Below are 55761 nucleotides of genomic sequence, written 5' to 3'. Positions count from 1 at the left end.
GGGAGCAGACGGATCATCTCCGTCTTTAACGTATCTTCAGGCAAGGAGTTCTCCGCAAAACCGCTCTCAGCGAGACAACACGTAAGGAGACCTTTTGATCCCGACTTTTTTTAGACTATCTTCGGGAAGAACAAAGATTGCCCAGGTGTTATGCGTGCGAAGGTCGTAAAACCGCTCTCGTCGACCGCCAAAAACCCCTTATTACGAATTGAATCGCATCAGATGAAACGCGCCCGCCAGATTACATTGCAAGACCGCCTCTCTGCGATGTTTCGCATACTGCCGGGTGTTGCAGCTGCGGCAATGATGTTCTCTCTTGTCTACTTCAGCCCCTTGTTCGACATGAAGGACAGCATTGCCGCGGCCGCAGATTCGCATGGTGATCGCGGCAGTCGCAGCGATCGTGGTGACCGTGGAGGCCGCAGCGAACGTGGAGACCGCGGCGGCGACAGCGGAAGCAAGAGTTCCGGTGGTGACAGCGGTAGCAAGAGTTCCGGCGGCGACAGCTCCGGTGGCAGCAGTTCCGGTGGCGGCGACACAGGTGGCAGCCGTTCGGGCGGCGGCGACTCAACTGGCAACAGTTCGAGCGGAAAAAGCTCCACCGGTAACAGTTCGGCAGGAAACAAATCGGCCGGAAGAAGCTCGGAAAGCAAAGGCAACTCCGGTCGCAGCGGAGGCTCCTCTTCTCCTTCCTCTTCCCGCTCTTCGTCGGGTGGATCGTCATCCGGCGGTTCGTCGTCCGGCGGTTCGTCAGAACGAACTTCTTTTAGCTCTGCCACACAAAAGTCCGGTTCAGGCGGTTTTTTAGATCGCATCTTTGGCGGGCGTCAGTTTAATGGTGACAGCGAGCCTTCTGGTGGGTCCCTCAGCGCGCGGGAAGAACGGGAGGCTATCTCCAACGGCTGGCAATAGATCCAAGAGGCGGGATCGGACTTGATTTTTCGTGGGTTTCACGTTCCGAAAGGGACGTTTTTTCTGTTTTTCTTGGCAAATATCCTAACAGGCTGTTCCGTGGCGTCAGTGCAGGACACGCTTGTCTCCCTGCAGGAACCCGCCGCGGCGGAAACCCGCAAACCGGCTTCAAAACTGCAAGCATCAGACAAATACCGGGCTGAAAGCACGCTTCAAGCTGCGCTGGAGAAGTCTGTTTCCGGCAAGGACCGAAGCTGGAAAAACCCGTCGAGTGGGGCGAGCGGCACAATTACGCCTTTGAAAACCTGGAAAAATACGTCCGGCGACTTCTGCCGCTCCTACCGCGAACGGATCAAGCTGGCTGACGGTCGAATGATCAGCCGCCGGGGAGTCGCCTGCCGCACTGCTGATGCCGTCTGGAAAGCAGCCTAGTTTCCTGACCGGTCCGCATTCTTTTTGAAAACTGTGCCTAGGCGATGTTTCGGTCGAACAGGGGCACACCCCTGCGCCGGAAAAACACGATCAGCACGGCACCCGCCGCCATGCCGCCAATATGCGCGATCCAGGCGACATCGCTGTCGGACGCAATCACGGCATTGACGATCTGATAAAGGATCCAGCCGCCAAGCAACCATCCGGCGGAAAGGCGCAAGGGTATCCGGCCCAGTGCCAGCACCCACACCTTCACCCGCGGGTGCAGCATCAGATAGGCGGCAACAACGCCTGAAACGGCGCCGGACGCCCCGATCAACGGCACATCTGAATTGACGTCGATGGAGGCATAGGCCAACCCGCCGGCTATCGCACACAGCAGATAGAAGACCAAGTATCGCAGGTGCCCCATGGCATCCTCAACATTATCACCGAACACCCACAGGAACAGCATGTTGCCGATCAGGTGCATGTAGCCGCCATGGAGGAAGGCATAGGTGACCACTGACATCCAGTCGGGCAGCATCTGCAGCTCCGGCGACAGATCCCGGATATCGAACAGGACAACCGGGATAAGGCCGAAGGAATAGGAGGACGCGGCCACCGCCTGCTGGGAACCTGCACCCTGATACAGAAGAAAGATCAGGATGTTGGCGGCAATCAGGAAAAGGTTCACAAAGGGGCGGGGAACATGGACCAGCCGATTGTGATCGTGAAGGGGAATGAACATTCAGCGCCAGGCCTCCGGCAAGGGGAACTGACCTAACGGTTCTGTCCAGGCACCCAAAGAACGTCCTGCTCACCCTTTTCATTCAGGTACCGCGAGGCAACGAAGAAATAGTCCGACAGGCGGTTCATGTAACGCACGGCAGCGGGATTGATCTGCTCGCGGGCTGCCAGTTCCACCATCAGACGTTCTGCCCGGCGTGAGACCGTGCGGGCCAGATGCAGGTAGGCAGCGGCAGGACTGCCACCCGGCAGCACGAAGGAACGCAGCGGCTTGAGCTCCGCGTTGAGGACGTCAATCGCCTGTTCGATCGCACTGACCTGGGCGTCGGTGATCCGAAGCGGCTCGTACCCAAGGTCCTCACCCGTTTCCGGTGTTGCAAGATCGGCCCCCAGGTCGAACAGGTCGTTCTGGATCCTGCCGAGCGACTGGTCGACCTCCGGCGCAGACTGCCCGGTCTGAAGGCGAATCAGACCAACCACGGAGTTGGTCTCGTCGACGGTCCCGTATGCCTCGATCCTGAGGTCGCTCTTTCGGCGCCGTTCTCCGGAACCCAGCGCGGTCGTGCCGTCGTCACCCGTCTTCGTGTAGATCTTGTTCAGAACAACCATTGTGCCCCCAGTTCCTCCAGTAGTGTCCGGTTATCTTGTCTTAGTGGCCGGTGCCGAAAAAGTAGAGACCGCCCATCACCAGGACAATCACCAGAAACTGAAGGCCGACACGCCAGCGCATCAGGAGTTGCGAGCGGTTGGCCGGCCCGTGACGGAACATGTTCCAGATACCGAGCAGCAACACGAGTGCAACCGCGGCGAGGCCGACGGGAATGAGAAAGTTGATCAGATCTGCCATTTCGTTTTCCTTGTTTCACCACTGTCCGGCGCAGCCACCGGTCGGCAGGCAGCTATTCCTCGCCGTCGGCAGCCCAGATGCAGAACCGGTCGAGCAGACTGGTCGGCAGCACCCGTTTGGCCACCGCCATGACGGTGGTCGGAATTGTTACATGATAGCGCGCTTTCGGCCGATTTGCTTCCACCGCATGCACCAGCCGTTTGACCACGGCCTCCGGCAGCAGCTTGAACGGCCCGGGCTCTCCCGCCTCCATTCGGATGCGGCGCTTTTCGTAGGTCTTACGATGCCGCGACGCCTGCAGACCATCCTCGCCGATCCAGCGCTGAAAATTCGCCAGTGCGTTTTGCGTGAACCGGGTATCGATAGGACCGGGTTCGATCAGGCTGACGTGAATGCCGGTACCTTTCAGTTCCTGGCGAAGCGTGTCCGAATAGGCTTCAAGCGCGAATTTGGAAGCGGTGTAGGCTCCGCGGTACTTGAGCGCCACAAACCCCAGTACGGACGAACACTGCACGATCCGACCGGAACCGTTGGCACGCATTGCAGGCACCAACCGGCGGGTAAGATCATGCCAGCCGATGAAGTTCGCCTCGAAAAGCGATCGCAGGGCTTCCGTCGGCAGGTCTTCCAGCGCACCTGGAACCGCATAGGCGCCATTGTTGAACACCGCGCTCAACGCACCATCGGTCCGCTGCAGAACTTCGCTTGCCGTCGCCTCGATGCTGTCCGGATCCTCATAATCCAGGCGGAAGGCTTCGAAACCAAGATCGCTCAACCCGTCAACATCCGCCTGGTTCCGCGCAGTCGGAAAAACGCGCCAGTTGCGCCCGCGCATGATGTGGGCTGCCGAAAGGCCGATGCCGGAGGAACAGCCCGTAATCAGGATCGACCGGTGCGCGGAAAAACTCTCCGGATTGGCAATCATCAAATGGAAATCCTGCGGAGTGGAAGACGGTCCGATCCAACTCCTATCAGATAGGTTCGCCGGAAAGCAATTTCGGCACCGGCCCTGCAAAACCGGCAGCTTCCTTGATGAACTGCGTTTTCAGGCCCGGCATCCTGTCCACAATACCAAGTCCGAAATCGCGCATGGCGCGCAACACGTCATTGTCATTGGAAAACAGGCGGTTCAGTACGTCGGTGACAACGCCCATCTGGAACGTATCGAACCGGCGCCAGCGCTGGTAGCGTTCCAGAACGTCGAAACCGCCGAGATCCTGCCCCAGACGACGGGCATCCACCAGCACTTCGGCCAGTGCCGCGACATCCTTGAAGCCCAGATTGAGCCCCTGGCCCGCAATCGGATGAATGCCATGGGCGGCATCGCCGATCAGGGCGAAGCGCGGCTTGACGAAATCACGCGCCAGCTTCAGCCCGAGCGGATAGGCCCGGCGCGGACCGTCCAGCTCCAGTGTGCCGAGGTGATGTCCGAAACGGCGTTCCAGTTCCAGTTCGAAAGTAAAGCCGTCAGACCGCACAAGCCGGTCGGCGTCCGCTGTCTTTTCCGTCCAGACCAGCGACGACCGGTTACCCGGCAAGGGCAGGATCGCAAATGGTCCGGCAGGCAGGAAATGTTCTTCCGCCCGGCCGTTGTGAGGCCGTTCATGCTTCACCGTTGTGACGATACCGGACTGGCCGTAGTCCCAGTTGACCGTCCGGATACCGGCAAGGTCGCGCAGGCGGGAGCGCACGCCGTCGGCTGCAACGAGCAGCCGGCTTTTCAAAAGGGTCCCGTCTTCCAGCGCCAGTTCGACGTGGTCTGGATGAGTGCGAAAGGTTTCCCCGGTGCCCGGTGCGAAAAAGCTCACGCCAAGCGCCTTGGCCGCCTTGTAGAGCGCAGGCATCATCACGCCGTTCGGCATCATGTGGGCAAAGGGTTCACCCTCCGTCGCCTCCCCGCCGAACGTCAGGAAGACCGGGCGAACCGCATCGCGAAGCTTGCTGTCGGTGACGATCATTTCGTTGATCGGCTGGGCTTCGCCCGCAATCTTCTGCCAGATACCGAGTTGCGACAGCATGCGTGAGGCAGCTGCCGCGATGGCTGAGGCGCGAGGATCCTTGTGGAGGTCTTCCATCGGCTTGGGATCGACCACGGCACAGGTGAGGCCGGCATCGCCCTGCTTCAACGCCACCGCCAGAGACAGGCCGACATAACCGCCGCCTGCGATCACGACATCGAACATGTCCGGGACGCTTTTTTTCCTCGCCATCGTCTTCTTCTCCTTGCCTTCGGTTTCCCTAAAGGCATCTTGACTTTAACGTCAACTGCCGTCCAAGAGTGCGGTGCCGGGGCTCCAAGCCTCGAACCAAATCACCTGCCGTCTATCTAACAGGGATCGCGCCGATGAACACGGCCATTGATAATCTTCTCCAGATTCTCGACCTGGAACCGCTGGAACGCAACCTGTTCCGTGGTCGCAGCCCGCAGGTCGGCTGGCAACGCGTATTTGGCGGGCAGGTGATCGGCCAGGCGCTGGTTGCCGCCTCGCGCACCGTGGTGGAAGACCGTCACGTCCATTCCCTGCATGGCTACTTCCTCAGGCCCGGCGATCCGTCAGTCCCCATCATCTACGAAGTCGACCGCATCCGCGACGGTGGCAGCTTCACCACACGGCGCGTTGTCGCGATCCAGCACGGCGAAGCTATCTTTTCCATGTCCGCCTCCTTTCAGGTGCATGAAGAGGGGCTGGAGCACCAGATCGACATGCCGGACGTTCCGACGCCTGAAGATCTGCCCAGCGAACAGGAACTGAAGGAAAAATTCCTGTCGATGGCCCCGGAAAACATCCGCCGCTACTGGGAACGCGAGCGGCCGATCGAGATGCGCCCGGTCGACATGACCCATTATTTCAGCAAGAAGCCCCTGCCACCGCAGCAGTATGTCTGGGTACGTGCGACAGGCCCACTGCCGGACGACGAACGCATGCACCAGTGTGTCCTCGCCTATGCTTCCGACATGACGTTGCTGGACACCTCGCTGTTTCCCCATGGCACGTCCGTCTTCAGCCCGAAGATCCAGGCCGCCAGCCTGGACCATGCCATGTGGTTTCACCGTCCTTTCCGCGCCGACGACTGGCTGCTTTACGCCACCGACAGCACCTCATCTTCCGGCTCACGCGGGATAAACCGCGGATCTCTGTTCACCAGGGACGGGGTCCTGATCGCCTCGACCGCCCAGGAAGGACTGATCCGTCTGCGCAAGAAAGATTGAGTTTCCGAGACGATGGTGCAGTCACCGCTGGCTGCTACACAAAACCTCAGAGCCTCATCCTGAGGAGGGCCTTAAGGCCCGTCTCGAAGGATGGGCCACTTGTTCCTGTGGGTGCCGCCCATCCTTCGAGACGCCGCTTCGCGGCTCCTCAGGATGAGGGATCCCATTGGAGAGCGCCGGGGTATTGCGGATCTGCCGCCTACCTCACCGGACTGGTGAAACCCGACACCGCCAACGGATTGTCGGTCAGGGCCTGGTGATCCGGCGTATCGGGCAGCAAGGCGCCCGAAAAGGCCTCGAACATGCGCCTGACGAACCCTTCCGGCAGGTCCTTGGTGATGAACACCATGCGGGTTCTGTGATCCGCGTCCGGCCAGTCCTCCAGTGTCGCGGGCGGATGGAAGACATGCTGGACACCGTGGATGACGACCGGCCTTTCCGGATCCTCGGCCAGTTGCACGATGCCCTTGACCCGAAGCAGTTTCGGTCCGTGCGCCGAACGCAGCAGATCGAGGAACATTTCCAGCGCAGACGCCGGCACCGGTCGATCTGTCGACAGGGTAAAGGCCCGGATGGCATCGCTATGCCGGTTCACGTCATGAGCATGATCGTGGTGATGCCCGTGCGAATGGCCATGTGCATGTTCGTGGCCGTGATGGTGGTCATGCTGCTGGTCTTCGTAGGCTTCCGCGTTCAGCCAGGCAGCCACATCCGGGATCTTGCTCTTGGGATCATAAAGACCGGCGTTGAAAAGATTTTCCACCGTTGCATCATCCGCCTGGGCGTCCAGCCGGCGAGCGCCGGGATTGAGCTGTTGCAAACGCTGCCTGAGGGCGTCGAAGGAGGCCCGCGCCTCTTCGCCTTCAACGAGATCGGTTTTGGTGAAGACCAGCCGGTCGGCAACAGCGGCCTGCTTGCGCGCTTCCTCGTGATTGTCGAGGGTCGACAGACCGTTGACTGCGTCCACAAGCGTGATCACGCTGTCGAGCCGGTAGCGCATCACCAGATAGGGATGCAGCATGACCGTGTGCAGGATGGGCGCCGGATCCGCCAGACCCGTCGTCTCGATGATCACCCGGTTGAGCCTGTCCATGCGGCCGTTATCCAGTCGGCGCAACAGGTTTTCGAGCGTCGTGACAAGATCGCCGCGAATGGTGCAGCACAGGCAACCGGAGGCAAGCTCCACGATGCCGTCGCCGGCCTGATCGACAAACAGATGATCGAGCCCGATCTCGCCGAATTCATTGATGATGACCGCTGTGTCCGCCATCGACGGTTCCTTCAGGATCCGATTGAGGAGCGTTGTCTTGCCTGACCCCAGAAACCCGGTCAGGACTGACAGGGGAATGGGGGGCTTCGGACCCTTGGGTTTTTGTCCTTCGGCAACCGGTGTCGGCGAGGCCATGGTATCTCTCCAGATGCATTCGCCGGTCCTTGATCGGACCCGGCGGACTTTCCGCAGACACATAGGCAGAAAGGCGGGTCAGCGCAAATGCTGGTCCCGCCACGTCGGCTTGTTCAGTTGGAAAAACGTCCGGCTGACGCCGAATCACCCCGCGTTGAGGATGATGTCGTCTTCTTCGGAGGCCGCTTCGGCGTCCTTCTTGTCGAGGGCGACAATTTTCCTGTCGGCTTCATCCTCGGACAGATCCATCGGGGTCAGATCCTGGACGATGTCCGCTTCAGACGCTTCCAGTTCGGCTTCCACGTCTGTGTCGCTGTCGGCTTCGAACTCGAAGTCGTCGAGTTCCTCTTCCGCCTCGACATCAACCACGAGCCGGACAGCCTCCGCCGCCTTTCGCAAGGTGGCGATCACATAGTCGACCGAAACCCCTTCCTCCAGTTGATTGGCGGAAAGTTCCGCAAGGCTGGCCAGAGCCTTGATGGTGGCGGTGGATCTCGGTTCAATCATCATGCGATCTCTCGACCTGTTGTACCGGCATATTCTGTGCCGCAGTGGCATTTTGAGGTCCGGCAGGGAGCACGCCTTTGCCAGAAAAATGCTTACTGCAGTGTTAAGGAGTAGCGTAAATAAAAGGTTAACTCCGTTAACCGCAACGCTACATCATCGGCACCGTCAAAGATCTGGAAATCGAATTACTTGCGAGGACTTGGGGAAGGAACCGGAACGGTGAAATCCAGACCCTTGCGGAAGATCGATCCGGGTGAAGATTTCGAAAGTTCAACCGCGGCTCCCGGGCGTGACACGGTATCGCCACCCTGCGGAATTGCGCCTGCGGTTTTGGCATTGGCCGTCAGCTGCATCTTCGCCCGGATTTCGTTTTCTGCCCGCCGCACGGGATTGGCGACCGGCAGTGGTACGTCTTCCGCGGCAATATCCTCGCCCGCGATGGCTGCGACCGCTTCGCTGGCGGCACCGGCAGGAACGGTGCCCGGGCTGACGGAAGGCGACCCTTTCGGGTTGCCGAGGCCGACATCCAGCGGACGGTAGGCAATCCGGCGAGGGCCGAGCGTACGGTCAAGGATCTTTGCCCAGTCCGGTTTGCCGTTGGACAGCTTGAAACCGCTGTCGTCGAGCTTGTCCTCATCGGACTTGTTGGCCTTGGCGAAGAACAGGAACCCGCCCTGCTTTTCCTTTTCCATGTCGAACCGGGCCATGTAACCCTTGGGACCCGGGCTCTTGTTGCGCCGGCAATAACCGTCGGCCGGTGGATTGCCGCTGGTGCCCGAAAGGCTCGTGATGCTACGGCCGCCGCGCTTGCGGAACCCTTCGTCAAAAAGCTGGCGTGCAAAGGCGGTGCGCTCCAGACCGGAACCCGCGCCAAGGATAATCGCGATCAAGGTCTTGTTGCCGCGCGTCGCGGAGGCGGCAACATTGTACCCGGAATTGCAGATGTAGCCGGTCTTCATGCCGTTGGCGCCGGGCACGCGCAGCAGGAATTCCCGATTGGCCGACCGCAGCGTCTTCTTGCCGAAGCGGATCCCCGGGTGGTCATAGTAGTTTCGGGATTCCGGAAAGTCCCGGCGCAGCGCCAGGGCCAGAATGGCAAGGTCCCGCGCCGTGGTCACCTGCCGGTTGTCTGGCAGACCGTGCGGATTGTAGAACCGGGTATTGGACATTCCCAGGCGCTGAGCTTCCGCATTCATCATGGCGATGAAGCCGGCTTCAGATCCCGCGATCGACTCGCCGAGCGCTACCGCAACATCGTTGGCCGACTTGATCAGAATGATCTTCAGCGCCGTGTCGACAGTGAACCGCGTCCCGACCTTGAACCCCATCTTGCTGGGTGGTTCGGCCGCGGAGTTCTTGGATTGCACCACCGCGCTGTCGAGCGAGGCGCGGCCTTCGCGGATCGCCTTGAAGGTGACATAGGCCGTCATGAGCTTGGTGAGTGAGGCCGGGTACCACTTGCGCGTGGCGTTTTCCTGCTCGATCACAGCGCCGGAACTCGCGTCGATCAGGACATAGGCACCTATATCCGCCCGTGCCTGGCTCATGGCCAGACTCATCACAAGAGCGGTTACGGTCAGACAAACGGAAGTCAGGCGGCCAATCGGGCTCAAAAACACGGTTTCCCTCGCTCGTCATCCAGCGGATGACACGTCGCAATTGGGCAATGGCAGTATGAATAGCTGCTGTCTTCTTAAAAAACCGGAACATCGGCGCGAGAGCAACCCCTTCCTCAAATCCACTCCACGCCAATCTTTCTTGCAATTGCCTTATTTTTGAGCAACTTTTGCGAGCAGGCATTGATAAGCTGCGGGAAACAGGGACTTTTTTCGCCGGTGTCGTCTTGCCTTTCCACTTGCCGGCCTTGGCCCGGCTCTTGCTAAGATTGCCGAGGGCATATTGCCCATTGCGGCCCGGCGACGGTCTGGACCAATTTGAACAGATGTGAAAAATAACAATGACTGAATGAGCCCGCAGGGGGGGCGGTCAAGCAATGTATGATGCTGGTCTGGCATCAGAAACGGGCGGGAAAGCCGTAGTTCTGCAGCGCGTGAAAGGCATCGGCAAGGTGCGTTTTTCGGCGCCGGATGGCAAAACCCGTCTGACCGATCTGTATCAGAGCGGGTCGGCCAAGGTTCGCCTGCCGAAGGTCTATGATACCCCTGCCACAGCCGTTCTCATCAACACCGCCGGTGGTCTCACCGGAGGTGACCAGCTCGACTATGAAGTCGGCGCTGACGCCGGTGTACACGTAATTGTGACCAGCCAGACGGCCGAACGTGCCTACCGCAGCCCGGGCGGCACCGCCCAGGTGAGCGGGCATTTCACGGTCGGACCCGGTGCGACCCTGGAATGGTTGCCCCAGGAAACTATCCTTTTCAACGCCTCGCGCCTTCGTCGCACGCTGCAGGCGGACCTGGAAGGTGACGCAAGACTGATGATGGTCGAATCCTTCGTCCTTGGCCGAAAGGCGATGGGCGAGCAGGTCAAGTCCGTATTCTACCGCGACAGCTGGCGCATCCGCCGGGACGGGAAGCTGGTGTTTGCCGACGACATCCGGCTGGATGGCGACCCGGCCGACGCGCTGACCGGCCCGGCTACGGCCGCCGGCGCCCTGGCCGCGGCAACCTTTGTCGATTGCTCCGCCGATGCCGAAGACCGGCTCGCCAGGGCAAGAGAGCTGATCGAAACATTGCCGGATGGAACCGCCCAGGCGGCCGCCAGCGCCTGGAACGGCTTGCTGATAACCCGGTTTGTGTCCAATGATGGCCGCGGCTTGCGCACGGCCCTGATGTCGTTTCTCACCGGATACCGAATGACGGCGCTGCCGCGCGTCTGGTATTGCTGATTTGGAGGACTTTCTTTCATGAACCTGACGCCCCGCGAAAAGGACAAGTTGCTCATTTCCATGGCCGCGATGGTTGCCCGCCGCCGCCTGGAACGGGGCGTGAAGCTGAACCATCCGGAAGCCGTCGCCCTGATCACCGATTTTGTTGTCGAGGGGGCCCGTGACGGGCGCACCGTTGCCGACCTGATGTCCGCGGGCGCCAAGGTACTGACACGCGACCAGGTGATGGAAGGCGTGTCCGAGATGATTCACGATGTTCAGGTCGAGGCGACCTTTCCTGACGGCACCAAGCTCGTGACCGTGCACGAACCGATCCGCTGACCGCAATTTCCAAGGAGACGCGCATGATCCCCGGAGAACTGTTTCCCGCCGAAGGCGAGATCGAACTGAACACAGGCCTTGAGACCGTGACGGTGGAAGTCGCCAACACGGGTGATCGGCCGATCCAGGTCGGCAGCCACTATCACTTCTTCGAAACCAATGAAGGCCTGTCTTTCGACCGGGAAAAGACCCGCGGCATGCGCCTGGATATTCCGGCAGGCACAGCCGTGCGCTTCGAACCCGGCCAGTCCAGATCCGTGACACTGGTGCCTTATCGCGGCAGCCGCACGGTCTACGGCTTCAACCAGAAGGTCATGGGCGAATTGTGATCAGATCCGCATCATCTCTTTCGTTTTCGCTGATCGGGCTCGGTCTTCTGCTCGCCGGACCTGTCGCCGCGCAGGAAACACCCAACTGCGAAAATGCCATGACGCAGTCGGAGATGACCCAGTGTGCCAACATCGACTGGCTGAAGGCGGATGCGGAGCTGAACGCGGTCTACAGATCCGCAATGGAAAAGATGACCGAGACCGACGCTTATTTGCCGGAAGGGCTGAAAGGGGCGGTCGAAACATTGCGCGAAGCCCAGCGCGCCTGGATCCCCTATCGTGACAAGGCCTGCGACGCCTACGGCTTTCTGGCCCGCGGCGGAACCATGGAACCCATGCTGGTCTACGGCTGCCGCGCAGATCTGACCCGCAACCGCATCGACGAGTTGAGACAGCTCGGCGAAGGTCTGGGGAATTGATGTCTGTGCGCGGTGTGACCCTTCCTGCTTTAGCCCTGTTTCTGGCCACCGCCGGCACGGCGGTTGCTGAGGAAGAGAAGGTCAACGACAACATCGACTGCGGCTATCCGCTGACCGAAGTCGAACGCAGCTTTTGTGCCGACAAGGCCCTGGAAGACGCTGACACGCGCCTGAAGGAAGCCTTCGACCGGCTGCGTGCACGGCTGGTTGAGATCGATGCGGAATTGCCGGAGCACCTGAAGGGCGCCCCAGCCAGCCTCGACGATGCCCAGGCCGCCTGGAAAACCTACGCCGACAAGGATTGCACCGCCTACAGCTTCCCCTTCAGGGGCGGCACACGCGGCAACGAACTGTACCGGAACTGCCTGATCGTCCTCACCATGAAACGCACAGAGGATCTGGATGCGACGGTTGAGGACTACGCGAATTAAACACACCGATTTCTGATCGCCGATTGGAGACTAGATATGGCCTACAAGATGCCCCGCGCCGCTTATGCGGACATGTTTGGACCGACAACCGGCGACAGGCTGCGCCTTGCGGATACCGATCTCATCATCGAGGTGGAAAAGGATTTCACCACCTATGGCGACGAGGTGAAGTTCGGTGGTGGCAAGGTTATCCGCGACGGCATGGGCCAGTCCCAGGCACCCCGTTCCGCCGGCGCCGTCGACACGGTCATCACCAATGTGCTGATCATCGACCACTGGGGTATCGTCAAGGCCGATGTCGGGCTGAAGGACGGCCGGATCGTCGGCATCGGCAAGGCCGGCAACCCGGATGTCCAGAACGGTGTCGACATCATCGTCGGTCCCGGCACGGAAGCGATCGCCGGGGAGGGCAAGATCCTCACCGCAGGTTCGATCGATGCTCATATCCACTATATCTGCCCGCAGCAGATCGATGAAGCCCTGTGCTCCGGCGTGACCACCATGATCGGCGGTGGCACCGGTCCGGCAACGGGCACCAACGCGACCACCTGTACGCCCGGCCCGTGGCACATCACCCGGATGCTTCAGGCTGCCGACAGCTTCCCGATGAACCTCATCTTCGCCGGCAAGGGCAACGCCTCCCTGCCTGCCGCGCTGGAAGAGCAGGTGATGGCGGGGGCCGCAGCCCTCAAGATCCACGAAGACTGGGGCTCGACACCTGCGACCATCGACAACTGCCTGTCGGTGGCCGATGAATACGACGTCCAGGTGATGATCCATACCGACACCTTGAATGAGTCCGGTTTTGTCGAGAACACCACCGCTGCGTTCAAGAACCGCACCATCCACGCCTTCCACACCGAAGGGGCCGGCGGCGGCCACGCACCGGACATCATCAAGGTGGTTGGCGAACCCAACGTCATTCCGTCGTCCACCAACCCGACACGGCCTTACACGGTCAACACGCTGGAAGAGCATCTCGACATGCTCATGGTCTGTCACCACCTGCACAAGGACATTCCGGAGGACGTTGCTTTTGCCGAAAGCCGCATCCGCAAGGAAACCATTGCGGCGGAAGACATTCTTCATGACATGGGTGCGTTCTCGATCATCTCCTCCGACAGCCAGGCCATGGGCCGCGTCGGCGAAATCATCATCCGCACCATGCAGACCGCGCACAAGATGAAGGTGCAACGCGGCCGCCTTTCGGATGAAACCGGCGAGAACGACAACTTCCGGGTCAAGCGCTACATGGCCAAGACCACCATCAACCCGGCCATCGCTCATGGCCTGGACGAGTACATCGGCTCGGTTGAAGTCGGCAAGCTGGCCGACCTCGTGCTCTGGGACCCGAAATTTTTCGGTATCAAGCCGGCACTGGTGCTGAAGCTCGGCTCCATCGCGACCGCTCCGATGGGCGATCCGAACGGGTCCATCCCGACACCGCAGCCGGTGCATTACCGGCCGATGTTCGCCTCCTACGGCAAGATGCTGACGCACAGCCGTGTCACCTTCGTGTCCCAGGCGGCCTATGACACCGGCGTCAAGCACAAGGCAGGTCTCGACAGCCTGGTGCTTCCGGTCAAGAACACCCGTGGCGGAATCTCCAAAAAGTCGATGATTCACAACAACATGATGCCAAAGATCGAAGTGCATCCGGAAACCTACGAGGTGCGCGCCGACGGCGAACTGCTGACCTGCGAACCTGCCGAAGTGTTGCCGATGGCCCAGCGCTACTTCCTGTTCTAAGCTCCGCAAGAACGCGTACGGGAGAGGAAAGGCATGTATAAGATCGTCGGATTTCCGCGGACCCGCGCCATGCGGGTGATGTGGCTGCTTGAGGAACTGGGCGAACCCTACGAGGTTGACCCGGCTCTGCCGCAGTCAGATACCGTCAAGGCGCTCAATCCAAGCGGCAAGGTGCCCGTGCTGGTCGACGGTGACGCCGTCATCACCGATTCCGTCGCAATCTGTACCTATCTGGCCGACAAGCACGGCCGGTTTACCTTTCCTGCCGGAACTCTTGATCGCGCCCGTCAGGACAGCATCACCCAGTTCGGTGTCGATGTGCTGGAAGGCGCGCTCTGGACCGCTGCGAAGAACACCTTCATCCATCCCGAAGATGTCCGTGTTCCGGCGGTCAAGGACGTCTGCCGGCACGAATTCGAGCAAGGCCTGAAAACGCTGGAAACGCTGATCGGTGACGGTCCCTATGCCATGGGCGAAACCTTCACCATTGCCGACATCATCGTCGGGCACTGCTCCGGCTGGGCACTGGCCGCCAAGTTCGACCTGCCCAAAGAAGGTCCGGTCTACGATTATTTCAAACGCCTCAGGGAGCGCCCCGCTTTCCAGGCCATGATGGCAAAGGTGATGGAAGCCACATGATCCGCGTCGCGAAAATCCACAAGGCCGAAACTTGGACCGGCGATGTCACCGACCGGGTCACGCTTGACCGGGAAGACCGGTATCGGCGCAGGGCAGTCCTGACAGGCGCAGCCGGGTTGACCTTCCTGCTGGATGAACCGATGGCGATCCATTTGCGCCATGGCGACGGGCTGGAACTTGAAGACGGTCGGATCGTCGAAGTTCTCGCAGAACCTGAGGAAGTGGTCGAAATTCACGCCGACGACACCGCACACCTGGTGAAGATCGCCTGGCACCTGGGCAACAGGCACCTGCCGACGCAGCTCATGGGCAATACCCTGCGGATCCGGCGGGACCACGTGATTGAAGACATGGTGGTAAAGCTCGGCGGCCGGCTGACCAGGCTATCCGCGCCCTTCGATCCGGAAGGCGGCGCCTACGGCCATGGTCGCACCCACGGGCACGATCATGGTCACGGGCATTCCCACGACCATCATCATGGGCACAGCCATGACCATGGCCACAATCACGGCCACGGGTCCGGACATTCCCATGACTGAGCCCTCAGCTCCGCGACTGCCCCTGTCACCGCAGGCGCTCTACCGGCTGCAGGCCTTTCTCTCACCGGCCTTTCCGATCGGCGCCTTTACTTACAGCCACGGGCTGGAACAGGTGATCGAGCAGGGCGGGGTGGCAAGTGCGGCGGAACTTGGCGTCTGGCTGCGTGAAATCCTCCGCTTCGGCGCTGGACGAAGCGACGCCATCTTGCTGAAGGAAACCTACCGGACCGCTCTTGCGGGAGATCGAGCGACCGTTGACGAGCTGCGTGACCTGGGGCTGGCCCTGCAACCCTCCAGGGAGCGGCATCTGGAATCCAGTGCCCAGGGCAGCGCCTTTTTCAGAGCCGTGTGCAACAGCTGGATGCCGGAAGCGGGCACCGAGGCCGCACGCCTGTTTCACGAATTCGCGGGCGAGGAAAACACATCCTGGCCTTACCCGGTAGTGCTGGGACTTGCCGCAGCGGCTCACGGCTTGCCGGTGGACGCCGCGCTTCACTGTTTCCTGCATGCTTTCGCGGCCAATCTGATTTCCGTCGCCGTGCGGGTGGTGCCGCTTGGCCAGAGCGACGGCCAAAAGGTGCTGGCTGGTCTGGAACCGGTGATCTTCGAAATTGCAGAAGAGGCCGAGGCGGCAAGTCTTGACGATCTCGGCACCTCCACCTTCCTTGCAGATATCGCCTCCATGGCACATGAAACCCAGTATTCGAGGTTGTTCCGTTCATGACTTCCCAAAATGGTCCCTTGCGCGTCGGCATCGGCGGTCCCGTCGGTTCCGGCAAGACCACGCTGACCGACAAGCTGTGCAAGGCCATGCGCGACCGCTACTCGCTCGCCGTCATCACCAATGACATCTACACAAGCGAGGACGCCGAAGCCCTGATGCGCTCGCAGGCCTTGACCAGTGACCGCATTCGCGGTGTCGAGACCGGCGGCTGCCCGCATACGGCAATCCGTGAAGACGCCTCCATCAATCTGGCAGCGGTGGCGGACCTGACCAAAAGCATCCCGGATCTCGACCTGATCCTGATCGAATCCGGCGGTGACAACCTAGCAGCAACCTTTTCACCGGAGCTCGCCGACCTGACGATCTACGTGATCGATGTTGCCGCCGGCGAGGAAATTCCGCGCAAGGGCGGGCCGGGCATCACGCGCTCCGATCTCCTGATCATCAACAAGACCGACCTTGCGCCCTATGTCGGCGTCAATCTGGAGGTCATGGACCGGGATGCAAAGAAGATGCGCAAGGAACGACCCTTTGTTTTCGCCAATACAAAGGCGGGAGAGGGCGTCGAATCCGTGGTAGACTTCATCGTCCAAAAGGGTGGGCTGAACGCTTAAATCTTCGATGTTGATGGCCGAATGATCGCTGGCAGACAGGATGCCTGCGCGCATAACAATGCGCTCTGGTGCGATGCGGTCCTGAAAACCGCAGGTGCGAAAACCGAATTTCATGCAGGGTTCTGGTGCGCTCGGGACAAGGCCCTGCCGCTCTATCCGAACATTGTCACCCTGTCGCCGAAGCAGGGAGCGGATTTTTATGCCGCGCTGCCCGATTTGCCGAAGGAGGCCGGGGTAAAGGACAGTTTCGACAGTCTGGATCTGGCACCTTACGGCTTTCAGAGGCTTTTTACCGGCACCTGGCTGTTTCGTCCGCCGCCAAGTGCCAAACGTGCCTCGATCAGCTCCGATTGGCACAAGGTGGCGACATCGGAAAGCCTGAAGAAGTGGCTGGCCGGCTGGAACGAGAACGAAAGCCTCCATGCGGTTTTCCCGTCCAGACTGCTGGAACGCAAAACCATCGATTTCGCCGCCATCATCACGAACGGCAAGGTGAAGGCAGGGGCGGTCTTCAACACCGGTCCGAAGCTTGACGGCAAGGATATCCTTGGCCTTTCAAACGTCTTCTGCCGCAAGACCTGGCTCTACAGTGCTCTGCATGATCTTCTGGAACCGTTTCCGAACCGGTCGATTTGCACCTACGAATATGATGCAAGCGTGCTACCGGTCTATCGGCAACTCGGTTTCGAGCCTTGCGGACAGCTTTCCGTCTGGCTGAAACAGTAGCTCCGGACAGAGCGAAGCCCGCAACTTTACAGCTGCGGGCTCCGATTTTCGTTGATGACCGGTCGCGCTATTTCACCGTCACGGTCTGCCGCGCAACGATTTCCGCGTCACCTGCGGACAGCACGAAGCGCAGCTCGTAAGTGCCCGGCTCTTCCGGTGTCCGCACCTCCACAACGCCGTTGGAGATGTTGTCCGCAATCTCCCAGGCCCCCGGCGCCGTACTCCAGGCATCCTGAGACGGTTCGGCAAAACCGATGAAGTTGCTGCTGTTGGCCGGGCCGCTCGCCTTTACGCTGACATAGCTGGCAGCCGGAACTTCGGACGGGCCTTCCAGCGTCACCTTCGGATCCGTGATCTTCAACGGTTGGCTGGCCAGGATCTTCGATCCGTCGGACGTCGAGAGAATGTAACGCAGCTCGTAATCGCCCCGAGCCAACGGCGCGATGATCGAGACACTGTCCCCATCCGGACGTTCGTAGGTCACATAGGCCGAAGGGTCGGAGCCGACCGGCGCGATGCCGATCCAGTCGTCGGGCGCCTTTGGACCGCTCCAGGTCACGTTCAGTCTGCCGGCCGCCTCAACCGTGCTGTCGGCCTGAAGCGTTGCTGCACTTTCGCCAACGGTTAGCGGTTGGCGCGTCAGGATCGTCTGGTCGATGCCGGTGACATAGATGACATCATAAGTGCCGGCTTCACTCGGTGCCTGAAGGGTGACGGGAGACCCGTCGGCAGTGCCTTTCCAGCGGCCCTGGTAATCGTCAACCGTGCCGTCCTTCGGAACGATCCCGATCCAGTCCTCCGGCCCGTTCGGACCTTCAAAGGCAATCTCCACCGGCTGACCGGCGGCAACTTCGGGGGCGTAGGTCAGGATTGCCTGGACTTCGGTCACCTTGATCTGCGCCTTTGCCAGAACACGTTCACCGCTATCGGCCCAGACATAGACGATTTCATAGTCGCCCGGCTGGGTTGGCAGGGCCAGTTTGGCGGGATTACCGTCGCGCACATACACCCAGAGATCCCGTTCGAGCCTGTTTCCGTCCGGGGTGACGACACGCAGGAAATCACCATCCAGGCTCGGGCCTTCAAAGGCAACTTCCAGCAGCGAGGTTGCAGGTGCTTCAGGGGAGGCGGGCGTGACACTTGCCTCGGGAAGATTGCCGTCGAGAAGAACAGTCTGCTGGCCGCCCTTGTCGGACACCTCAAGCGATGCACCGCCTGCCTTTTCACCAAGTTCTGCACTGACGACGTAGGATCCCGGCTCGAGCTCAACCTCGACGCTGCCACCTGTCATGCCGGACGCAACCACGGTCTCGTCTTCGACGGTTGCCACTGTCCATTGCACAGGGCCTGAAACAGGCTGGCCGCTTTCCTTGTCCGCCGCCGTCAGGACTGTCACAGGCAGAGGCGCTTTTTCCTCAACCGCGGCGACGCTTTCCTTCAGCGCTTCGGTCAGGCCGTCGGCGTCCTTGGCGTTCCAGTAGGTGCCGCCTGTCAGATGCGCAATACAGGCAATCTTGGCCTGATCCGCCTTGGAAGCGATGTCGAAACCGATGACATGGGCCTTGAAATCGACACCGGACTTGGCAAGTGCCTCGGCGAGGGCGCAAGGATCCCCGCCGCAGGTCTCGATACCATCTGAGATCAGGATCAGCCGTCCCGGGCGGTCGTTCTGCGCCAGAAGTTCCGCGGCCTGCCGAAGTGTTTCCGTAATTGGCGTCTTGCCGCGCGGCGTGAGCGCCTTGACGCTCTGCACCAGTTTGGCGCGGTCCAGCTCACTCACCGGCACCAGCGTTTCCACATCGCCGCAATCCGCCTTGCGGCGATGACCATAGGCCATCACACCAGCCCTGGTTCCATCCGGAAGACCGGCAACAAAGCCTTCGAAGGCAGACCGGGCAATTTCCGCTTTCGCGGTACCGTCGATCTGGCCCCACATGGAATTGGAAGAATCCAAGACGAACAAAAGATCAGAAGGTGTGTCCGTCTGTGCCCCTGCAGGGGACATGAACATCGTGCCGCCGATGAGGGCGGCTCCCATAAGTCGAAACACAGGTCGCTTTGAAAAGAGCATGAAACCTTGGGCTCCTGTAATGATTTTTCGAAAAAGCCTTATCCGGAAAGGAGATAGGCGAGACGGGCCGAATTTAGAGACACTTGCAATCCCGAAGTGTGATAAAAGTCGCAAGTAGACAGAATTGCCAAGGAAAAAATGACGTTGGGAGACCTGCAATGATGTTCGACGGTATCAACCTGATTGCAGTTGCTGCGGCCGCCATTGTGTCTTTCCTGTTCGGCGCGCTCTGGTACGGCATCCTCGGCAAGGCCTGGATGAACGCCGCCGGTCTGACCAGGGAGCAGACGAGGCCAAACCCGGTTGTCTTTGCAACGGCCTTTTTCTGCCAGATCATCATGGCATTCGTCTTCGCGGGCGTGATCTATCACACCGGTGGAACCGATATCAGGAACGGCATCATCTCCGCGCTGATGATCTGGGTCGGCATCGTCATGACCACGCAGATCGTCAACCACCGCTTTCAAGGGCTGTCCTGGAACCTGACGCTGATCGACGGCGGTCACTGGCTCGGGGTACTGCTTGTCCAGGGTATCGTGATCGGATGGCTGAGCTGACGTGATCGCCGGGAAATACGCGTAAATCCGTACGAGATTGAAGGTCTTAGGCCTTGCCATAGACCAAAGACTCGCCGACTAAAGTACCAAGTCTAGGTTCTGGACGCTTTGAGGGGCCATACGCATAATGGCCCCGGCAAAACAAGGCCGCGGAAGGGAGAACTCGCTTACCGCAGGTCCAATTGTGGTTTCTGGGAGGTTTCACATGACTGAGTCCGTATTTCCCGTTCCCGCGGAGGTTGCCGCGCGGGCGCATGTCGACAATGCCAAATATCAGGAAATGTATCAGCGTTCCGTGGAAGACCCCGACGGCTTCTGGGGTGAGCACGGCAAACGGGTGGACTGGATCAAGCCTTTCACCAAGGTGAAGAACACTTCCTACGACTATCACAACGTTTCGATCAAATGGTTCGAGGACGGCACGCTCAACGTTTCGGCCAACTGCGTTGACCGCCACCTGGAAAAGCGTGGCGACCAGCCCGCGATCATCTGGGAAGGCGACGACCCGAACGAGCACAAGGTCATCACCTACAAGGAACTGCACCGCGAGGTGAACAAGTTCGCCAACGTGCTGCACGGCCAGGGTGTCAAGAAGGGCGACCGCGTCACCATCTATCTGCCGATGATTCCGGAAGCAGCTTATGCAATGCTCGCCTGCGCCCGCATCGGCGCTGTGCATTCCATCGTCTTCGGCGGATTTTCACCGGACAGCCTTGCCCAGCGTATCGAGGATTGCGCCTCTGAATGCGTGATCACGGCAGACGAGGGCCTGCGCGGTGGCCGCAAGGTGCCGTTGAAGGCCAATGTCGACAAGGCTGCTGAAAAAGCGCCGGTAAAGAGCGTCATCGTGGTCAAGCGCACCGGCGGCGACATTGCCATGCAGGCCGGCCGAGACGTCTGGTACCACGACGAGGCGGACCGTGTGTCCGACCATTGCGCGCCGGCGGAAATGAACGCGGAAGATCCGCTCTTCATCCTTTACACCTCCGGGTCGACCGGCAAGCCCAAGGGTGTGATGCACACCACCGGCGGCTACCTGGTCTACGCCTCCATGACCCATGAATATGTCTTCGACTATCACGAAGGCGACGTCTACTGGTGCACGGCGGATGTGGGCTGGGTCACCGGTCACAGCTACATCGTCTACGGCCCGCTTGCCAACGGCGCCACCACGCTGATGTTCGAAGGTGTTCCGACCTATCCCGGTCCGGGCCGCTTCTGGGAAGTGTGCGACAAGCACAACGTCAACATCTTCTACACGGCGCCCACCGCCATCCGCGCCCTGATGGGCGCCGGCGACGAACACGTCACCAAGACTTCGCGCAAGTCCCTGCGTCTACTCGGGTCCGTGGGCGAGCCGATCAATCCGGAAGCCTGGACCTGGTACTACAATGTGGTTGGCGACAAGCGCTGCCCGATTGTCGACACCTGGTGGCAGACCGAAACCGGCGGCATCCTGATCACCCCGCTGCCGGGCGCAACCGACCTGAAGCCAGGTTCCGCCACACGTCCGTTCTTCGGCGTCCAGCCGGCGATCGTCGACGCGGAAGGCAAGTTCCTGGAAGGGGCAACGGAAGGCAACCTTGTCATCAAGGACAGCTGGCCGGGCCAGATGCGCACGGTCTATGGCGACCATGAGCGCTTCGTCCAGACCTATTTCGCCACCTACAAGGGCCTCTATTTCACTGGTGACGGCTGCCGTCGTGACGAGGACGGCTACTACTGGATCACCGGCCGCGTCGATGACGTCATCAACGTTTCCGGTCACCGCATGGGCACGGCGGAAGTCGAGAGCGCACTTGTGGCGCATCCGAAGGTTTCCGAGGCCGCTGTGGTCGGCTATCCGCACGACATCAAGGGACAGGGCATCTATGCCTATGTCACGCTGATGGAAGGCGAAGAGCCGAGCGACGACCTGAAGAAGGAACTGGTCAAGCATGTCCGCTCGGAAATCGGGCCGATTGCCTCTCCGGACCTGATCCAGTTCGCACCCGGCCTGCCGAAGACCCGGTCGGGCAAGATCATGCGCCGTATCCTGCGCAAGATCGCCGAAGACAGCTTCGACAGCCTGGGCGACACCTCGACCCTGGCCGATCCGACCGTCGTCGACGACCTGATAGACAACCGCCAGAACCGCGGCTGACCGGCACACTCCGGACTATGAAATGCAAAAAGGCTCGCCACCCGGCGAGCCTTTTCAGTTTGGTCGACCCGTCCCAAAAAGCTTCGATTACCTCGAAACGTAGATCTGCTGGATCTTCTTGGCGATATTGGCAAAGGCGTTGATCAGCTCGTCCGAACTCGTTGCCTTGTAGAAATTGCCCGTGCTGGCGCAGGACTGCATGTTTCTCGACCCGGCCGAGGTGTTGCTGGTGCCGAAATAGACGCCGAAGATCGAAATTCCTTCGTCCTTCATGGCCTGGCAAAGCGCGCGCTGAGCCGTTGAGGAATTGTTGCTGTAGCTCTCGCTTTCGCTGCGTTCCTGCCACTGATTGATCGTAACCGTCTCACACTTGTACTGCCAGCCATGGCGTCTGGAATAAACCCAGTCGCATTCTTCCCGTTCGCCGATGTATTCGTAGTACCGGTTGTTATCCCCGTCGGTCATGATGATCGCGAACTTGAGAACATCCTCGTTGTCATAAGGCTCCGGCTTGCTTGCAAGGGGCCATACGTCCGAATAGTTCGGCGAGATGCTGTTCCAGCCCCAGACCACACCGGTCTGGCCTGCCGTACCGCCGTTATCATCCAGGTCGGCGATCGCATCGAGCAACTCGTCCCGGTCGGATGTCAGCGGGATCATCTTCGACGTGCTGGAACAATTGTTGCTGCCACCGCCGTAAAACACGGCCTTCGGCGGCGGATCGGTCTTGTCGTAGTAATTGTAGGTCTTGTCGGTGTAGCGAACTTCGTAGAGATCTTCGCCGTCGTCGTAATCCTGGCGTTCCGTCACGCATTTGCTGCTGTCGGCATAGCCGAAGAGGCCGCCCTTCACCTTGGAAGCGTAAGCTCCCAGGTTGACCCCCTGGCTGTATGGCACCAGCGAGATACGGACCTTGCTTTCGGATTCTTCGGTTCCATCCGGGATCAGGATGTTCACCAGGCCTTCGGAGGCATCCCGCAGCGTATCCATGTCGTTGCGCATGGACCCGGTAACGTCGACGACGAGGGCCAGTTCGACGTCAAAGCGTGAGTAGGTGACCTGCGAGCTCGTTCCGAAGCTGAATGTTTCCGGGCCGAGGGCACTCTTGCCGTATCCGCCCATGTCGATGAAGTAGTTCTTGAGAGAGGCCGTGGACGTTACCTTGATGGTGCCGTTGTCCGGATCGACGACGAAGTCAAGATTGTCGATTGCCTCGTCCAGGAATTCGACGTCGGCCAGGTTGGCCTTGAAGGAATCCGCCAGTGCCTGCTTGATCTGGTCGTCGCTCATGACGCTGGTCGACAGGTCCGCCGCGACCGAAAGTGCCGCGGCATCAATCGCAAAGGACAGTTTTTCGCGCGCATTCACCGTTCGGGACACGTCGATGGTAATCCCCGCGATCACGACGATCAGGATCACCAGCATACCGAAAATGGGCAAAATGGATGCTTTGCGGTCGCCGGTAAACTCTGCAAGCAGGGGTCGGCAAATGAGACGCTTCAAATACTGCATTACTGCCTCGTCATTTTGTGAGACAGTTACTCTAGAAAAGTACCTAATTCCTTAAACGGAATGTAGAAAATAGGGGGTTGTTTCCGTTTGGTAAACCAATCGGAAAGAATCGAGACTGACGCTTTTCGCTGGCCGGTCGTCCGGCAGTTCTTATTTGGACAGGTAGATCGACTGGATCTTCCGCGCGATGTTTGCGAACGCTCCTATGAGTTCATCGGACGATGCAGCCTGATAATAGTTTCCCTGGCTTGCGCAGGACTGCATGTTTTTTGCCCCTGCGGATGTATTGCTGGTTCCGAAGTAAACTCCGAAAACCTGGATATTGGCAGCCTTCATGGCCGCACAGATGTCTCGTGAGCGGACGGAAGAGGTGTTGTTGTAGCTTTCGCTTTCACCTGTTTCCCGCCAGGCGTTCACGGCCACTGTGCTGCATTGCCAGGTCGACTTGCCGTTTTTCTTGACCCAGCCGCACTGCTCCTCCTGTTCGATATATTGGTAATACCGGTTGTTGTCGCCGTCAGTCATGATGATCGCGAACTTGAGCGTATCGCCGTCTGAATAGGCCGCAGGCGCGCTGTCCGCAGGCCATACGTTGGCGTAGTTCGGCGACAGGCTGTACCAGCCCCAGGCAACCCCGGTCTGACCCGCGGTACCGCCAGTGTTGTTGAGAGCAGAAATCGCCGGCAGCAACGTGGAGCGGCTCTTGGTCAATGGCACCAGCTTGGACGTGGACGAGCAACTGCTGCTGCCCCCGCCAAAAAAAGTCTGTGCCGGAGGAGGGCTGGACTTCTTGTAGTAGTTATAGGGATCGTCCGTGAGCATGACCTCATAGGTGGAATAATCCTGACGTTCCGTGACGCAGTTGCCGCTGACGCTGTAGAAATCGCCGCCCTTTACCTTTTTTGCATAGGTGCCGAGGTTGACGCCCTGGCTGTAGGGAACCAGCGAAATGCGCACCTTGGCATCGTCTTCTTCCACGTCCTCGGGCAGCAGGATGTTGACCACCGCCGCCGAGGCTTTGCGCAGCGTGTTCATGTCACTGGAGGACATCGAGCCGGTGACGTCCACCACAAGGGCCAGCTCCACGTTGAACTTGGAATAAGAGACCTGTGAACTGGTTCCGAAGGCAAAGGTCTCCGGACCCAGGTTCTTCATCATGTAGCCACCGAAATCGATGAAGTAATTCTGCAGGCTGGCCGTCGAGGAGACCTTGATGGTTCCGTTTTCCGCATCGACCACAAAGGTCAGGTTCTTGATGGCTTCGGTCAGAAACTCGGCGCCGTCCAGGTTGGACTTGAAGGAATCCGTCAGCGCCTGCTTGATCTGTTCATCCGTCATGAGCGATGTGGACAGATCCGCCGCCACGGACAGTGCGGCCGCATCGATCGCATAAGACAGCTTCTCACGGGCGTTGACCGTGCGCGAAACGTCCACGGCTGCGCCCATGACGACGATCAGAAAAATCACCATCAACGCAAAGATGGGCAAAACGGCCCCTTCACGTTGCGTGAGAAATCGTCTGTTTATTTTGAAATTCCAGAAAAGAAGAGACATGTATGGCGCCGCCTTAAGGGAGATAAAGACAGCTACTACACACTTTAAGAAAAAACGGTGAATGAACTTTGGGAACGAGGTTAAAGCCTCGTTAAAATCAAATATTCAACGGCATAAATACATCCACTGGATGTCAACTGCCAGTTGCCTGCAACGTGGAATAGGCGCTCCGACGCAGACGCGTTGTCACCGTCACGAGGGCATTTGATGACCCCGCCTGAAGGCTCGCAATACGAACCGGAGACTACGGTTCCAGCTCGGTATCCCAGTAGAGGAAATCCAGCCAGCTATCGTGCAGATAGTTGGGCGGGAAACCGCGGCCGTTGTTGTGCAGGTCCTGGATGGTCGGCTGGAACGGCATGTGCATCGGCCACATGTTCAGTTGCTGGCACGACTTGTTGGACTTGCGCAGATTGCAGGGGGAGCAGGCGGTGATGACATTGTCCCAGGTCGTCAGACCACCCTTGGAACGCGGCACAAGGTGGTCGAAGGTCAGCTCATCCTTGGAGCCGCAGTACTGACACTGGAATTTGTCGCGGAGAAAGACGTTAAATCGGGTAAAGGCAGGGTATCGGCTGGGTTTCACGAAGGTCTTGAGAGAGACCACACTGGGTAATCGGAACTCGAAGCTCGGACTTCGAACCGCCGCATCGTATTCGGCAACAATGTTCACCCGGTCCAGGAACACAGCCTTGATGGTATCCTGCCAACTCCACAGCGACAGGGGGTAGTAGCTCAAAGGCCGGTAATCCGCATTGAGCACCAACGCCGGATGGGCGCCCGACGAAACCGCTATCGTCACCTTCCGCTCCTCATTCCCAGAGCATGCCGAATCCACACGCGGATGCGTTGCTCTAACGACTTACGTTGGATCAACTTCCAGCAATCAGGTGCCAACTGACAGCGCGTTGACCTGTCGGAATGTCCGTTATCCGGTCAATCGGACAGCGGAACAGTCCTTTTGTGACCGGAGTATTGTAGTGCCGAGGTGACAGTCTTGTGAAGCCCGGGAAAATCATTTCTGAGTGCAGTTGTCGCCAGATCAGACCCGGCAAAGGATTTTTCTTAACTACATGAATTATTTACGCAAAAGCAAAATCCCCTGCGTCATTGTGACTGTTTTACGGGGAGAAGCAAAAAGGGCGCCTTGCGGCGCCCTTTCTCACGAACCGAAATGCGGTCGAATCAATTAGTCGTCCACTCGCGGATATCGACAAAATGGCCGGCGATTGCCGCCGCTGCCGCCATGGCCGGCGAAACCAGATGGGTCCGGCCCTTGTGACCCTGACGGCCTTCGAAGTTGCGGTTGGACGTCGACGCACAGCGCTCGCCCGGCTTCAGCTTGTCCGCATTCATGGCAAGGCACATGGAGCAGCCCGGCTCACGCCATTCGAAGCCTGCTTCCTTGAAGATGACGTCCAGACCTTCTTCTTCGGCCTGTTCCTTCACCAGACCAGAGCCCGGGACAACCATGGCGCTGACGCCTGCTGCCACCTTGTGATTGCCGATGACGGCCGCCGCAGCACGCAGGTCTTCAATGCGGCCGTTGGTGCACGAACCGATGAAGGCACGGTCGATCTTGATGTCGGTGATCCTGGTGCCCGGCTGCAGGCCCATGTATTCCAGGGCGCGCTTCTTGGACTCGCGGCGGTTTTCATCAGCGATTTCGGCCGGATCCGGCACGACACCTTCCACCGAGATGACGTCTTCCGGAGACGAGCCCCAGGAAACGATCGGCGGCAGGTTGGCGGCGTCCAGCTCGATGACCTTGTCGAAATAGGCGTCCGCATCCGAATGCAGGGTCTTCCAGTAGCCGAGAGCCATGTCCCAGGCTTCGCCCTTGGGCGCCTTGGGGCGGCCTTCGATGTACTTGTAGGTGATTTCGTCCGGTGCAATCAGGCCTGCACGTGCACCGGCCTCGATGGACATGTTGCAGACCGTCATGCGGCCTTCCATTGACAGGGCACGGATTGCTTCGCCGGCATACTCGATCACGTAGCCGGTGCCGCCTGCGGTACCGATCTTGCCGATGATGGCCAGAACGATGTCTTTCGCGGTGACGCCGGCAGGGATCTTGCCGTCGACCTTCACCAGCATGTTCTTGGCTTTCTTCTGGATCAGCGTCTGGGTGGCCAGAACGTGTTCCACTTCGGACGTGCCGATGCCGTGGGCGAGGGAGCCGAAAGCGCCATGGGTGGAGGTGTGGCTGTCGCCGCACACAATGGTCATGCCGGGCAGGGTGAAGCCTTGCTCGGGACCCACGATGTGAACGACGCCCTGACGCATGTCGAGTTCGGAATAATACTCGATGCCGAATTCTGCCGCGTTCTTGGCCAGCGTGTCGACCTGCAGGGCCGATTCCGGATCATCGATGCCGTGACGGCGATCGGTGGTCGGAACGTTGTGGTCGACCACGGCAAGCGTCTTCTCCGGCTGGCGCACCTGGCGGCCGGCCATGCGCAGGCCTTCGAAAGCCTGCGGGCTGGTAACTTCATGCACCAGGTGGCGATCGATGTAGAGCAGACCGGTTCCGTCCGGCTGCATGTCGACCACGTGGTCGTCCCAGATCTTGTCGTAAAGCGTCCGTGCGTTGGCCATGGGTCTCTCCTCGGTCCATCCGAGCAAACGGTCAAACGGTCTAAAGTTTGCGAAATGCCCGGTGATGCCCGTCGCGGCGCGTCCAGCCGCAAGGGTCTATCCTCGTTTATCGTAGCTAGTGAATGACGCAGCGCCGCCTGAAGGTCAAGCGTTCCGAGTTGAGCTGAATTCAACTCAGATTGACCGGCGCAGGAAGAACGGGGCGCAAAACCCCGGATTTGCATCGGACTGCACCAGAGTTTGGCGCAAATGCAAAAAAGGCGGCCCGAAGGACCGCCTTTTCGAAACGTTTTGCCGGGCCGGCTTATTCGGCTGCGTTCTCTGCAGCTTCCTTGGCAGCGGCCTTGGCTTCTGCAGCAGCTGCCTTGGCAGCAGCCACTTCCGCACGCACTTCTTCGTTGAGGCGCTTGGAACGAGCATTGGTGTTTTCGACGATACGGGCAGACTTGCCGCGACGGTCGCGCAGGTAGTAGAGCTTCGCGCGACGGACCTTACCGCGGCGAACCACTTCAACGCCTTCCAGCATCGGGGAGTAGACCGGGAAAACGCGCTCGACGCCTTCACCGTAAGAAATCTTGCGAACCGTGAAGCTCTCGTTGATGCCGCCGCCGGAACGGGCGATGCAGACGCCTTCGTAAGCCTGGGTACGGGTACGCGTACCTTCGGTGACCTTCACGTTGACGCGAACGGTATCACCAGGAGAAAATTCCGGCAGCTTGCGCTGCTCTTCGATTTTCGCCATTTCCTCAGCATTGAGCTGCTCGATGATGTTCATGGCATATTTCCCTTTTGAATTACAAAGCGGTCAGAGCGTTTTCCGGTTTTGGCCGGAAACGGGTTCACCGACTTTGGGCCATGTTGCTTGTCGGCTGGGCTTTCCTGATTTTCCGGTCCTTTTGGTCCGGTTCAGGACGCAGGTCTTTCCAAGGAAAAGACACAACTTCACCCAGCTTCGGCGCGCGTATACAGGAAATTTGCGCCACTGTCATGCGGATTCTTCAATCCACGTCGTCTTCATCCGCCATGTAGGCATCCCAGAGATCCGGCCGCCGCTCGCGTGTCAGGCGCTCGGCTTCGGCCATGCGCCACTCGTGGATCTTCCGGTGATTGCCCGAGGTCAGAACCTCGGGAATGGTCAGGCCTTCGAACTCGGCCGGCCGCGTGTATTGCGGGTGTTCCAGCAAGCCACCTTCGAAGCTTTCGGTTTCTGCACTGTCCATGTTGCCCATGACACCAGGGATGAGCCGGACAACAGCGTCCAGCATGGTCAGCGCGCCGATTTCGCCGCCGGACAGGATGTAGTCGCCGACGGAGACTTCCTCCAGGCCGCGCGCGTCGATCACCCGCTGGTCGACCCCCTCGAACCGGCCGCAGACGATGACTGCGCCAGGGCCTTCGGCAAGTTCATGCGCACGGTCCTGGGTAAAAGGCGCCCCGCGCGGGCTCATCAGGAGCCGCGGGCGCGGGTCGTCAGCGGGGGCCGCCGCATCAATGGCCCTGGCCAGGATATCGGCCCTGAGCACCATACCGGCACCGCCACCGGCCGGCGTATCGTCAACGGAGCGGTGCTTGTCCGTCGCAAAGTCGCGGATCTGGCTGGTTTCCAGCTGCCAAAGCCCCTTGTCCAGCGCCCGGCCCGAAAGGCTGTGGCCCAGGGGCCCTGGAAACATGTCCGGGTAGAGCGTCAGAATGGTTGCCTTGAACGTCATTACGCCTGTCAGTTCTGCTGATTGGCCGGTATGTCCGGGTCCAAAACCGCCCATTGGTTAACGAGCCGTTTACCGCTTTCCTAAAAACCTGTCGAATTCTTCAGGGTAGCCGCCGGAAAGAAAGCTCTGATTAAGGCTCGCAGTATAAAGTGGCAAGAGCGTTTCAATCGGGTTTATTGCCGTGGCAAAATTTCCAGTCCTGCGTTTCAAGCTTCCCCGTTTCATTCAGGTTCATGTCGACCGCCACTATCTCGACATTTCCCTGAGCCGCGTGCTGCCCCTGTTCGCCTTGATGACCTTCGGCGTGCTGGCCGGCCTTGTGTTCAACACCGGCGTCGGCCACCCCTATGACAAGGTCATCCATATCGGCTTTTTCGCACTTCTGACCCTGTCGATCCATGCGCTGTTCTGCTGCCGGCTGCGCATTTCCGCCGTCGTCGCCTTCGGCATGGGTCTCGCGGGTGAAGTGGTGCAGGGCTTCATTCCCCACCACGAAATGTCGTTGCAGGATGCTTTTGCCAACGGCATCGGGGTTGCACTGGTCGTCGCACTGATTGCGCTGAAGCGTTCCGAGGTTCGGCAGGCTGTCCGCCAGGACGTTCCCGCGGAGGATCGCGAAGAACTCAACTTGCACAAGATGGGCTTGCAGCCCGTGCCGACGCGTTACCTGTCCGGCTCGTCTTCCGAAGGCTCAGGAGCTCCTTCGGAGAAGTAATCCTCCGGCAGTGAAGCGCTGACCCGGCCGTTCTCCAGGTCGATCTCCGGCACGAATTCCTTCGTGAACGGAACATAGAAGCTGCGGCCGCGTTTTGGCCGGACTTCCAGCAGATCGCCGGCTCCGAAATCCTGCACCGCAATGATCTTCCCGAGTGTCTCGCCAGTCTGGTCGAGCACATCGAGGCCGGTCAGGTCGGAATAGTAGAATTCGTCTTCTTCAGGTTCGGGCAGCTGGTCACGGTCGATAAAGAGATCGACACCGTTCAGCTCTTCCGCCTGGTTGCGGTCCGCGATCCCCTTGAACTTGGTGATCACCACCGTCTTCTGCACCCGCGCCCGTTCCACCTCGAAGGAACGTTTGCCGTCCCGGGTGGTCAGAATGCCATAATCGGCAAAGGAAAGCGGGTCATCGCCGTAAGGTTTGACCCGCACTTCCCCGCGAATGCCATGCGCCGCACCGATCTTGGCCATCAGTACCTTCTGATCGTCCTTGGACGTCATCTCAAAAGGCTCCCTGGCCAATGTCTTCCGGTGCGGCTTGGCGCATCTGCTTATTCGGCAGCTGCTTCTTCTGCCGGAGCGGCAGCAGCTTCAGCGGCAGCAGCAGCTGCTTCTTCTTCAGCCTGACGCTTGGCTTCAACGCGTTCCTTCGCCTTTGCGCCCAGCTCGGCTTTCTTCGGGTTGTTGCGCGGCTCACGCTTCAAGAGGCCGGCAGCATCCAGGAAACGGTGAACGCGGTCGGTCGGCTTTGCGCCGCTGTCCAGCCAATGCTGAATACGCTCGACGTTCAGGGTCACGCGGTTTTCGGAATCCTTCGGCAGCATCGGGTCGTAGGAACCGACCTTTTCGATGAAACGGCCATCGCGCGGGGAGCGGATGTCAGCAACAACGATGCGGTAGTACGGACGCTTCTTGGAACCGCCACGTGCCAGGCGAATTTTCGTAGCCATTTTTATGTCTCCAGTTTGTTCAGTTGCCGGCTTCAGCGGCAATGGCTTCGTGGTGCCGGATCACTTCCTTGACGATGAAGTTCAGGAATTTCTCGGCAAAGTCAGGATCGAGATTGGCGTCGCCCGCAAGCTGGCGCAGCCGTTCGATCTGAATTTTCTCCCGCGCCGGATCAGCCGGCGGCAGGTCGTTGGTGGCTTTCAGCACCCCCACTTTCTGGGTGCACTTGAACCGTTCGGCGAGCATGTGAACAAGAGCCGCATCAATGTTGTCGATGGACGCCCGAAGAGCCTTCAGTTCGCTCAAGGCGGGGCTTTCACCCAGCTTGGTCTCCGCTTCGCTCATCGTTTCTTGCCCTTGCCCATACCCGGAAACCCGGGGAGTTTCGGACCGCCAAGGCCTGGAAGACCCGGCATGCCCATGCCTGGCGGCAGACCGCCGCCCAACCCGCCGGGCAGGCCTTTCGGCATTTCCATGCCACCCGGCAACTGGCCGGACTTGGCCATTTCCTCAAGCTGCTTGGGATCGACATCCGGCATTCCGCCGCCGCCAAGGCCGCCCATCAGCTTGCCCAGCATGCCTTTGCCCTTGCCCATCTTCTTCATCATGTCCGCCATCTGGCGGTGCATTTTCAGAAGCTTGTTGACGTCGGCCACATCCATGCCCGACCCGGCTGCAATACGCTTTTTGCGGCTGGCCTTGAGCAGTTCGGGCTTCTGACGCTCGGCCGGTGTCATCGATTCGATGATGGCGACCTGACGCTTGAACATCTTGTCGTCGATGTTCGAAGCCTCGATCTGCTTCTTCATCTTGCCGATGCCCGGCAACATGCCCATCATGCCGGACATGCCGCCCAGCTTTTCCATCTGGCGCAGCTGCTCGGCAAGATCTTCCAGGTCGAAGTGACCCTTCTGCATCTTCTTCGCCATTTTCGCGGCCTGTTCCGCGTCGATGGCTTCTGCAGCCTTTTCCACCAGCGAAACGATGTCGCCCATGCCGAGGATGCGGTCTGCGATCCGGCGCGGGTGGAAGTCTTCAAGTGCGTCTGATTTTTCGCCGGTACCGATCAGCTTGACCGGCTTGCCGGTAACCGCCTGCATGGAGAGCGCCGCACCGCCACGGCCGTCGCCGTCCATACGGGTCAGGGCGATCCCGGTGATGCCGACGCGTTCATCGAAACTCTGCGCCAGGTTGACGGCATCCTGACCGGTCAGGCTATCCGCCACCAGCAGGATTTCATGCGGCTGGGCAGCGGCTTTCACCTCTGCCATTTCAACCATCAGCGGCTCGTCGATGTGAATACGGCCGGCGGTGTCGAGCATGACCACGTCATAACCGCCGAGCTTGGCGGCGGACATGGCCCGCTTGGCGATTTCGACCGGGCCCTGGCCGGCAACGATCGGCAGCGTATCGATGTCGTTCTGCTCACCCAGAACCTTCAGCTGCTCCTGGGCAGCCGGACGGCGGGTGTCGAGCGATGCCATCAACACCTTGCGCTTGTCGCGCTGGGTCAGGCGGCGGGCAATCTTGGCCGTGGTGGTGGTTTTACCGGAGCCCTGCAGACCGACCATCATGATCGCCACCGGTGCCGGAGCGTTTAGGTCGATCGGATGGGCTTCTTCACCGAGCATCTCGACCAGCTGGTCATGAACGATCTTCACGACCATCTGGCCCGGGGTCACGGACTTGACCACCTCGGCACCGACGGCGCGATTGCGCACCTTGTCGGTGAAGGAACGTACGATCGGCAGCGCAACGTCGGCCTCGATCAGCGCGCGGCGGATTTCGCGCAGCGCCTCGTTGACGTCGTTCTCCGACAGCGCACCGCGGCCGGTGAGCTTGTCGAAAATACCGCTTAATCGATCGGACAGGCTTTCAAACATCAGTAGTCCTTGAATAGTCTCGGTTTCGGGAAGTCTCCCGAACCATATGGGCAACCGCCGGTCATTTCCAACCGGATCAATCCGCGCAAAGCAGTTTGACACCCGAGGGCGCAACGCGCTGTCGGATGTTAACCTCCGGGAACTCTTTACACCTTTGCGGGTCCCGGTCGGCGGATCGAAATTTCAATCACTCATATGGAGTTCGCGGGGATATGCCCGAAACCCGGGCAAGAGTCAAGGAAGCGGCGGAAATTCCCGTTTTCCTTGATCCGGATTTCTGTCTCTACCCCGTGATCTCGTGGCTCGACCATGGGATCCATGCCGTTTCGTCTTGTCGAACACCTTGTTTTCCGCTCACGCCATGAACGCTTGCGTGCTGATCGCAATCGACGTCAGGATGGCGATGGTGAGCAGCACCGCGGCCAGACCCAGCAGCAGACCGAAGATGACGACAAGTCCGTCGCGCTCGACAATGCCGACGCCGGCGATGAACAGCGCGACCGCCGGAAACCAGCCGCTGAGCGGCACTGGCAGAAACAACGTGAAAGCAATGACGAACAACGCAAGCCCGAGCAAGCGCTCATGTTTTCGTGCAAACAGACCTTCGTACCGGTGGGCCAGCACGCGCTCCAGCCGCATTGTGACGGGACGCAGGCGCACCATCGTTCGCCGCAGCTTGTTGTGATTGAGCGACAGGCGTGCAAGCGGCCTGGGCAGTTTCACATGCGGAAAGCCGAGCACCATCTGGAACGTGGTGACGAGCACAGGCAGACCAGTGACGAGCGAGGAGCCGGGAGGCAACGGCAGAAGCGTCAGCAGGGAAAACAGCACAATCGCCCAACCGAACGACGTCTCGCCCAGCGCCAACAGCAAATTGCCGAGCGTCAGTGTGCCGTCCCGGTGCTGGTCGCGCGATGTCCGCAGGATCGGCAGCGACAGCGAAGGTCTTCGGCGTCTTTCGCCCTGCATTCAAGATTTCCGTTACAGCTTCTGAGTCGCGCAGGGTCTAACATTCCATCTGCAATAAATCCAACGCCGAGTAGCACGGGTTGGCGTATTTTGCAGTTCGGCAGAACGACCGGGTTCCGGACAGTCCGGCCGCATCAATCCCGCTTGGATGTCTCGTATTTGGCCGAAACCTCATAATAGTCGTTGAAGCCGATCCGGTCCCGCAGCTCCTTGAAGTCCATGAGATCCGGTGTTCGATCCTGGTCGCTCTTCAGCTGCTGCAACGTCGCCACCATTGCCTTCATGGCGCTGGCCATCAGGGTCAACGGATAGGCGGCAATGGCGTATCCGATGTCCCGAAGCTCTTCATGCGAAAGGTCGGGAGTTTCGCCGCCTTCCACGATGTTGGCCATCTTCGGGCCCGGCAGTTCCCGGCAGATTTCCTGCATTTCGGCAACCGTCTTGGGCGCCTCGACAAACAGGATATCAGCGCCGAGTTCCTTGAACTTTGCCGCCCGGGCAATTGCCTCGGCAAGGCCGTGCTCATGACGGGCATCGGTCCGGGCAAGGATCAGGATATCGGCCCCTGCCTCCTTGGCATCCTGCGCCGCCCGGATCCGGTCAAAGGCTTCCTCGCGGGAAACGACCGCCTTGCCAGGCGTGTGACCGCAGCGTTTCGGAGCCACCTGGTCCTCGATCATCACGGCCGCAGCGCCTGCCTTGGCCATGCCGGTCACGGTCCGGCGCACGTTCATGGCATTTCCGTAACCTGTGTCGCCATCCGCCAGCAGCGGAATCCGGACCGCATCGGTGATGTTACGCGCCTGATCGAGCACTTCGCCATAGGACATCAGCCCCAGATCCGGCTGCCCGATCCGCGATGCGGAGGCGGCAAAGCCGGACATGAAGGTGAGATCGAACCCTGCCTGCTCGATCAGCTTGGCGGACAAGGCATCATAACAGCAAGGCATGACGTGAAGTTTCGGCTGCTCCAGCAGCGCGCGAAGGGTAGCTGCCGGTGACGGCATGACAAAAACCTCAGAACTTGAATGGCAGATAGAGCGCGAGATCGGTCCAGACATACAGGATCGCGACCGAAATCAACATAATCACCAGGAATGGCAGCACGCCACGGGAGACGTCGGACAGTTTCGATCGCGCGACTGACTGGATGACATAGAGATTGAGCCCGACCGGCGGTGTGATCAGGGCGCATTCCACCATGACGACCATATAGACGCCGAACCAGATCGGATCGAAGCCCAATGCCATGGCTGCCGGCAGCAGCACGGGCGTCATGATCAACACCATGGACAGCGCCTCGAACACCAGCCCCATGATCAGAAGCACGATCGACACCACGATGATGAATGCGAGCGGCGTATCGATGGTCTGGCCGATGAAGACCGAGATATCCTGCGGGATCCGGTAAAGCGTGATCGCCTTGCCGAACACCTTGGCCCCGGCGATGATCAAGACGATGGCAACGGTCGTCACCATGGCATCGAACGCCGCTTCCTTCAGACCTTGCCAGGTAAGCGTACGCAGGATGGGCCCGGTAATCAGAAGCGCCACGGCAAAGCCGATAGCTGCAGCTTCCGTTGGTGTCGCCGCGCCGCTGTAGATGGCGCCGATAACAACAAGCGCCAACAGGATCGAGGGAAATGCCCGCACAGTTGCCCGCATCCGCTCGTCCCAGCTTGACGCCGGCTCCGGCGTGTAGCCGCCGAACCAGCGGGCATAGACCATGGAAAAAACGATGAAGAACACCACAAGCATAAGGCCCGGGCCAACACCCGCCAGGAACAGCGCGATCACCGACTGTTCGGTAACGAAGCCATAGACGATCATCGGGATAGACGGCGGGATCAGAATGCCGAGCGTGCCACCGGCAGCAAGCAGGCCGTAGACGAATTTCCGCTCATAGCCGCGCTGGATCATTTCCGGGATCGCAACTGTTCCGATGGTGGCGGCCGTTGCCACCGACGATCCGGAAATGGCTGCGAAAATGGCGCAGGACAGGATGGTCGCGACGGCCAGTCCACCCGGCCAGTGACCGACCCAGGCATGAACGGCGGCAAAGAGATCCCGCCCGACCCCGCCTTTCAGCAGGATGTTGGACATCAGCAGGAACAGCGGTACCGCCAGAAGAATGAAGCCATCCAGCGTCGACAGGATCGCTTGGGGCGCCATCAGCGGCGAGAAACCACCGAGAATGAGCATTCCAAGGCCGAGACCGCCCAGCGCGAACGCCACCGGCACGCGGATCAGCAACAAGGTGAACAGCGAAGCGAGAATGAGAACTGTCGTCATTCCATCACCACCGCTTCATGATCGCCCGACTTGGGCTTCTGGCCCAGTTCAATGAGGGCCTGCACGAACAGAAGTGCAAACCCGACCGGAACGGACAATTCGGAGATCCACATGGGAAGGTCCAGCATGGAGCCCGAGGTGCGGCCTCGCTCGAAGGAATCGTAGAAGATCCCGCCCCCCTTCCAGGCGACCAGGATGCTGAACACCGCAACAAAGCCCATGGCAACCACATGGCAGGCGCGGCGCCAGCCCGGGCTTAGCTGGTCTGTCAGCGCATCAACCGCAATGTGCCGACCGGCTTTTAACAGCCATGGCATGGCAAGCATGGTGCCCCAGATCAGGCACAGCTGAGACAACTCCGACGCCCAGATGGTCGGTGCAACGAAAAGATACCGGGCCAGAACTTCATACGTGAGCATGCAGCCCACGGCGACGAACAGCAGCGCGGCGATCCAGGCAAAGGCCTGAAGAAGAAAATAGAAGGCTTTCATGAAACCATCTGTCGATCGAGCAATCGGCAAGGCCGGGAAAAGACGGCCGGTGAAACCCGACCGCGAAAAGACACCGGAACTCCGGCATCCGTGACTGGAAGCGGCCAGCATGGCCGCGGCCGCTTCCGTCGTTCAGGATCCGCGGACCGTCAGAATTTCTGAGCGGCTTCGAGAACCTGCTTGCCGAGGGGGCCCGCTTTTTCGACGAAGTTGTCGTAGACCGGCTGGCTTACGCTTTTCCAGGCAGTCATTTCTTCTGCGGTCGGCGTGTAGATGGTCATGCCGTTCTGTTCCGAAATCTCGTAAGCTTCGGCTTCGATCTGGGACATCCGATCCCGCACATCGGCTTCCGCCTTGAGGGCAGCAGCCTCGATGATCTTCTTGTGCTCATCCGGCAGGCCGTTCCAGAAATCGGTGTTCACCACGACGATGAACTCGATATCCGCGTTGTTGGTCACGGTGATCGTGTCCATGACTTCCCAGAGCTTGCGGGATTTCACGCCGGAAACGCCGGTCATGCCGATGTCCACGGTGCCGCGCTGGTAGGCCAGATACTGTTCGGAACCGGAAATCAGCGTCGGCGCACCGCCGGCAACCGTGACAAAATCGCCAAGCGTCTTGCCGAAGACGCGAACCTTCTTGCCTTTCAGATCTTCCGGGGTTTTCAGCGGTCCGCCATTGGACAGCATGATGGAGCCGCCATAAGCCTGCCACCACAGAACAGTGGAACCGGTTTCCGCGATTGCCTCATCCAGCGGTCCGCGCACGGGAGATCCCTTGGCTACGGCTGCACGAACCTTTTCTTCCGTGTCGAACAGGAACGGCTGATAGAAAACGTCGACGGCAGGAATGTCGCCGACATAACGCGTCAGCGACGCAACGCCCATTTCAATGGAGCCGCTGCCGACGGCTGCCGGAACTTCGTTGTCCTTGTAGAGCTGAGCGGAATCGTAGATCTCCACGGCAATGTCGCCGTTGGAGTTTTTCTCTACTTCTTCCTTGAAAAGCTGCAGATTCTGGCCGAGGTGGCTCGTCAGAGGCAATTGCAGCGAAATGCGCAAGGTTGTGTCTGCTGCTTGTGCCGAACCGGCTGCCAGGCCAAGCGCCATTGCCGCGCCAAGCGCCCAGGAAAGTACTTTCATGTTTTCCTCCCAAATTTATGAAATCACTCTGGCAAAGCCTCCCGGTCCGGTCAACATGAACTGGCGTATAGGTGTGTTTTAGAAGCAGTTTTGCCGATCGCCCGCAGGCCAGCCACCCTGCCGGTCATTCCAGGCGATTGGCAGGCTCAAATTCCGTTGGCCTTGCTTTTTGCGGTGCACAGGCAGATAACGACAGTCTTTTGACACACACGCCTGCTGTCCTGACAGCCGACCGTTGCGGACGTCCAGTCTATGAATTATCGCGCCATTGCTTTGCCAATCGGACGATTGCTCATCCTGATTTCAGTTCTGATGATCGTTCCGGGTATCGCGGATGTGTTCGCCAGAAACTCGGACTGGCAGGTCTTTCTGGTATCGGCCCTGGTTCTTGGTACCGCGGGCTTGCTCATGACCATGGCTTTCCAGGGAGAACAGCCGCCGAGCCACTTTCGCGAAGCGATCCTGTTCGTCAACGCCGCCTGGTTCACCTTCTCCTTCGCCGGCGCCGTTCCCTTCTACTTCAGCGGCCTCGGCATCAGCTTCACAGACGCCTTCTTCGAGACCGCCTCCGGCCTGACCACAACCGGTTCAACAGTCCTGACGGGTCTCGATACGTTGCCGCCGGGTATTTTGCTGTGGCGAGCCTTGCTGCAATGGGTTGGCGGCATTGGCGTGGTTGCTATCGGGATCTGGCTTCTGCCGGGTTTGCGCGTTGGTGGCAGCCAGCTCTTCGCGCTGGAATCGTCTGAAAATACCAGCAAGCCCTATGGTCATGTCGGCCCATTCGTCTACCGGCTCCTGGCCCTTTATGCCGGACTGTCGATTGCCTGCGCCACGCTCTACCTGCTGTGTGGAATGACCTTTTTCGAAGCGGTGATCCATTCCATGACCACCGTCTCGACGGGAGGCTTCTCCACGTCCGACCAGTCCTTCGGCCAATTCGACGGCCTCGCCGTTTACTGGGTCGCCTCGGTGTTCATGCTGGGATCCGCCGTGCCGTTCCTCTATCTGATCCGGAGCATCGAGCGACGGCATTGGGTAAAAGACGTCCAGATCATGCTGCTGCTTGCCATTGTCGCCGCAGCTTCGATCAGCGTGTTCCTGTTCGAGCGGTTCATCGGACATGACACGCCGTTCCAGATGTTCACATTCGCGGTCTTCAACGTGGTTTCGGTGATCACCACCACCGGCTATGCCGCCAACGACTACCTGCAGTTCGGTCCGCCCGTGATCGCGATTTTCTTCGTGCTGACGTTCTTCGGCGGCTGCAGCGGCTCCACGTCCGGAGGCTTCAAGATGTTCCGGATCGCAATTCTGGGCAGTTACATCCAGGGCCTGTTCCGACGGATGATCCGACCACACCGGGTGGTCGAGCCGAAATACCAGGGCCGGGCCGTGTCAAATCCGGTTCTGGAAGGTGTACTTGTCTTCGCCGTTCTTTATGCAGGCGCTTTTGCAGCGTTTTCGCTGGTCTACATGATGCTCGGTCTTGATCTCGAGACGGCGCTCAGCGCCTCCATCACAGCCCTTGCGAATGTCGGTCCCGGCGTTGGCGATACGATTGGTCCGTCCGGTACGTTCCAGTCCCTGCCGGATCTCGCCAAATGGTTCCTGGCGGTTCAGATGATCCTCGGTCGACTGGAAATCCTGGCAGGTATCCTGCTCCTGACGCCGGATTTCTGGCTGGACTGAAGCCTGGCCCGGCCGGATTGGCTCAATTGTTCGAGTAAAGTTCGCAAATCCCCTTCAAAACGGAAAACCACCGCCGGCGTGACCTTACCGACGGTGGTCTTGTTCGGGCAATCTGGCTGCTGACGCAGCCGACGGGGGGTTTGATTGCCCGAAGCCCGGTTACGGCTGGACGGAGGAGAACTCTTCCGGATCCAGAAGGCTGTCCTGATTGCTGTCAGCCGCGTTGAATGCATCTTCGGAAAGGGTCGGGACGGCTGCCGCGATTTCCTCGAAGCTGACATAACCGTCCTGATCGAGATCCACCGCCTCGAACGACATGCCCTGGGCAAGAGCTGCGGAAGACGCGGTAAAGGCACCGATCAGAAGAGCAGCAGTAAGACGTTTGGACATGATATGACCTCCAATGGTTTGGGTCTTGTCAGGTGTCCCGTGTGCCATTCGGCTTTGGGCTCACCTGTCGTTCCGTCCGTTCGCCAGGCCCCTGCGACCCGTCGAACCGGAACGAGACAAACACTGCGGGCCGATCGCGACCGGCAAAGGGCAGCTCTTTGAAACCTTCGCGGCAATGTTGTGTTCCGCCATGGGGATCAGCCACAGGTCGGTCAAACTACCGTCATTTTTAACGATTTTAGGCAGTTCTGGGGCTTCCGCTGGAAAAACCAGTCTGAATATCTATTTGATTTTATTTATAAATTCGAAACAAACTGGTTGAAACGGCTATCCATGCTTCGGTTCGCGACCAGTCCTGCAAACCGAAGCAATGCCAATCCCGGTCTGATTGCCGTTCCCTGAAACGGCAGGCTTTGATCAGGTGTAGTCGCGCGAGCCGAAGATGGCGGATCCGACACGCACATGCGTGGCCCCAAAGCCGACCGCGACCGGATAGTCGGAAGACATGCCCATGGAAAGCTGCTCAAGACCATTGCGGGCGGCGATTTTTTCCAGAAGCGCGAAATGTTCGCCCGGTGCTTCGTCGACCGGCGGAATGCACATCAGGCCGACAATGTTGAGCCCGACATCTTCCTTGCACTCTTTCACGAAGGCATCGACATCCTTCGGTGCGATGCCTGCCTTCTGGGGCTCTTCACCCGTGTTTACCTGAATGAAACACGGCAGATCCCTGCCCTGCTTTTCCATCTCGGCTTTCAGTGCCCTTGCGATTTTCGGCCGGTCAACCGTATGGACGACATCAAAGGTCGTGACCGCTTCCTTGGCCTTGTTGGATTGCAGCGGGCCGATCAGATGCAATTCGATGCCATCAAAGTCCTCGCGAAGCCCCGGCCACTTGTGCATGGCTTCCTGCACCCTGTTTTCGCCGAAAACCTGCTGACCTGCCTCAAGCACCGGGCGGATCTCGTCCGCTTCGAAGGTCTTGGAAACCGCAATCAACGTTACCGACCCCACCGGCCTGCCAAACTCGGCTTCGGCACTTCTGATATCTGCCTGGACGTTTGCCAGTCGGTCTGCTGCGGAGGTCATCAGTTGGTCCTTCAAATTGTAAGGTGCTCTGCCGGATCGCGCGTTCCTTCTCATAGGCCCGGTCGCCCCTCGATCTCAAGTGGTCTTTGCAAAGACCCAAGCAACCTGGCGTGACTGCACAGCCGGTGAATTTTCACGCCAGGTATTCAATCAGGTTCACCTTTTCCTAGAGGTTTGCCGATAGTGTCTCGCCGCTTGCATCAAATGAAGATGGAGGGCCCGGTGTGAGGCAACTCGGTTCATTTATCTGCATACTGATGTTGTGCTGCTTTCTGTACGTTCCTGCATCGCGGAGTGAAACCTTCACGTTCGCGGTTGGCGAATGGCCGCCTTTTATTGGCGCGAAGTCACCGGGCTTCGGAAGCCACACCCAGATCGTCAGGCGCGTAATCGAAAAAGCCGGGCATCAGGCGAAATTCGACTTTCTGCCCTGGCAGCGATCGTACCAGATGGTCAGGAACGGGACTTACGCCGCAACCTTTTCCTGGTCCTACACGGATGAACGAAGCGAGGAATTCTATTTTCCCGAACGACCCGTCGGACTGGCAACCTACGTACATTTTTACAAGAAAGACCGGTTTCCGGACGGCATCGGGCCACTGAGCTTCGATGATCTTCGCAAGGAAGGGCTCTCCGTGGTTGCGGTCAGAAACTACTGGTATGAAGACATGCTGGAGGCTGCGGGTGTAACTGTTGAATATGTGTCGACGGAACAGCTTGCCTGGTCGATGCTTCTGCACGAACGGGCCGATGTCTATATGGAGAGCACGGAAGTCGGCATGATCCGGAAGGCCGTGTTCCTGGGTGATGAAGCAAGCCTGCTCGTTCACTCCCCGACCTTCCTGGAAGTGCCCATGTATCCCATGTTCAGCAGGAAACACCCGGACGGACGGCGCCTGTTGGAAATCTGGGAAGCTTCAAGCCCGCCTGATCCCGAAACAACGCCGGAAGCGGCCATCCGATAGCTTTACGAATGCGGCGTTGCGAAATAAACAGGCATCTGCAAGATCAATCTCTTCTCACATGTTGACCCCGGACACGATTTCTGGTGACAGTCCGGCAGTCAATCTTTCAGGAAATCCGCCGGATCCGGCGGCAAGAACAAACGGCACATTTGATGGCAACGGAACGGTACAATGCGCGCGAAGTCGAAGCGCGCTGGCAAAAGGTCTGGAACGACAAGGACGTCTTCGTCACCCACAACGACGATCCCCGCGACAAATACTATGTCCTTGAAATGTTCCCCTATCCGTCCGGCCGCATCCACATGGGCCATGTGCGCAACTACGCCATGGGCGATGTTGTTGCCCGTTACAAGCGCGCCAAGGGCTTCAACGTCCTGCATCCGATGGGCTGGGACGCTTTCGGCATGCCGGCGGAAAACGCGGCTATGCAGAACAAGGTTCATCCCAAGGACTGGACCTACGAAAACATCGCCACCATGCGCGACCAGCTCAAGATCATGGGCCTGTCTCTGGACTGGAGCCGGGAATTCGCGACTTGCGACGTCGCCTATTACACCCAGCAGCAGCGGCTTTTCCTGAAGTTCCTGGAGGCCGGCCTCGTCTACCGCAAGAACGCCAAGGTCAACTGGGACCCGGTCGACATGACGGTTCTGGCCAACGAACAGGTAATCGACGGTCGCGGCTGGCGCTCCGGCGCTCTTGTTGAGCAGCGCGAGTTGACCCAATGGTTCTTCAAGATTTCCGATTACTCGGAAGACCTGCTGGAGGCGATCGACACGCTCGACCGCTGGCCGGACAAGGTGCGCCTGATGCAGAAGAACTGGATCGGCCGCTCCGAAGGCCTGCGTGTGCGCTTCGAGTTCACCGAGGCTGCACCCACCGGCGACAAGACGCTGGAAATCTTCACCACCCGTCCGGACACGCTGTTCGGTGCGTCCTTCATGGGCCTGTCGCCGGATCATCCGATCTCGACCAAGCTGGCGGAAAGCAATCCGGAGCTGAAAGCCTTCATCGAAGAGTGCCGTCGGGTCGGTACATCCGAAGAAGCAATTGAAAAGGCAGAGAAAAAAGGCCTCGATACCGGTCTGCGCGTCAAGCACCCGCTGGATGCCTCCATCGAGCTGCCGGTATATGTCGCCAACTTCATCCTGATGGACTATGGCACCGGTGCCATCTTTGCCTGCCCGGCACATGACCAGCGCGACCTGGACTTCGCCCGCAAATACGGCCTGCCTGTCACGCCCGTGGTACTGCCGAAGGATGCCGATCCGGCAACCTTTGATGTAGCCGACGAGGCTTTCACCGACGACGGCACCATCTTCAACTCCGACTTCCTCAACGGCCTTTCCATTCCGGACGCCAAGGAAGCAGTGGCGAAGAAGCTGGAAGAGATCACCGTCGACGGCGCATCCCAGGCAGAACGCCAGGTGAATTACCGCCTGCGCGACTGGGGCATTTCGCGTCAGCGCTACTGGGGCTGCCCGATCCCGGTCATTCATTGCGACGATTGCGGTGTGGTACCGGAGAAGGACGAGAACCTGCCGGTCCAGCTGCCGGACGACATCAACTTCGACAAGCCCGGTAATCCGCTCGACCGTCACCCGACCTGGCGCAACACGTCCTGCCCGAAATGCGGCAAGCCTGCCCGCCGCGAATCCGACACCATGGACACCTTCGTGGACAGTTCCTGGTACTTCGCCCGCTTCACGGCGCCGGACTGCGATCAGCCGACCGACCCGGAAGCCGCCAACGGCTGGCTGCCGGTGGACCAGTATATCGGCGGTATCGAGCATGCCATCCTGCACCTGCTCTATTCCCGTTTCTTCACACGGGCGATGCAGAAGGTCGGTGCGCTTGATCTGAAGGAGCCGTTCAAGGGCCTGTTTACACAGGGCATGGTCACCCACGAGACCTATCGCGTCGGCGAAGGTGCGAACGGGCGCTGGATTGCCCCGTCCGAGATCCGTATCGAGGATGTCGACGGCAAGCGCCGCGCGGTTCTTGTCGAAACCGGTGAGGACGTTGCCATCGGCTCCATCGAGAAGATGTCGAAGTCGAAAAAGAACACTGTCGATCCGACCGACATCATCGACACCTACGGCGCCGATACCGCCCGCTGGTTCATGCTGTCCGACAGCCCGCCGGAGCGGGACGTGATCTGGACCGAGGACGGCGTGCAGGGTGCCTGGCGTTTTGTCCAGCGCGTCTGGCGCCTGATCGGCGACATTGCCGACAAGATCGAACCTCGTGGCGGCAAGGCACCGGAAGTTGACGGCAAGGCGCTTGATCTGCGCCGGGCCAGCCACAAGACCCTGGCGGCCGTTTCCGCCGATCTGGAAGGCCTCGGCTTCAACAGGGCCGTGGCCCGCCTCTATGAGCTGGTCAACACCATCAGCAAGGTCTTCAACGAAGGCGACGCCGATGCCGGCACCGAATATGCCGTACGTGAAGCAGCCGACTACCTCGTGCAGATGATGGCTCCGATGATGCCGCACCTGGCAGAAGAATGCTGGTCTGCACTCGGCCACGACAATCTGATTTCGGAAGCAAGCTGGCCGCAGGCCGACGAGGCCCTGCTGTCCGACGACACCGTTACCTACCCGATCCAGATCAACGGAAAGAAACGCGGTGAACTGACGATTGCAAAAGAGGCTTCCAAAGACGAGGTCGAAGCGGCTACCTTGGCCCTCGACGCAGTCAAGAAGGCTCTTGAAGGCAAGGCGCCGAAGAAGATCATCGTGGTACCGCAAAGGATCGTGAATGTCGTTGTTTAACAACCTCTTCCAGAGCAGCGGCGCCTTGCGGCGCGCTGCCCTTTGCGCCGGACTGGCAGCTGCCATGGCTCTGGGCGGATGTCAGGTCCGCCCGCTTTACGGCAGCAGCACGGGCGACTTCGGTTCCCAGCCTTCTCCCGTGGCGGCGGAACTTGCGGCGATCGACCTGGAATCCATCTCCAGCCAGTACGCCAACGACGATGCATCGCGTGTTCTCTACAATGAACTGACCTACCGGTTCGAACGTGGGGCCGGCTCGGGTGCCAAGAAATATCGTCTCAAGGTGTTGATGGACATCGGCAGCTCGGAAGTCGGTGTTGAACAGTTCTCCGACGTGCCTTCCGCCTACACGACCACGATGAACTCGACCTTCGTCCTGAGCGATCTGGCGACCGACGAGACCCTGATGACCGGCCGGGCGTTCAAATCCGCTTCCTACGACTTCTCCAACCAGCGCTTTGCCAACACCCGTGCCTATCGTGATGCGCAGGAACGTGTTGCCAAGGCAGTTGCTGACGATATCGCAGCCCGGATTGCCGGCTATTTCGCCAGCCAGTCGTAACACTGACCCCGGAGGCAAACGGCCGTGACCGTCCTCAAAGCCGCGGAGATTGACCGTTTCGTCGCCAATCCCCCGGAGGCTGGCGGCGTTGTCCTGATCTTCGGTCCGGATACCGGACTTGTATCGGAACGCGCCACCCGCCTCGTCAACAAGGCCTCCGAAGGCGAAAGCGATCCGTTCAATCTGGTCAAGCTTGATGCGTCCGATCTCGGTTCGGATCCGAATCGGCTGATCGACGAAGTTCTGACCGTTCCGCTTTTTGGTGGTCGCAGGATCGTCTGGGTGAAGGATGCTTCCTCCCGCAATCTCAATCCTGCAGTCGAACCCGTTCTGAAGCTGGACGACTGGCAGACGCTGGTGGTCCTTGAGGGCGGCGACATCAAGAAGGGCGTCGGCCTCAGAAAGCTGATCGAACCGCACAAACGCGCCGTTGCGCTGCCTTGTTATGCCGACAACGACCGGGGCATCGACCAGTTGATCGACGAGGAAACCCGCGAAGCCGGTCTTTCGGTTACCCGGGAAGCCCGGGCAGCACTGCACAGCCTGCTGGGCGGTGATCGCATGGCCAGCCGCGGTGAGCTGAAAAAACTCTGCCTCTATGCCCTCAACAAGGGCCGGATCGACAGCGAGGATGTCGAGGCTATCATCGGCGATGCATCCGCCTTCGAAATGTCGGAGCTGATTGATGCTGCAGCATCGGGAGACCTTGCCTTGCTGGACCACGGGCTGGAACGGCTTGCGGAAGCCGGCTCCAAGGCCTCGGTGATCGCCAACCAGACATTGAAGCATTTTCAACATTTGCACCGGATGCGAATCGATATCGAACAGGGCAAAAACGCTCAGGCCGTCGTCGATGGACAGCGACCGCCTATCTTCTTCTCCCGCAAGCCGAAATTCACCCAGCAGCTGCGGATCTGGTCCCTGACGGATCTGGAACGCGCCATGGACATTCTGAGCGAGGCTACACGCATTTCCCGCCTCAACGATGCCCTTGGTGTACCCGTCCTCTCCGAAGCCCTCCTGAAGCTCGGCAGAGCCGCCAGAGCGCGACAACAGCGGCGCTAACGAGCTTACCTGCTCCTCTCCCTGAGTCTCCCTGTATTCTTGGCGTTCGCTCACACGCCTCCCTCATCCTGAGGAAGCGCGCAAGCGCTGTCTCGAAGGATGGGCGGCAACCACCGGGACATGTCGGCCATTCTGCGAGACGGGCCTGATGACAGTCCTCGGGATGAGGAATGTTGGGATTACAGGCTGGCAAAATCAAAACAAAAAAGCCGGAGCAATAATCGCTCCGGCTCTAAAATTTAAAATAAATTCAATATTTTAGCGCGTCTCAACGCCCAGCTTCTTGCAGATCTCGTCGAGCTGTTCCAGCGACGTGTACTTGATTTTCAGGTCGCCCGATTCCTTGCCCGGCTTGTGGCCGACGGTGACTTTCAGACCGAGCGTGTCGGTGAGGCGCTTTTCCAGAGCCTTGGTGTCGGCGTCCTTCGGGGCCTTCTCGGTCGGGGTCTTCTGGCCCATCAGTTTGGCGAGAGCATCCGGGTCCTGGGCGATCTTTTCGGTCTCGCGGACGCTGAGGCCTTTTTCGACGATCAGATCGGCAAGTGCACTCGGGTCATCGATGGTGATCAGCGCCCGGGCGTGGCCGGCCGTGAGCAGGCCTTCGTGCAGATAGTCCTTTACCGAATTCGGCAGCTTCAGCAGGCGCATGGTGTTGGCCACGTGGCTACGGCTCTTGCCGATCACCTTGGCGAGTTCACCCTGGCTGTAGCTGAACTCGGCGGTAAGCTGCTCATAACCCATCGCTTCTTCGATCGGATTGAGATCGGCACGCTGGACGTTCTCGATAATGGCGAGCTCAAGCGCTTCCTGATCGGTCACGTCCCGAATGATAATCGGTGCTTCGTGCAGCCCGGCCCGCTGTGCGGCCCGCCAACGGCGTTCGCCGGCGATGATCTCGAAACGATTGGCCTTCCCTGCTGCCGGACGTACAAGGATCGGCTGGACGATGCCTTTTGCCTTCAGCGACTCGGAAAGATCCGCCAGGTCTTTCTCGGTGAAGGTTTTGCGCGGGTTGCGCGGGTTGGGCTCCAGATGTTCGATCGGTACCCTGCGGGAGTCGCGAATGATCTTTTCCGGCGGTGCGGCCGCTTCGGGAGCCGAATCCCCGATCAGCGCCGCCAAACCACGGCCCAAACGCTTGTTCTTGACGTCTCTTTCCGCCATACCGCACCTTTTTCTTCTTATATTTCAATAGGATATAGCATGGCGACTGTGCCTCTTCGCCGCCATGCATCAAGGCTCGCCAAAACGGAGCCGAATCGATCGGGCTTTATGCCGCGACGCGTCGCAGTTCGCGCTCACGCTGGATGATTTCAGACGCAAGCCGCAGATAGGCCTGGCTGCCGGCGCATTTCAAATCGTAAAGCAGCGCCGGCTTACCATAGGACGGAGCTTCCGAAATGCGAACGTTGCGCGGAATAATCGTTTCATAAACCGCGTCACCCATGGTTTCGCGCACATCGGCGACCACCTGGCTGGAGAGGTTGTTGCGGCTGTCATACATGGTCAGAACGATGCCATGGATGCTGAGTTCAGGATTAAGCGCGTTCTTGACCTGCTCAACCGTGCTGAGCAGCTGGCTGAGGCCTTCAAGCGCGAAGAACTCGCATTGCAGCGGCACCAGGATGGAGTGCGACGCAGACAAGGCATTGATCGTCAGCAGGTTCAGTGACGGCGGACAGTCGACCAGCACGTAGGTAAAGCCGATCTCCTGGAACAGACGCGAATGGGTCAGGTTTTCGATGGCACTGCGCAGGCGGAACGCCCGGTCACCCGTGGAGGCGATTTCCAGCTCGAGGCCTAGCAGATCCATTGTGGACGGCGCCACCCATAGACGTTGCACCGCCGTTTCGCGAACGGCCTCTGCAAGGGAGCAGTCACCACTCAGGACTTCATACGTCGACAGACCACGGTCACGATGTTCGATACCCAGACCCGTTGAAGCGTTACCCTGCGGGTCGAGGTCAATCACCAGAACTTTTTCGCCAATCGCCGCAAGCGCCGTGCCGAGGTTAATGGCGGTCGTGGTTTTGCCCACCCCGCCCTTCTGATTCGCTAGCGCGAGAACGCGCGGCATTTCGGGAAGCATGCTCATTGCTACAACACCTTCCTGGCTACTCCGGCCGGGCTGAAATATTCGAGAAAAGAAGCATCCGGCTCATTGGATCAACAAGACTGTCTTTTTCTATCATGTCGAACTGCCAACGGGCAGTAGCTTCGTTAACTTCTCGCTGAAAATCCTGACCTTTGTGGAAAACAGCCTTTGCGCCGGCTGCCGTAAACGGCTCTGAAAGCTGAAAAAGCAGATCCAGCGACGCCAAGGCGCGCGCAGAAACAGCGTCCACCTGACCATGCTTCCAATCTTTCGCAACCGATTCGATCCGGCCAGGATGCACTGTCCCCTTGGACCCTGTCTCCCTCAAGGCCGTTCTGAGAAATGCCACCTTGCGCTGGTTGCTCTCGATCATGTGCACATGTGCGTCCGGCTCATCGGCGAGCAGGATTGCGGTCACCACACCGGGAAACCCGCCGCCGCTGCCGATATCAACCCAGGTCCTTGCTTCCGGATAACACCACTGGGTTTGCAGGCTATCGGCCACGTGACGGGTCCAGATATCCGGGATGGTCGACGGTGCAATGAGATTTTGCGCAGGCTGCCATTTCAGAACGAGGTCGACGTAGATCTGGAGTCTATCCAACGTTTCACGTGAAACATCCCCAAACTTATGCACAACCTGTCCAGAGGTATTCAACATCACCGGGCGGCCCATCAGGCAGCCCCTTTCTGGCTTTGGCGCTTCAGATGCGACAGGATCAGCGTGAGCGCGGCGGGTGTCATGCCATCCATGCGAGAAGCCTGGCCAAGAGTGGCCGGACGAATGTCGATCAGTTTCTGGCGTACTTCATTGGAAAGACCAATGATCGCTTTGTAGTCGAAACCATCCGGGATCGACAAGGCTTCATCGCGTTTCAAGGCTTCGATATCTGCCATCTGACGATCGAGGTAAACGGCATAAAGCGCATCTGTCGCAACCTGCTCAGCGATCGCCGGATCAATATCCTTCAGTTCGGGCCAGATGTCCGTCAGGCCCTCGAAGGTGACATTGGGATAGGACAGCAGATCGAAGGCAGACCGGCGAATGCCGTCCTGGTTTACAGGCAGGCCCTTCTTCTGAGCTTCGGAAGGCGTCACGGTCAGTCTCGTCAGAAGTCCCCGCGCGGTGGCGATCCTGGCCATCTTGTCTTCAAAGGCTTCTCTACGTGTGGTGGATACGCACCCAATAGCGATACCCAAAGGAGTCAGGCGCTGGTCGGCATTATCCGCCCGCAGGGACAACCGGTACTCTGCTCGCGACGTGAACATCCGATAGGGTTCGGTGATGCCCCTGGTGATCAGGTCATCGATCATGACACCGATATATCCCTCGGACCGGTCAACCACGAACGGCGCCTTGCCGGCAGCCTTCAGAGCGGCGTTGAGCCCGGCCACAAGACCCTGTGCCCCAGCTTCCTCATACCCGGTCGTACCGTTGATCTGGCCGGCCAGGTAAAGACCCGAGCACCGCTTGGCTTCCAGTGTCGGACGCAGCTCGCGCGGGTCGACATGGTCATATTCGATCGCGTAACCCGGCTGCAGTACCACCACATCTTCCAGACCCGGAATGGTCTTCAGAAACGCTATCTGCGCATCTTCCGGCAACGATGTAGAAATGCCGTTCGGATAGACGGTGTGATCGTCCAGTCCTTCCGGCTCCAGGAAAATCTGGTGCCCGTCCCTGTCGCCGAAGCGAACGATCTTGTCTTCGATGGATGGACAATAGCGTGGCCCCCGCCCCTTGATCTCGCCTGAATACATAGCAGAGCGAGAAAGGTTCTCACGAATGATGCGATGGGTCTCTGGCGTCGTGCGTGTGATGTGGCACGGGATCTGAGGTGTCTCGATCCTGTCTGTCAGGGTGGAAAACGGAATCGGGTCGTCATCGCCCGGCTGCTCTTCCAGCCTGTCCCAGTGGATCGTCCGGCCGTCCAGCCGTGCGGGCGTACCTGTCTTGAGACGCCCAAGATCGAAGCCGATTTCCTCCAATGATTCAGACAGCCCGAGTGCCGGTGCTTCGCCGGAGCGTCCCGCGGGTATCTTCTTGTCGCCGATATGAATGAGGCCTCGGAGAAACGTACCGCTCGTCAGCACGATGGCGCGGCAGTTGATCACCCGGCCATCGGCAAGTTCGATACCCGAAACAGAACGTTTCTCGCTGTCACCCGCAAACCGGATCTTGTGGGCTTCGCCTTCAACGACGCTCAGACCTTCGACAGCGGCAATCTCACGCTGCATCGCTTCCCGGTAGAGCTTGCGGTCTGCCTGCGCACGCGGACCACGCACCGCTGGTCCCTTGCGCCGGTTAAGCATGCGGAACTGGATCCCGCCCTTGTCGGCAACACGCCCCATCAATCCATCAAGCGCATCGATCTCGCGAACGAGGTGCCCCTTCCCCAGACCACCGATGGCAGGGTTACAGGACATCACACCGATGGTATCGAAGCGATGCGTGACCAGAGCGGTCGCGGCGCCAGCACGTGCCGATGCCGCTGCAGCTTCACAGCCGGCATGACCGCCACCAATCACCACCACATCGAATGTCAGGTCCAGTTCGTTCATAGTCTCTACCGCTCACGAAACCCGACAGCAGAGCCTCGGGTCCGGGTTTTTCCGGTTCGGTTTTCGGGATCTTTCTCCGGCCTAGGCCAGACTATCACAGGCCGCGCAAACCGGCACTTGTTCGCCGAGACTTATACGTGTGACGCAACTGAAGGTCAAAGCGGAATTCCGGTCAGCAGGCAAATCGTCTGGTGGCACAGGTCATTTAGCACCTACGGCAGAGAAAATGATTCACGTGAAACATGTTCCGGTAGAGAATCGATCCGCAGTTCGCCTGAGATGATTCACGTGAAACAGGTCATTTCCCGATACAGAAATCCCGGAAGATCACATCGAGCAAATCCTCGACATCGATCCTCCCGGTGATCCGCCCGAGAGCATCCGCAGCCCGGCGAAGGTCTTCCGCGCGCAATTCCGCCGGCAGGTGCACCATATCCACGGCAGCTCTCAGGCCGGACAGACAATCTTTCAGATAGTGACGGTGCCGTTCCCGGGTGGCCAGTGGTGCTTCGCCGACAGATATCGTTTCCTCGGCAAAACGGGTAAGCCGGGAAAAAAGCGGGTTCATACCTTCGGCACTTTTGCTGGAACAAGCAATTTCCTGGATCGTTCCGGAAGAGTTTTGTTCCGGAAGAGTCTCAAGATCAGCCTTTGTTCGTACGGTCCAGACAGGCACACTACGGCGAAGGTCTTCCGGAAGGCCGGCGACGACATCGTCCTGTTCCACCCCACCAGGCTCCACCGCCCACAGGATGAGGTCAGCTCCTCGGCCCCGTTCCTCTGCCCGGCGTATGCCTTCCTTCTCAACCACACCCTCCGTCTTCCGGAGGCCGGCGGTATCGACAAGCGTCACGGGATACCCTGAAAGATCCAGATGAACCTCGATCACGTCCCGGGTCGTTCCGGCTTCTTCCGTGACGATAGCGACCTCCCGTCCTGCGATGGCATTCAGGAGACTGGACTTGCCGGCGTTGGGCGCCCCCATCAGCACCACCTGCAAGCCGGACCGTAGACGCTCGCCGCTGCGGGATTTCTCAAGATGATCTGCAATCTCGTAATGCAGCTGGGTTGCTTCCGCCCAGACTTCATCGGCAACGCTGCCAGGAACATCCTCTTCATCGGCGAAATCGAAGTCTGCCTCGATCATTGCGCGCATATGGATGAGACGCTTTCTCCAGTCGTCATAGAGCTTGCCGAGGGCTCCACCCATCTGACGGACTGCCTGCTTGCGCTGGCTCTCGGTCTCTGCGGCGATGAGATCTGCCAGGCCCTCGACTTCCGTCAGGTCCATGCGGCCACGATCAAAAGCGCGGCGCGTGAACTCCCCTGCCTCGGCCGGACGGCAATTGGAAAACCGGGAAAGTACGGACAGAAGGCTTGAGACCACGGCACGTCCACCATGGCATTGGAACTCGGCAACGTCCTCTCCGGTGAAGCTGGAAGGTCCTTCAAAGTAGAGTACCAGGGCCTCATCGAGAACGTCCTTCGTTTCCGGATCCCGGAGCTTTGCCAGCATCGTCTTCCGCGGCTGTGGCACCTTGCCAGCCAGCGTCTCAACAATCTCCCTGGTACCTGGACCAGACACTCGGATCACCGCAACGCCCGAAGGCACAGCTCCGCTGGAGAGCGCAAAGATCGTGTCAGCCATGGTGTCTTCCGGTTCGTGGTCGGGTCGTGGACCGCCTCTTTATCAACTCTCGTCACCGCGGAAAAGAACAAGCCTCGCCATTCCGCCGCCGAATCGAAGTTGCTGGCGAGACGGCAATCTGTTTCACGTGAATCAATTGTCAGAAAATACCTGGCCCTGAACAGGAGCGGCTTTCCCCTCAGGCGCGGTTCTCGTGCTTCACACACAGCTCTGGCCAGAGTGTACTCAGCCGCCGACAGGTCCTGCTCCTCCTTCAAATCGGCTCCAGGACGGAAACACACGGGATGAGGGAATTGCATTTCATTTGGGGAGACTACGTCACAACCTCACAATCTGTTCGAAGCCTGAAGATCGAGGTCTTTCACCCATGTCGTCACACGATGTAAGTGGAGGCGGTTAAGCTCCTGAACACAACAGTAGGCGATGAGTTCGGAGCCGATTCAAAACAGGGGATTCACGTGAAACACCGCTTCCGGTATTTCTCCGTCGTCCTCTGGTCCAGCCACTGCAATCAGGCATGACGTCGGGTTCGAATGTGGCCCGCAAGAAATGTGAGAAAGAAACACTCACCTCAGGTGAAAACTTCGTCTGTCGGATCGGAGCCGATTCAACGTGACGGATTCACGTGAAACAGATTCCGACCCCAGCATGAACCTGTTTCTGTTTCACGTGAATCTTTGCTCGGGTTTATCTCCGGCTCGGATAAACCCTTACCCAGTCCGCATCTGCCAATCGTCATACGTCATCCTGTAGAGCAGGTGCCGCTTGAAGGCGTGTCCCTCTGGAAGCTTCGGGTGCTGGAAGTCACCCCTCTCATCGTGCGTCATGCCAATTCGTGTCATGACCTTCTGCGAAGGAATGTTGTCAGGCACAGTGAAGGCAACAATCTCTTCGTAGCCAATGGTTTCAAAGCCGAATCGAAGCCAGGCGCGAGCAGCTTCGCTAGCAAACCCCCGGCCCCATGCTGACCGCTTGAGCCTCCAACCGATATCGACACAGCCACCAATCGGCAGCGCCTCTTCATCGTGCACATCAAGTCCGGCAAAGCCGATGAACTCGCCTGACGCCTTCAGTTCAATCGGTGCGTAAAAAACACCGTGCTTTTCAAAACAGTCCCTAAACATCCCGATCAGCTTCAAGGTCCGATCACGGGTCAGCACATCGGGAAAGTACCGCATCACCACCGGGTCGGCGCAAAGTTGCACACAGGGGTCAACATGCGCTTCCGCCCAACAGCGCAGCACCAACCGTTCGGTTTCAATCTTGAAGGTGTTTCTCATTGTCTGAACTTTAGGCGATGCAGGTCTGTTTCACGTGAATCTGATCAACACACCGGAACAGAAGTCAGACTTGCTTCGGGCCGGACATCCAATCCGTCTTCTTGAGGCGATAGAGCACATGCTTTGCGATCGGATGATCAGCCGGAAGACTGGGGTGAAGAAAGTCCCCATCCTTGTCACGTGTCATGCCGATCTTTTCCATGACCCTTTGCGACGGCAGATTGTCCGGGATGGTGAAAGCCACGATCTCTTCAAGACCGATGGTTTCAAAACCGAATCGAAGCCACTCCCGCGCAGCCTCGCCTGCATAGCCCTTCCCCCAGGCAGTCCGCTTCAGGCGCCAGCCGATTTCGACACATGGCTCGAATGGCAGGGGCGCCGCATAGGACGGAACGTTCAAACCGACAAAGCCGAGAAATTCTCCCGTCTCCTTGATTTCAATCGGCGCCATGCTGAAACCGTCCTTCACCGTCTTTTCCCGGCACCGCGCAACCAGCAAGTCTGACTTCTCCCGCGTCAGCACCTCAGGGAAAAATCTCATCACCTCGGGGTCGGCACAGAGCCTGGCAAACGGGTCCAGGTCTTCATCCTTCCATGGACGAAGCAGGAGCCGGTCAGTCTCTAACAGGAACGAAGCTTCAGGCATCAGAACGGGTCCGATTCAACAAAAGGCAGGATTCACGTGAAACACGGTGGCGGGGTGCTTAATTCTTAACAAAAAGTAAAGGCGCGAACCCTCGCGGGCCGCGCCTTTGAATAGAACCCGATCCGTTTGGGATCAAGTGTTCATGCTGTCGAAGAAATCGTCGTTCGACTTGGTCTGCTTGAGCTTGTCGAGCAGGAACTCGATCGCATCCACCGTCCCCATCGGGTTGAGGATCCGGCGCAGCACGAAGGTCTTCTTGAGACGTTCGGCCGGTACCAGAAGCTCTTCCTTACGCGTACCGGAGCGCTGGATATCGATGGCCGGGTAAACACGCTTGTCGGAGATCTTGCGGTCCAGGATGATTTCGGAGTTACCCGTGCCCTTGAACTCTTCGAAGATGACTTCGTCCATGCGGCTGCCGGTATCGATCAGTGCAGTCGCGATGATCGTCAGCGAGCCACCCTCTTCAATGTTACGGGCCGCACCGAAGAAGCGCTTCGGCCGCTGCAGGGCGTTGGCATCCACACCACCGGTCAGCACCTTGCCTGAAGACGGAACGACGGTGTTGTACGCACGTCCCAGACGCGTGATGGAGTCCAGCAGGATGACGACGTCCCGGCCATGTTCGGTCAGGCGCTTGGCCTTCTCGATCACCATTTCGGCAACCTGCACGTGGCGGGCAGCCGGTTCGTCGAACGTGGAGGAAACCACTTCGCCGTCGACCGTACGCTGCATGTCGGTCACTTCTTCCGGACGTTCGTCGATCAGAAGAACGATCAGATAGCATTCCGGATGATTGGTGGTGATGGACTTCGCGATGTTCTGCAGGAACACCGTTTTACCTGTGCGCGGCGGCGCGGTGATCAGCGCACGCTGGCCTTTGCCGAGGGGTGCTACCAGGTCGATAACGCGGGAGGAGAGATCCTTTATGGTCGGATCTTCGATCTCCATCCGGAAACGTTCATCCGGATAAAGCGGCGTCAGGTTGTCGAAGTGAACCTTGTGCCGGGCCTTTTCCGGATCCT

General features: G+C 59.2%; 57 protein-coding genes (2 of these 57 running past the window's edge). 22 read left to right on the top strand and 35 right to left on the bottom strand.

The window, feature by feature from the left end:
• Positions 1-17: the beginning of an RNA polymerase sigma factor gene (locus tag ACP90_RS01105; protein WP_023002517.1), read on the bottom strand. It extends 496 nt beyond the left edge of the window; only the first 17 of its 513 coding nucleotides appear in the window; its start codon is at positions 15-17; its stop codon lies off the left edge, out of view.
• A gap of 133 nt (positions 18-150) precedes the next feature.
• On the opposite strand from ACP90_RS01105, the gene ACP90_RS28145 reads away from it, so the two are divergent.
• Both ACP90_RS28145 and ACP90_RS01095 read left to right on the top strand, forming a co-directional pair.
• A complete protein-coding gene (locus tag ACP90_RS28145; protein ID WP_145915700.1) occupies positions 151-912 on the top strand; it encodes a hypothetical protein in 762 nt (253 codons plus the stop codon).
• Positions 913-1011: 99 nt separating this feature from the next.
• On the top strand, positions 1012-1344 hold the full coding sequence (locus tag ACP90_RS01095) for an RT0821/Lpp0805 family surface protein (RefSeq protein ID WP_055660543.1): 333 nt from the start codon (positions 1012-1014) through the stop codon (positions 1342-1344).
• Between the two features lie 37 nt (positions 1345-1381).
• Here the strand turns inward: ACP90_RS01095 and ACP90_RS01090 are convergent, their stop codons facing one another.
• The 5 genes from ACP90_RS01090 to ACP90_RS01070 are packed head-to-tail and all read right to left on the bottom strand — an operon-like array spanning position 1382 to position 5130.
• Entirely contained in the window at positions 1382-2074 is a 693-nt protein-coding gene (locus ACP90_RS01090) for a rhomboid family intramembrane serine protease (RefSeq protein ID WP_023002514.1), read from the bottom strand.
• 32 nt (positions 2075-2106) lie between these two features.
• Positions 2107-2682, bottom strand: a complete 576-nt coding sequence (locus ACP90_RS01085; RefSeq protein WP_062486084.1) for a cob(I)yrinic acid a,c-diamide adenosyltransferase — start codon at positions 2680-2682, stop codon at positions 2107-2109.
• Between the two features lie 40 nt (positions 2683-2722).
• On the bottom strand, positions 2723-2920 hold the full coding sequence (locus tag ACP90_RS01080; protein WP_023002512.1) for a twin transmembrane helix small protein: 198 nt from the start codon (positions 2918-2920) through the stop codon (positions 2723-2725).
• A 52-nt stretch (positions 2921-2972) separates the two neighbouring features.
• The gene (locus ACP90_RS01075; RefSeq protein ID WP_062486081.1) at positions 2973-3845 is read right to left on the bottom strand and encodes an SDR family NAD(P)-dependent oxidoreductase; all 873 of its coding nucleotides are present in this window, start codon (positions 3843-3845) and stop codon (positions 2973-2975) included.
• A gap of 46 nt (positions 3846-3891) precedes the next feature.
• Complete coding sequence (locus tag ACP90_RS01070; protein WP_062486077.1) at positions 3892-5130, bottom strand: ubiquinone biosynthesis hydroxylase; 1239 nt, start codon at positions 5128-5130, stop codon at positions 3892-3894.
• 134 nt (positions 5131-5264) lie between these two features.
• Between ACP90_RS01070 and tesB the strand changes: the two genes are divergently transcribed.
• Positions 5265-6131 (top strand): acyl-CoA thioesterase II, encoded by an 867-nt coding sequence (gene tesB, locus ACP90_RS01065; protein ID WP_023002509.1) that lies wholly within the window; start codon positions 5265-5267, stop codon positions 6129-6131.
• A gap of 199 nt (positions 6132-6330) precedes the next feature.
• Here tesB and ACP90_RS01060 read toward each other — a convergent pair whose 3' ends face one another.
• From ACP90_RS01060 to ACP90_RS01050, 3 genes are all read right to left on the bottom strand, one after another.
• Positions 6331-7536 (bottom strand): GTP-binding protein, encoded by a 1206-nt coding sequence (locus tag ACP90_RS01060; RefSeq protein WP_062486074.1) that lies wholly within the window; start codon positions 7534-7536, stop codon positions 6331-6333.
• Between the two features lie 144 nt (positions 7537-7680).
• Positions 7681-8046 (bottom strand): hypothetical protein, encoded by a 366-nt coding sequence (locus tag ACP90_RS01055; protein WP_062486071.1) that lies wholly within the window; start codon positions 8044-8046, stop codon positions 7681-7683.
• Between the two features lie 182 nt (positions 8047-8228).
• A complete protein-coding gene (locus tag ACP90_RS01050; RefSeq protein WP_208984651.1) occupies positions 8229-9590 on the bottom strand; it encodes a D-alanyl-D-alanine carboxypeptidase family protein in 1362 nt (453 codons plus the stop codon).
• Between the two features lie 446 nt (positions 9591-10036).
• Between ACP90_RS01050 and ACP90_RS01045 the strand changes: the two genes are divergently transcribed.
• Genes ACP90_RS01045 through ACP90_RS00995 form a run of 11 tightly spaced genes read left to right on the top strand, consistent with a single transcriptional unit; the run spans position 10037 to position 17382 of the window.
• Positions 10037-10891 carry an urease accessory protein UreD gene (locus ACP90_RS01045; protein WP_023002505.1) on the top strand — a complete coding sequence of 285 codons (855 nt, stop codon included), beginning with the start codon at positions 10037-10039 and terminating at the stop codon, positions 10889-10891.
• Between the two features lie 18 nt (positions 10892-10909).
• Positions 10910-11212, top strand: coding sequence for an urease subunit gamma (locus ACP90_RS01040; protein WP_006936842.1), 303 nt, complete (start codon positions 10910-10912; stop codon positions 11210-11212).
• A 23-nt stretch (positions 11213-11235) separates the two neighbouring features.
• Positions 11236-11541, top strand: a complete 306-nt coding sequence (locus ACP90_RS01035) for an urease subunit beta (RefSeq protein ID WP_023002504.1) — start codon at positions 11236-11238, stop codon at positions 11539-11541.
• Entirely contained in the window at positions 11538-11960 is a 423-nt protein-coding gene (locus tag ACP90_RS01030; protein ID WP_023002503.1) for a lysozyme inhibitor LprI family protein, read from the top strand. The genes ACP90_RS01035 and ACP90_RS01030 overlap by 4 nt, the downstream gene beginning before the upstream one ends.
• Positions 11960-12391, top strand: a complete 432-nt coding sequence (locus ACP90_RS01025; RefSeq protein WP_062486068.1) for a lysozyme inhibitor LprI family protein — start codon at positions 11960-11962, stop codon at positions 12389-12391. Before ACP90_RS01030 ends, ACP90_RS01025 begins: the two co-directional genes overlap by 1 nt.
• A gap of 36 nt (positions 12392-12427) precedes the next feature.
• Positions 12428-14140 (top strand): urease subunit alpha, encoded by a 1713-nt coding sequence (gene ureC, locus ACP90_RS01020; protein ID WP_023002501.1) that lies wholly within the window; start codon positions 12428-12430, stop codon positions 14138-14140.
• Between the two features lie 33 nt (positions 14141-14173).
• Positions 14174-14779 (top strand): glutathione S-transferase family protein, encoded by a 606-nt coding sequence (locus tag ACP90_RS01015; protein WP_062486065.1) that lies wholly within the window; start codon positions 14174-14176, stop codon positions 14777-14779.
• Entirely contained in the window at positions 14776-15318 is a 543-nt protein-coding gene (locus tag ACP90_RS01010) for an urease accessory protein UreE (RefSeq protein ID WP_062486063.1), read from the top strand. Before ACP90_RS01015 ends, ACP90_RS01010 begins: the two co-directional genes overlap by 4 nt.
• Complete coding sequence (locus tag ACP90_RS01005; RefSeq protein WP_062486059.1) at positions 15311-16042, top strand: urease accessory protein UreF; 732 nt, start codon at positions 15311-15313, stop codon at positions 16040-16042. The genes ACP90_RS01010 and ACP90_RS01005 overlap by 8 nt, the downstream gene beginning before the upstream one ends.
• The gene (gene ureG, locus ACP90_RS01000; RefSeq protein WP_023002497.1) at positions 16039-16656 is read left to right on the top strand and encodes an urease accessory protein UreG; all 618 of its coding nucleotides are present in this window, start codon (positions 16039-16041) and stop codon (positions 16654-16656) included. The genes ACP90_RS01005 and ureG overlap by 4 nt, the downstream gene beginning before the upstream one ends.
• Positions 16657-16677: 21 nt before the next feature.
• Positions 16678-17382 (top strand): hypothetical protein, encoded by a 705-nt coding sequence (locus ACP90_RS00995; RefSeq protein WP_062486056.1) that lies wholly within the window; start codon positions 16678-16680, stop codon positions 17380-17382.
• 67 nt (positions 17383-17449) lie between these two features.
• On the opposite strand, the gene ACP90_RS00990 is transcribed toward ACP90_RS00995, so the two are convergent.
• Complete coding sequence (locus tag ACP90_RS00990; protein ID WP_082809628.1) at positions 17450-19453, bottom strand: VWA domain-containing protein; 2004 nt, start codon at positions 19451-19453, stop codon at positions 17450-17452.
• 158 nt (positions 19454-19611) lie between these two features.
• Here ACP90_RS00990 and ACP90_RS00985 point away from each other — a divergent pair, with 158 nt between their 5' ends.
• Together ACP90_RS00985 and acs are read left to right on the top strand one after the other, a co-directional pair.
• Positions 19612-20010: a DUF1761 domain-containing protein gene (locus ACP90_RS00985; protein WP_062486050.1), complete on the top strand. Its 399-nt coding sequence runs from the start codon at positions 19612-19614 to the stop codon at positions 20008-20010.
• A 205-nt stretch (positions 20011-20215) separates the two neighbouring features.
• The gene (gene acs / locus ACP90_RS00980) at positions 20216-22153 is read left to right on the top strand and encodes an acetate--CoA ligase (RefSeq protein WP_023002493.1); all 1938 of its coding nucleotides are present in this window, start codon (positions 20216-20218) and stop codon (positions 22151-22153) included.
• An 87-nt stretch (positions 22154-22240) separates the two neighbouring features.
• On the opposite strand, the gene ACP90_RS00975 is transcribed toward acs, so the two are convergent.
• The 6 genes from ACP90_RS00975 to trmD form a co-directional block, all read right to left on the bottom strand.
• A complete protein-coding gene (locus ACP90_RS00975) occupies positions 22241-23665 on the bottom strand; it encodes a TadE/TadG family type IV pilus assembly protein (RefSeq protein ID WP_023002492.1) in 1425 nt (474 codons plus the stop codon).
• 150 nt (positions 23666-23815) lie between these two features.
• Complete coding sequence (locus ACP90_RS00970) at positions 23816-25153, bottom strand: TadE/TadG family type IV pilus assembly protein (RefSeq protein WP_062486048.1); 1338 nt, start codon at positions 25151-25153, stop codon at positions 23816-23818.
• Between the two features lie 310 nt (positions 25154-25463).
• Positions 25464-26021 carry an HNH endonuclease gene (locus ACP90_RS00965; protein ID WP_006936861.1) on the bottom strand — a complete coding sequence of 186 codons (558 nt, stop codon included), beginning with the start codon at positions 26019-26021 and terminating at the stop codon, positions 25464-25466.
• A 383-nt stretch (positions 26022-26404) separates the two neighbouring features.
• Entirely contained in the window at positions 26405-27817 is a 1413-nt protein-coding gene (gene leuC, locus ACP90_RS00960) for a 3-isopropylmalate dehydratase large subunit (protein ID WP_062486044.1), read from the bottom strand.
• A gap of 304 nt (positions 27818-28121) precedes the next feature.
• Entirely contained in the window at positions 28122-28592 is a 471-nt protein-coding gene (rplS, locus tag ACP90_RS00955; protein WP_023002488.1) for a 50S ribosomal protein L19, read from the bottom strand.
• 223 nt (positions 28593-28815) lie between these two features.
• Entirely contained in the window at positions 28816-29526 is a 711-nt protein-coding gene (gene trmD / locus ACP90_RS00950) for a tRNA (guanosine(37)-N1)-methyltransferase TrmD (RefSeq protein ID WP_062491229.1), read from the bottom strand.
• Between the two features lie 181 nt (positions 29527-29707).
• On the opposite strand from trmD, the gene ACP90_RS00945 reads away from it, so the two are divergent.
• Positions 29708-30241, top strand: coding sequence for a hypothetical protein (locus ACP90_RS00945; protein WP_062486039.1), 534 nt, complete (start codon positions 29708-29710; stop codon positions 30239-30241).
• Here ACP90_RS00945 and rimM read toward each other — a convergent pair.
• The 9 genes from rimM to dctP all read right to left on the bottom strand — a co-directional run bounded on the left by rimM (position 30190) and on the right by dctP (position 37968).
• Entirely contained in the window at positions 30190-30744 is a 555-nt protein-coding gene (gene rimM, locus ACP90_RS00940) for a ribosome maturation factor RimM (protein WP_023002485.1), read from the bottom strand. The genes ACP90_RS00945 and rimM overlap by 52 nt on opposite strands.
• A gap of 50 nt (positions 30745-30794) precedes the next feature.
• Positions 30795-31193 (bottom strand): 30S ribosomal protein S16, encoded by a 399-nt coding sequence (rpsP, locus tag ACP90_RS00935; protein WP_023014459.1) that lies wholly within the window; start codon positions 31191-31193, stop codon positions 30795-30797.
• 19 nt (positions 31194-31212) lie between these two features.
• Positions 31213-31536, bottom strand: coding sequence for a chorismate mutase (locus tag ACP90_RS00930; RefSeq protein ID WP_062486036.1), 324 nt, complete (start codon positions 31534-31536; stop codon positions 31213-31215).
• Positions 31533-33074, bottom strand: a complete 1542-nt coding sequence (gene ffh, locus ACP90_RS00925) for a signal recognition particle protein (protein ID WP_023002482.1) — start codon at positions 33072-33074, stop codon at positions 31533-31535. Before ffh ends, ACP90_RS00930 begins: the two co-directional genes overlap by 4 nt.
• A 354-nt stretch (positions 33075-33428) precedes the next feature.
• Entirely contained in the window at positions 33429-34043 is a 615-nt protein-coding gene (locus ACP90_RS00920; RefSeq protein ID WP_023002481.1) for an exopolysaccharide biosynthesis protein, read from the bottom strand.
• 134 nt (positions 34044-34177) lie between these two features.
• Positions 34178-35050, bottom strand: coding sequence for an isocitrate lyase/PEP mutase family protein (locus ACP90_RS00915; protein ID WP_023002480.1), 873 nt, complete (start codon positions 35048-35050; stop codon positions 34178-34180).
• A 10-nt stretch (positions 35051-35060) separates the two neighbouring features.
• Positions 35061-36335 (bottom strand): TRAP transporter large permease, encoded by a 1275-nt coding sequence (locus tag ACP90_RS00910; RefSeq protein ID WP_023002479.1) that lies wholly within the window; start codon positions 36333-36335, stop codon positions 35061-35063.
• The gene (locus ACP90_RS00905; protein WP_023014458.1) at positions 36332-36826 is read right to left on the bottom strand and encodes a TRAP transporter small permease; all 495 of its coding nucleotides are present in this window, start codon (positions 36824-36826) and stop codon (positions 36332-36334) included. Before ACP90_RS00905 ends, ACP90_RS00910 begins: the two co-directional genes overlap by 4 nt.
• A 149-nt stretch (positions 36827-36975) precedes the next feature.
• A complete protein-coding gene (dctP, locus tag ACP90_RS00900) occupies positions 36976-37968 on the bottom strand; it encodes a TRAP transporter substrate-binding protein DctP (protein ID WP_023002477.1) in 993 nt (330 codons plus the stop codon).
• Between the two features lie 252 nt (positions 37969-38220).
• On the opposite strand from dctP, the gene ACP90_RS00895 reads away from it, so the two are divergent.
• On the top strand, positions 38221-39660 hold the full coding sequence (locus ACP90_RS00895) for a TrkH family potassium uptake protein (RefSeq protein WP_062486033.1): 1440 nt from the start codon (positions 38221-38223) through the stop codon (positions 39658-39660).
• A 159-nt stretch (positions 39661-39819) separates the two neighbouring features.
• Here ACP90_RS00895 and ACP90_RS00890 read toward each other — a convergent pair whose 3' ends face one another.
• Entirely contained in the window at positions 39820-40050 is a 231-nt protein-coding gene (locus ACP90_RS00890; RefSeq protein WP_023002475.1) for a hypothetical protein, read from the bottom strand.
• Positions 40051-40467: 417 nt separating this feature from the next.
• Entirely contained in the window at positions 40468-41139 is a 672-nt protein-coding gene (locus ACP90_RS00885) for a YggS family pyridoxal phosphate-dependent enzyme (protein ID WP_062486030.1), read from the bottom strand.
• A gap of 257 nt (positions 41140-41396) precedes the next feature.
• On the opposite strand from ACP90_RS00885, the gene ACP90_RS00880 reads away from it, so the two are divergent.
• The 4 genes from ACP90_RS00880 to holA all read left to right on the top strand — a co-directional run bounded on the left by ACP90_RS00880 (position 41397) and on the right by holA (position 46505).
• Entirely contained in the window at positions 41397-42104 is a 708-nt protein-coding gene (locus tag ACP90_RS00880; protein WP_062486027.1) for a transporter substrate-binding domain-containing protein, read from the top strand.
• Between the two features lie 152 nt (positions 42105-42256).
• A complete protein-coding gene (leuS, locus tag ACP90_RS00875; RefSeq protein ID WP_062491227.1) occupies positions 42257-44878 on the top strand; it encodes a leucine--tRNA ligase in 2622 nt (873 codons plus the stop codon).
• Complete coding sequence (locus ACP90_RS00870) at positions 44865-45440, top strand: hypothetical protein (RefSeq protein WP_031269989.1); 576 nt, start codon at positions 44865-44867, stop codon at positions 45438-45440. Before leuS ends, ACP90_RS00870 begins: the two co-directional genes overlap by 14 nt.
• A gap of 24 nt (positions 45441-45464) precedes the next feature.
• Complete coding sequence (gene holA / locus ACP90_RS00865; RefSeq protein WP_055660240.1) at positions 45465-46505, top strand: DNA polymerase III subunit delta; 1041 nt, start codon at positions 45465-45467, stop codon at positions 46503-46505.
• Between the two features lie 258 nt (positions 46506-46763).
• On the opposite strand, the gene ACP90_RS00860 is transcribed toward holA, so the two are convergent.
• The 8 genes from ACP90_RS00860 to rho form a co-directional block, all read right to left on the bottom strand.
• Positions 46764-47669, bottom strand: a complete 906-nt coding sequence (locus ACP90_RS00860; RefSeq protein WP_062486024.1) for a ParB/RepB/Spo0J family partition protein — start codon at positions 47667-47669, stop codon at positions 46764-46766.
• Positions 47670-47775: 106 nt separating this feature from the next.
• Positions 47776-48600: a ParA family protein gene (locus ACP90_RS00855; RefSeq protein WP_023002468.1), complete on the bottom strand. Its 825-nt coding sequence runs from the start codon at positions 48598-48600 to the stop codon at positions 47776-47778.
• Between the two features lie 19 nt (positions 48601-48619).
• A complete protein-coding gene (rsmG, locus tag ACP90_RS00850; RefSeq protein ID WP_031269986.1) occupies positions 48620-49261 on the bottom strand; it encodes a 16S rRNA (guanine(527)-N(7))-methyltransferase RsmG in 642 nt (213 codons plus the stop codon).
• Between the two features lie 14 nt (positions 49262-49275).
• Positions 49276-51162: a tRNA uridine-5-carboxymethylaminomethyl(34) synthesis enzyme MnmG gene (gene mnmG, locus ACP90_RS00845; protein WP_062486020.1), complete on the bottom strand. Its 1887-nt coding sequence runs from the start codon at positions 51160-51162 to the stop codon at positions 49276-49278.
• A gap of 298 nt (positions 51163-51460) precedes the next feature.
• A complete protein-coding gene (gene mnmE / locus ACP90_RS00840; protein WP_062486017.1) occupies positions 51461-52810 on the bottom strand; it encodes a tRNA uridine-5-carboxymethylaminomethyl(34) synthesis GTPase MnmE in 1350 nt (449 codons plus the stop codon).
• Positions 52811-53520: 710 nt separating this feature from the next.
• A complete protein-coding gene (locus ACP90_RS00835) occupies positions 53521-54090 on the bottom strand; it encodes a GNAT family N-acetyltransferase (RefSeq protein ID WP_062486014.1) in 570 nt (189 codons plus the stop codon).
• A gap of 64 nt (positions 54091-54154) precedes the next feature.
• Positions 54155-54736, bottom strand: coding sequence for a GNAT family N-acetyltransferase (locus ACP90_RS00830; protein ID WP_062486011.1), 582 nt, complete (start codon positions 54734-54736; stop codon positions 54155-54157).
• A gap of 132 nt (positions 54737-54868) precedes the next feature.
• On the bottom strand, positions 54869-55761 hold the 3' portion of the coding sequence (gene rho, locus ACP90_RS00825) for a transcription termination factor Rho (RefSeq protein WP_023002463.1). 373 nt of this gene lie beyond the right edge of the window; 893 of the gene's 1266 nt are visible here — the last part of the coding sequence; its start codon lies off the right edge, out of view; the stop codon is at positions 54869-54871.

The sequence above is a fragment of the Labrenzia sp. CP4 genome (assembly GCF_001579905.1).
Classification (GTDB): Bacteria; Pseudomonadota; Alphaproteobacteria; order Rhizobiales; family Stappiaceae; genus Roseibium; species Roseibium algicola.
Note: the sequence above shows the minus strand (reverse complement) of the source record. Positions and strands in the feature narration are given on the sequence as shown.

What these genes read in the sequence shown, in the direction of transcription:
- ACP90_RS01050 (WP_208984651.1), bottom strand. Translation starts at nt 9,590, where the DNA reads ATGAGCCAGGCACGGGCGGATATAGGTGCCTATGTCCTGATCGACGCG.
- ACP90_RS00985 (WP_062486050.1), top strand. Translation starts at nt 19,612, where the DNA reads ATGATGTTCGACGGTATCAACCTGATTGCAGTTGCTGCGGCCGCCATT.
- ACP90_RS01075 (WP_062486081.1), bottom strand. Translation starts at nt 3,845, where the DNA reads ATGATTGCCAATCCGGAGAGTTTTTCCGCGCACCGGTCGATCCTGATT.
- ureC (WP_023002501.1), top strand. Translation starts at nt 12,428, where the DNA reads ATGGCCTACAAGATGCCCCGCGCCGCTTATGCGGACATGTTTGGACCG.
- ACP90_RS01005 (WP_062486059.1), top strand. Translation starts at nt 15,311, where the DNA reads ATGACTGAGCCCTCAGCTCCGCGACTGCCCCTGTCACCGCAGGCGCTC.
- rimM (WP_023002485.1), bottom strand. Translation starts at nt 30,744, where the DNA reads ATGACGTCCAAGGACGATCAGAAGGTACTGATGGCCAAGATCGGTGCG.
- ACP90_RS00880 (WP_062486027.1), top strand. Translation starts at nt 41,397, where the DNA reads ATGTTGTGCTGCTTTCTGTACGTTCCTGCATCGCGGAGTGAAACCTTC.
- ACP90_RS00995 (WP_062486056.1), top strand. Translation starts at nt 16,678, where the DNA reads ATGATCGCTGGCAGACAGGATGCCTGCGCGCATAACAATGCGCTCTGG.
- mnmE (WP_062486017.1), bottom strand. Translation starts at nt 52,810, where the DNA reads ATGGCTGACACGATCTTTGCGCTCTCCAGCGGAGCTGTGCCTTCGGGC.
- ureG (WP_023002497.1), top strand. Translation starts at nt 16,039, where the DNA reads ATGACTTCCCAAAATGGTCCCTTGCGCGTCGGCATCGGCGGTCCCGTC.
- ACP90_RS00910 (WP_023002479.1), bottom strand. Translation starts at nt 36,335, where the DNA reads ATGACGACAGTTCTCATTCTCGCTTCGCTGTTCACCTTGTTGCTGATC.
- rpsP (WP_023014459.1), bottom strand. Translation starts at nt 31,193, where the DNA reads ATGGCTACGAAAATTCGCCTGGCACGTGGCGGTTCCAAGAAGCGTCCG.
- ACP90_RS00870 (WP_031269989.1), top strand. Translation starts at nt 44,865, where the DNA reads ATGTCGTTGTTTAACAACCTCTTCCAGAGCAGCGGCGCCTTGCGGCGC.
- ACP90_RS00860 (WP_062486024.1), bottom strand. Translation starts at nt 47,669, where the DNA reads ATGGCGGAAAGAGACGTCAAGAACAAGCGTTTGGGCCGTGGTTTGGCG.
- acs (WP_023002493.1), top strand. Translation starts at nt 20,216, where the DNA reads ATGACTGAGTCCGTATTTCCCGTTCCCGCGGAGGTTGCCGCGCGGGCG.
- ACP90_RS01035 (WP_023002504.1), top strand. Translation starts at nt 11,236, where the DNA reads ATGATCCCCGGAGAACTGTTTCCCGCCGAAGGCGAGATCGAACTGAAC.
- ACP90_RS28145 (WP_145915700.1), top strand. Translation starts at nt 151, where the DNA reads ATGCGTGCGAAGGTCGTAAAACCGCTCTCGTCGACCGCCAAAAACCCC.
- ACP90_RS01015 (WP_062486065.1), top strand. Translation starts at nt 14,174, where the DNA reads ATGTATAAGATCGTCGGATTTCCGCGGACCCGCGCCATGCGGGTGATG.
- ACP90_RS00990 (WP_082809628.1), bottom strand. Translation starts at nt 19,453, where the DNA reads ATGCTCTTTTCAAAGCGACCTGTGTTTCGACTTATGGGAGCCGCCCTC.
- ACP90_RS01070 (WP_062486077.1), bottom strand. Translation starts at nt 5,130, where the DNA reads ATGGCGAGGAAAAAAAGCGTCCCGGACATGTTCGATGTCGTGATCGCA.
- ACP90_RS01045 (WP_023002505.1), top strand. Translation starts at nt 10,037, where the DNA reads ATGTATGATGCTGGTCTGGCATCAGAAACGGGCGGGAAAGCCGTAGTT.
- ACP90_RS00830 (WP_062486011.1), bottom strand. Translation starts at nt 54,736, where the DNA reads ATGCCTGAAGCTTCGTTCCTGTTAGAGACTGACCGGCTCCTGCTTCGT.
- ACP90_RS00920 (WP_023002481.1), bottom strand. Translation starts at nt 34,043, where the DNA reads ATGCAGGGCGAAAGACGCCGAAGACCTTCGCTGTCGCTGCCGATCCTG.
- trmD (WP_062491229.1), bottom strand. Translation starts at nt 29,526, where the DNA reads ATGACGTTCAAGGCAACCATTCTGACGCTCTACCCGGACATGTTTCCA.
- ACP90_RS01055 (WP_062486071.1), bottom strand. Translation starts at nt 8,046, where the DNA reads ATGATGATTGAACCGAGATCCACCGCCACCATCAAGGCTCTGGCCAGC.
- mnmG (WP_062486020.1), bottom strand. Translation starts at nt 51,162, where the DNA reads ATGAACGAACTGGACCTGACATTCGATGTGGTGGTGATTGGTGGCGGT.
- ACP90_RS00930 (WP_062486036.1), bottom strand. Translation starts at nt 31,536, where the DNA reads ATGAGCGAAGCGGAGACCAAGCTGGGTGAAAGCCCCGCCTTGAGCGAA.
- ACP90_RS01010 (WP_062486063.1), top strand. Translation starts at nt 14,776, where the DNA reads ATGATCCGCGTCGCGAAAATCCACAAGGCCGAAACTTGGACCGGCGAT.
- ACP90_RS00835 (WP_062486014.1), bottom strand. Translation starts at nt 54,090, where the DNA reads ATGAGAAACACCTTCAAGATTGAAACCGAACGGTTGGTGCTGCGCTGT.
- ACP90_RS00885 (WP_062486030.1), bottom strand. Translation starts at nt 41,139, where the DNA reads ATGACCTCCGCAGCAGACCGACTGGCAAACGTCCAGGCAGATATCAGA.
- tesB (WP_023002509.1), top strand. Translation starts at nt 5,265, where the DNA reads ATGAACACGGCCATTGATAATCTTCTCCAGATTCTCGACCTGGAACCG.
- ACP90_RS00895 (WP_062486033.1), top strand. Translation starts at nt 38,221, where the DNA reads ATGAATTATCGCGCCATTGCTTTGCCAATCGGACGATTGCTCATCCTG.
- ACP90_RS00890 (WP_023002475.1), bottom strand. Translation starts at nt 40,050, where the DNA reads ATGTCCAAACGTCTTACTGCTGCTCTTCTGATCGGTGCCTTTACCGCG.
- dctP (WP_023002477.1), bottom strand. Translation starts at nt 37,968, where the DNA reads ATGAAAGTACTTTCCTGGGCGCTTGGCGCGGCAATGGCGCTTGGCCTG.
- ACP90_RS00905 (WP_023014458.1), bottom strand. Translation starts at nt 36,826, where the DNA reads ATGAAAGCCTTCTATTTTCTTCTTCAGGCCTTTGCCTGGATCGCCGCG.
- leuC (WP_062486044.1), bottom strand. Translation starts at nt 27,817, where the DNA reads ATGGCCAACGCACGGACGCTTTACGACAAGATCTGGGACGACCACGTG.
- ACP90_RS01040 (WP_006936842.1), top strand. Translation starts at nt 10,910, where the DNA reads ATGAACCTGACGCCCCGCGAAAAGGACAAGTTGCTCATTTCCATGGCC.
- rplS (WP_023002488.1), bottom strand. Translation starts at nt 28,592, where the DNA reads ATGAACATCATCGAGCAGCTCAATGCTGAGGAAATGGCGAAAATCGAA.
- ffh (WP_023002482.1), bottom strand. Translation starts at nt 33,074, where the DNA reads ATGTTTGAAAGCCTGTCCGATCGATTAAGCGGTATTTTCGACAAGCTC.
- ACP90_RS00915 (WP_023002480.1), bottom strand. Translation starts at nt 35,050, where the DNA reads ATGCCGTCACCGGCAGCTACCCTTCGCGCGCTGCTGGAGCAGCCGAAA.
- ACP90_RS00855 (WP_023002468.1), bottom strand. Translation starts at nt 48,600, where the DNA reads ATGAGCATGCTTCCCGAAATGCCGCGCGTTCTCGCGCTAGCGAATCAG.
- ACP90_RS01090 (WP_023002514.1), bottom strand. Translation starts at nt 2,074, where the DNA reads ATGTTCATTCCCCTTCACGATCACAATCGGCTGGTCCATGTTCCCCGC.
- leuS (WP_062491227.1), top strand. Translation starts at nt 42,257, where the DNA reads ATGGCAACGGAACGGTACAATGCGCGCGAAGTCGAAGCGCGCTGGCAA.
- ACP90_RS01060 (WP_062486074.1), bottom strand. Translation starts at nt 7,536, where the DNA reads ATGGCCTCGCCGACACCGGTTGCCGAAGGACAAAAACCCAAGGGTCCG.
- ACP90_RS01025 (WP_062486068.1), top strand. Translation starts at nt 11,960, where the DNA reads ATGTCTGTGCGCGGTGTGACCCTTCCTGCTTTAGCCCTGTTTCTGGCC.
- rsmG (WP_031269986.1), bottom strand. Translation starts at nt 49,261, where the DNA reads ATGTTGAATACCTCTGGACAGGTTGTGCATAAGTTTGGGGATGTTTCA.
- ACP90_RS01085 (WP_062486084.1), bottom strand. Translation starts at nt 2,682, where the DNA reads ATGGTTGTTCTGAACAAGATCTACACGAAGACGGGTGACGACGGCACG.
- ACP90_RS01080 (WP_023002512.1), bottom strand. Translation starts at nt 2,920, where the DNA reads ATGGCAGATCTGATCAACTTTCTCATTCCCGTCGGCCTCGCCGCGGTT.
- ACP90_RS00975 (WP_023002492.1), bottom strand. Translation starts at nt 23,665, where the DNA reads ATGCAGTATTTGAAGCGTCTCATTTGCCGACCCCTGCTTGCAGAGTTT.